General features: G+C 45.1%; 56 protein-coding genes and 2 pseudogenes (2 of these 58 cut by a window edge). 28 read left to right on the top strand and 30 right to left on the bottom strand.

The window, feature by feature from the left end:
* Nucleotides 1-675: the 5' portion of a copper homeostasis protein CutC gene (locus BWI96_RS09875; RefSeq protein WP_106636654.1), read on the bottom strand. 108 nt of this gene lie to the left of the window's left edge; only the first 675 of its 783 coding nucleotides appear in the window; its start codon is at nt 673-675; the stop codon falls past the left edge of the window.
* A 191-nt stretch (nt 676-866) separates the two neighbouring features.
* On the opposite strand from BWI96_RS09875, the gene BWI96_RS09870 reads away from it, so the two are divergent.
* Nucleotides 867-1,088, top strand: a complete 222-nt coding sequence (locus tag BWI96_RS09870; RefSeq protein WP_093200032.1) for a DUF2795 domain-containing protein — start codon at nt 867-869, stop codon at nt 1,086-1,088.
* A 55-nt stretch (nt 1,089-1,143) separates the two neighbouring features.
* On the opposite strand, the gene BWI96_RS09865 is transcribed toward BWI96_RS09870, so the two are convergent.
* Nucleotides 1,144-2,691, bottom strand: a complete 1,548-nt coding sequence (locus BWI96_RS09865) for a glycerol-3-phosphate dehydrogenase/oxidase (RefSeq protein WP_106636483.1) — start codon at nt 2,689-2,691, stop codon at nt 1,144-1,146.
* 145 nt (nt 2,692-2,836) lie between these two features.
* On the opposite strand from BWI96_RS09865, the gene BWI96_RS09860 reads away from it, so the two are divergent.
* Nucleotides 2,837-3,172, top strand: coding sequence for a DUF2085 domain-containing protein (locus BWI96_RS09860; protein ID WP_106636482.1), 336 nt, complete (start codon nt 2,837-2,839; stop codon nt 3,170-3,172).
* Here the strand turns inward: BWI96_RS09860 and BWI96_RS09855 are convergent.
* The 3 genes from BWI96_RS09855 to BWI96_RS09845 are packed head-to-tail and all read right to left on the bottom strand — an operon-like array spanning nt 3,169 to nt 4,678.
* Nucleotides 3,169-3,930: an exodeoxyribonuclease III gene (locus BWI96_RS09855; RefSeq protein WP_106636481.1), complete on the bottom strand. Its 762-nt coding sequence runs from the start codon at nt 3,928-3,930 to the stop codon at nt 3,169-3,171. The two genes, BWI96_RS09860 and BWI96_RS09855, sit on opposite strands and share 4 nt — an antisense overlap.
* 56 nt (nt 3,931-3,986) lie before the next feature.
* Nucleotides 3,987-4,325, bottom strand: coding sequence for a hypothetical protein (locus tag BWI96_RS09850; RefSeq protein ID WP_106636480.1), 339 nt, complete (start codon nt 4,323-4,325; stop codon nt 3,987-3,989).
* Nucleotides 4,325-4,678 (bottom strand): carboxymuconolactone decarboxylase family protein, encoded by a 354-nt coding sequence (locus tag BWI96_RS09845; protein WP_106636479.1) that lies wholly within the window; start codon nt 4,676-4,678, stop codon nt 4,325-4,327. The genes BWI96_RS09850 and BWI96_RS09845 overlap by 1 nt, the downstream gene beginning before the upstream one ends.
* A 131-nt stretch (nt 4,679-4,809) precedes the next feature.
* Here BWI96_RS09845 and BWI96_RS09840 point away from each other — a divergent pair, with 131 nt between their 5' ends.
* From BWI96_RS09840 to BWI96_RS09795, 9 genes are all read left to right on the top strand, one after another.
* On the top strand, nt 4,810-5,493 hold the full coding sequence (locus BWI96_RS09840) for a ComF family protein (RefSeq protein ID WP_106636478.1): 684 nt from the start codon (nt 4,810-4,812) through the stop codon (nt 5,491-5,493).
* A gap of 50 nt (nt 5,494-5,543) precedes the next feature.
* Entirely contained in the window at nt 5,544-7,298 is a 1,755-nt protein-coding gene (locus BWI96_RS09835; protein ID WP_232793670.1) for a discoidin domain-containing protein, read from the top strand.
* Nucleotides 7,299-7,803: 505 nt separating this feature from the next.
* Complete coding sequence (nagA, locus tag BWI96_RS09825; RefSeq protein ID WP_106636475.1) at nt 7,804-8,925, top strand: N-acetylglucosamine-6-phosphate deacetylase; 1,122 nt, start codon at nt 7,804-7,806, stop codon at nt 8,923-8,925.
* 287 nt (nt 8,926-9,212) lie between these two features.
* The gene (locus BWI96_RS09820; RefSeq protein ID WP_106636474.1) at nt 9,213-10,205 is read left to right on the top strand and encodes a ribonucleoside-diphosphate reductase small subunit; all 993 of its coding nucleotides are present in this window, start codon (nt 9,213-9,215) and stop codon (nt 10,203-10,205) included.
* A gap of 95 nt (nt 10,206-10,300) precedes the next feature.
* Nucleotides 10,301-10,624 carry a pentapeptide repeat-containing protein gene (locus BWI96_RS22340; protein WP_232793669.1) on the top strand — a complete coding sequence of 108 codons (324 nt, stop codon included), beginning with the start codon at nt 10,301-10,303 and terminating at the stop codon, nt 10,622-10,624.
* Nucleotides 10,621-10,836 carry a pentapeptide repeat-containing protein gene (locus tag BWI96_RS22335; protein WP_232793668.1) on the top strand — a complete coding sequence of 72 codons (216 nt, stop codon included), beginning with the start codon at nt 10,621-10,623 and terminating at the stop codon, nt 10,834-10,836. Before BWI96_RS22340 ends, BWI96_RS22335 begins: the two co-directional genes overlap by 4 nt.
* Before the next feature lie 446 nt (nt 10,837-11,282).
* The gene (locus tag BWI96_RS09805) at nt 11,283-12,056 is read left to right on the top strand and encodes a prohibitin family protein (RefSeq protein WP_157830293.1); all 774 of its coding nucleotides are present in this window, start codon (nt 11,283-11,285) and stop codon (nt 12,054-12,056) included.
* 404 nt (nt 12,057-12,460) lie between these two features.
* Nucleotides 12,461-14,587, top strand: a complete 2,127-nt coding sequence (locus tag BWI96_RS09800; RefSeq protein ID WP_106636653.1) for an alpha-glucuronidase family glycosyl hydrolase — start codon at nt 12,461-12,463, stop codon at nt 14,585-14,587.
* Nucleotides 14,588-15,280: 693 nt separating this feature from the next.
* Nucleotides 15,281-16,309, top strand: a complete 1,029-nt coding sequence (locus BWI96_RS09795) for a YrzE family protein (protein ID WP_106636471.1) — start codon at nt 15,281-15,283, stop codon at nt 16,307-16,309.
* Nucleotides 16,310-16,432: 123 nt separating this feature from the next.
* Here BWI96_RS09795 and BWI96_RS09790 read toward each other — a convergent pair whose 3' ends face one another.
* From BWI96_RS09790 to BWI96_RS09780, 3 genes are all read right to left on the bottom strand, one after another.
* Nucleotides 16,433-17,251, bottom strand: a complete 819-nt coding sequence (locus BWI96_RS09790; RefSeq protein ID WP_106636652.1) for a family 16 glycosylhydrolase — start codon at nt 17,249-17,251, stop codon at nt 16,433-16,435.
* A 67-nt stretch (nt 17,252-17,318) separates the two neighbouring features.
* Entirely contained in the window at nt 17,319-18,428 is a 1,110-nt protein-coding gene (locus BWI96_RS09785) for a T9SS type B sorting domain-containing protein (RefSeq protein WP_369804131.1), read from the bottom strand.
* Nucleotides 18,341-20,215: a hypothetical protein gene (locus BWI96_RS09780; protein ID WP_106636469.1), complete on the bottom strand. Its 1,875-nt coding sequence runs from the start codon at nt 20,213-20,215 to the stop codon at nt 18,341-18,343. The genes BWI96_RS09785 and BWI96_RS09780 overlap by 88 nt, the downstream gene beginning before the upstream one ends.
* A 370-nt stretch (nt 20,216-20,585) precedes the next feature.
* Between BWI96_RS09780 and BWI96_RS09775 the strand changes: the two genes are divergently transcribed.
* From BWI96_RS09775 to BWI96_RS09755, 4 genes and pseudogenes are all read left to right on the top strand, one after another.
* Nucleotides 20,586-21,620, top strand: coding sequence for a type IX secretion system membrane protein PorP/SprF (locus BWI96_RS09775; RefSeq protein ID WP_106636468.1), 1,035 nt, complete (start codon nt 20,586-20,588; stop codon nt 21,618-21,620).
* Between the two features lie 484 nt (nt 21,621-22,104).
* Nucleotides 22,105-23,507, top strand: a pseudogene (lpdA, locus tag BWI96_RS09770) (dihydrolipoyl dehydrogenase).
* Between the two features lie 579 nt (nt 23,508-24,086).
* Entirely contained in the window at nt 24,087-25,601 is a 1,515-nt protein-coding gene (locus BWI96_RS09765; RefSeq protein WP_106636467.1) for a malate:quinone oxidoreductase, read from the top strand.
* A gap of 769 nt (nt 25,602-26,370) precedes the next feature.
* Nucleotides 26,371-27,822 carry a M20/M25/M40 family metallo-hydrolase gene (locus BWI96_RS09755; protein WP_106636466.1) on the top strand — a complete coding sequence of 484 codons (1,452 nt, stop codon included), beginning with the start codon at nt 26,371-26,373 and terminating at the stop codon, nt 27,820-27,822.
* Between the two features lie 68 nt (nt 27,823-27,890).
* On the opposite strand, the gene BWI96_RS09750 is transcribed toward BWI96_RS09755, so the two are convergent.
* The 15 genes and pseudogenes from BWI96_RS09750 to BWI96_RS09680 all read right to left on the bottom strand — a co-directional run bounded on the left by BWI96_RS09750 (nt 27,891) and on the right by BWI96_RS09680 (nt 40,671).
* Nucleotides 27,891-28,307, bottom strand: a complete 417-nt coding sequence (locus BWI96_RS09750; protein ID WP_106636465.1) for a hypothetical protein — start codon at nt 28,305-28,307, stop codon at nt 27,891-27,893.
* 444 nt (nt 28,308-28,751) lie between these two features.
* A complete protein-coding gene (locus tag BWI96_RS09745) occupies nt 28,752-29,309 on the bottom strand; it encodes a hypothetical protein (RefSeq protein ID WP_157830292.1) in 558 nt (185 codons plus the stop codon).
* A 9-nt stretch (nt 29,310-29,318) separates the two neighbouring features.
* Nucleotides 29,319-29,624: a hypothetical protein gene (locus BWI96_RS22330; RefSeq protein WP_232793667.1), complete on the bottom strand. Its 306-nt coding sequence runs from the start codon at nt 29,622-29,624 to the stop codon at nt 29,319-29,321.
* Nucleotides 29,625-29,638: 14 nt separating this feature from the next.
* Nucleotides 29,639-30,643 carry an LVIVD repeat-containing protein gene (locus BWI96_RS09740; protein ID WP_232793666.1) on the bottom strand — a complete coding sequence of 335 codons (1,005 nt, stop codon included), beginning with the start codon at nt 30,641-30,643 and terminating at the stop codon, nt 29,639-29,641.
* 131 nt (nt 30,644-30,774) lie between these two features.
* Nucleotides 30,775-31,149: a hypothetical protein gene (locus BWI96_RS09735; protein ID WP_157830291.1), complete on the bottom strand. Its 375-nt coding sequence runs from the start codon at nt 31,147-31,149 to the stop codon at nt 30,775-30,777.
* A gap of 173 nt (nt 31,150-31,322) precedes the next feature.
* Nucleotides 31,323-31,982 (bottom strand): phosphatidylserine decarboxylase family protein, encoded by a 660-nt coding sequence (locus BWI96_RS09725; protein WP_106636461.1) that lies wholly within the window; start codon nt 31,980-31,982, stop codon nt 31,323-31,325.
* Between the two features lie 137 nt (nt 31,983-32,119).
* On the bottom strand, nt 32,120-32,440 hold the full coding sequence (locus BWI96_RS09720) for a hypothetical protein (protein ID WP_106636460.1): 321 nt from the start codon (nt 32,438-32,440) through the stop codon (nt 32,120-32,122).
* Complete coding sequence (locus tag BWI96_RS09715) at nt 32,440-33,138, bottom strand: molybdopterin-dependent oxidoreductase (protein ID WP_106636459.1); 699 nt, start codon at nt 33,136-33,138, stop codon at nt 32,440-32,442. The genes BWI96_RS09720 and BWI96_RS09715 overlap by 1 nt, the downstream gene beginning before the upstream one ends.
* 151 nt (nt 33,139-33,289) lie before the next feature.
* Nucleotides 33,290-35,220: pseudogene (dxs, locus tag BWI96_RS09710) on the bottom strand (1-deoxy-D-xylulose-5-phosphate synthase).
* A gap of 221 nt (nt 35,221-35,441) precedes the next feature.
* Nucleotides 35,442-36,350, bottom strand: coding sequence for a rhomboid family intramembrane serine protease (locus tag BWI96_RS09705; RefSeq protein WP_106636458.1), 909 nt, complete (start codon nt 36,348-36,350; stop codon nt 35,442-35,444).
* Nucleotides 36,351-36,451: 101 nt separating this feature from the next.
* Nucleotides 36,452-37,240: a rhomboid family intramembrane serine protease gene (locus tag BWI96_RS09700; RefSeq protein ID WP_106636457.1), complete on the bottom strand. Its 789-nt coding sequence runs from the start codon at nt 37,238-37,240 to the stop codon at nt 36,452-36,454.
* Nucleotides 37,241-37,270: 30 nt separating this feature from the next.
* Entirely contained in the window at nt 37,271-37,948 is a 678-nt protein-coding gene (gene nth, locus BWI96_RS09695; protein WP_106636456.1) for an endonuclease III, read from the bottom strand.
* 67 nt (nt 37,949-38,015) lie between these two features.
* Nucleotides 38,016-38,267, bottom strand: a complete 252-nt coding sequence (locus BWI96_RS09690) for a hypothetical protein (RefSeq protein ID WP_106636455.1) — start codon at nt 38,265-38,267, stop codon at nt 38,016-38,018.
* Nucleotides 38,242-38,841 carry an RNA polymerase sigma factor gene (locus BWI96_RS09685; RefSeq protein WP_106636454.1) on the bottom strand — a complete coding sequence of 200 codons (600 nt, stop codon included), beginning with the start codon at nt 38,839-38,841 and terminating at the stop codon, nt 38,242-38,244. The genes BWI96_RS09690 and BWI96_RS09685 overlap by 26 nt, the downstream gene beginning before the upstream one ends.
* Nucleotides 38,842-39,135: 294 nt before the next feature.
* On the bottom strand, nt 39,136-40,671 hold the full coding sequence (locus tag BWI96_RS09680; protein WP_106636453.1) for a lipopolysaccharide biosynthesis protein: 1,536 nt from the start codon (nt 40,669-40,671) through the stop codon (nt 39,136-39,138).
* 146 nt (nt 40,672-40,817) lie between these two features.
* On the opposite strand from BWI96_RS09680, the gene BWI96_RS09675 reads away from it, so the two are divergent.
* Complete coding sequence (locus BWI96_RS09675) at nt 40,818-41,288, top strand: hypothetical protein (RefSeq protein ID WP_106636452.1); 471 nt, start codon at nt 40,818-40,820, stop codon at nt 41,286-41,288.
* Between the two features lie 40 nt (nt 41,289-41,328).
* Here the strand turns inward: BWI96_RS09675 and BWI96_RS09670 are convergent, their stop codons facing one another.
* Genes BWI96_RS09670 through BWI96_RS09660 form a run of 3 tightly spaced genes read right to left on the bottom strand, consistent with a single transcriptional unit; the run spans nt 41,329 to nt 44,011 of the window.
* On the bottom strand, nt 41,329-42,987 hold the full coding sequence (locus tag BWI96_RS09670) for a S41 family peptidase (protein WP_106636451.1): 1,659 nt from the start codon (nt 42,985-42,987) through the stop codon (nt 41,329-41,331).
* Nucleotides 42,988-43,046: 59 nt separating this feature from the next.
* Nucleotides 43,047-43,628 carry a hypothetical protein gene (locus BWI96_RS09665; protein ID WP_157830290.1) on the bottom strand — a complete coding sequence of 194 codons (582 nt, stop codon included), beginning with the start codon at nt 43,626-43,628 and terminating at the stop codon, nt 43,047-43,049.
* Between the two features lie 11 nt (nt 43,629-43,639).
* A complete protein-coding gene (locus BWI96_RS09660) occupies nt 43,640-44,011 on the bottom strand; it encodes a hypothetical protein (protein ID WP_106636449.1) in 372 nt (123 codons plus the stop codon).
* A gap of 177 nt (nt 44,012-44,188) precedes the next feature.
* On the opposite strand from BWI96_RS09660, the gene prfA reads away from it, so the two are divergent.
* The 12 genes from prfA to BWI96_RS09595 all read left to right on the top strand — a co-directional run bounded on the left by prfA (nt 44,189) and on the right by BWI96_RS09595 (nt 54,721).
* Entirely contained in the window at nt 44,189-45,259 is a 1,071-nt protein-coding gene (prfA, locus tag BWI96_RS09650; protein ID WP_106636447.1) for a peptide chain release factor 1, read from the top strand.
* Nucleotides 45,260-45,379: 120 nt separating this feature from the next.
* Entirely contained in the window at nt 45,380-45,583 is a 204-nt protein-coding gene (locus BWI96_RS09645; protein ID WP_106636446.1) for a hypothetical protein, read from the top strand.
* A gap of 19 nt (nt 45,584-45,602) precedes the next feature.
* The gene (locus BWI96_RS09640; protein ID WP_106636445.1) at nt 45,603-46,865 is read left to right on the top strand and encodes a DNA recombination protein RmuC; all 1,263 of its coding nucleotides are present in this window, start codon (nt 45,603-45,605) and stop codon (nt 46,863-46,865) included.
* Nucleotides 46,866-46,946: 81 nt separating this feature from the next.
* Nucleotides 46,947-47,519: a nicotinate (nicotinamide) nucleotide adenylyltransferase gene (gene nadD, locus BWI96_RS09635; protein ID WP_106636444.1), complete on the top strand. Its 573-nt coding sequence runs from the start codon at nt 46,947-46,949 to the stop codon at nt 47,517-47,519.
* Nucleotides 47,520-47,549: 30 nt separating this feature from the next.
* Nucleotides 47,550-48,338, top strand: a complete 789-nt coding sequence (locus BWI96_RS09630; protein WP_106636443.1) for an NAD(P)-dependent oxidoreductase — start codon at nt 47,550-47,552, stop codon at nt 48,336-48,338.
* 171 nt (nt 48,339-48,509) lie between these two features.
* On the top strand, nt 48,510-48,788 hold the full coding sequence (locus tag BWI96_RS09625) for a hypothetical protein (RefSeq protein ID WP_106636442.1): 279 nt from the start codon (nt 48,510-48,512) through the stop codon (nt 48,786-48,788).
* Between the two features lie 55 nt (nt 48,789-48,843).
* The gene (locus BWI96_RS09620; RefSeq protein WP_106636441.1) at nt 48,844-49,947 is read left to right on the top strand and encodes a DNA topoisomerase IB; all 1,104 of its coding nucleotides are present in this window, start codon (nt 48,844-48,846) and stop codon (nt 49,945-49,947) included.
* A gap of 138 nt (nt 49,948-50,085) precedes the next feature.
* A complete protein-coding gene (locus BWI96_RS09615; protein ID WP_106636440.1) occupies nt 50,086-51,624 on the top strand; it encodes a YifB family Mg chelatase-like AAA ATPase in 1,539 nt (512 codons plus the stop codon).
* A 90-nt stretch (nt 51,625-51,714) separates the two neighbouring features.
* Nucleotides 51,715-52,173 (top strand): 2-amino-4-hydroxy-6-hydroxymethyldihydropteridine diphosphokinase, encoded by a 459-nt coding sequence (folK, locus tag BWI96_RS09610; protein ID WP_369804130.1) that lies wholly within the window; start codon nt 51,715-51,717, stop codon nt 52,171-52,173.
* A gap of 140 nt (nt 52,174-52,313) precedes the next feature.
* Nucleotides 52,314-53,033, top strand: coding sequence for an SIMPL domain-containing protein (locus tag BWI96_RS09605; RefSeq protein WP_106636438.1), 720 nt, complete (start codon nt 52,314-52,316; stop codon nt 53,031-53,033).
* Nucleotides 53,034-53,185: 152 nt separating this feature from the next.
* Complete coding sequence (locus tag BWI96_RS09600; RefSeq protein WP_106636437.1) at nt 53,186-54,121, top strand: L-threonylcarbamoyladenylate synthase; 936 nt, start codon at nt 53,186-53,188, stop codon at nt 54,119-54,121.
* A 108-nt stretch (nt 54,122-54,229) separates the two neighbouring features.
* The gene (locus BWI96_RS09595; protein WP_106636436.1) at nt 54,230-54,721 is read left to right on the top strand and encodes a hypothetical protein; all 492 of its coding nucleotides are present in this window, start codon (nt 54,230-54,232) and stop codon (nt 54,719-54,721) included.
* Nucleotides 54,722-54,835: 114 nt separating this feature from the next.
* Here the strand turns inward: BWI96_RS09595 and map are convergent, their stop codons facing one another.
* From map to BWI96_RS09575, 4 genes are all read right to left on the bottom strand, one after another.
* Nucleotides 54,836-55,600 (bottom strand): type I methionyl aminopeptidase, encoded by a 765-nt coding sequence (gene map / locus BWI96_RS09590; RefSeq protein ID WP_106636435.1) that lies wholly within the window; start codon nt 55,598-55,600, stop codon nt 54,836-54,838.
* 53 nt (nt 55,601-55,653) lie between these two features.
* Complete coding sequence (locus BWI96_RS09585) at nt 55,654-56,019, bottom strand: SbcC/MukB-like Walker B domain-containing protein (protein WP_157830289.1); 366 nt, start codon at nt 56,017-56,019, stop codon at nt 55,654-55,656.
* A gap of 119 nt (nt 56,020-56,138) precedes the next feature.
* Nucleotides 56,139-57,656 carry a hypothetical protein gene (locus tag BWI96_RS09580; protein WP_106636433.1) on the bottom strand — a complete coding sequence of 506 codons (1,518 nt, stop codon included), beginning with the start codon at nt 57,654-57,656 and terminating at the stop codon, nt 56,139-56,141.
* Nucleotides 57,653-57,671, bottom strand: partial view of an AAA family ATPase gene (locus tag BWI96_RS09575; RefSeq protein WP_106636432.1) — the 3' end only. 1,094 nt of this gene lie beyond the right edge of the window; only the last 19 of its 1,113 coding nucleotides appear in the window; its start codon lies beyond the right edge, outside the window — the gene reads right to left on this strand; its stop codon occupies nt 57,653-57,655. The genes BWI96_RS09580 and BWI96_RS09575 overlap by 4 nt, the downstream gene beginning before the upstream one ends.

Genomic DNA, 57,671 nt, shown 5'->3' with positions numbered 1-57,671 from the left:
CAGGGCAATTCCTTCTTTGCGGTACATCATCCGGCTATCGCGGCTTACCTTGCCTGATAAATGCAGGGCGTCCACTCCCGTATCCAGTAAGGCCTGAGCATTGGCGGCATTAACGCCGCTTCCGGCCATGATTTCAATTCGGCCCGCCGCCTGCGTTACCAATTGTCTGATCAATTCAGCCCCATCGGGAGCTTTATCCTGACAGCCTGAGGTTAAAATCAGTTTACAGCCCGTAGCAATCACGTCTTCCAGAGCCTGAACGGGGTCCTTCACAAAATCAAACGCCCGGTGAAAAGTGACGGGAAGCGGGGCCGCTAGCTCTACTAGTTCCTTCGTGCGGGTCACATCCACCTGACCGTCGGGTAACAGAATGCCCAGCACCAGGCCATGAACTCCCGCTTTTTTAAAGGCTTCGATATCCGATTTTATGACTTCATATTCTAAATCATCGTAACAAAAATCACCGCCTCGGGGCCGTAAGATCGCATTAACCTTTAAGCTCACCGACTGTAAGACTTTAAGAGTCAATCCCATGGAGGGAGTGGTTCCTCCTTCAAACGGCGAGGCACATAACTCAATTCGGTCTGCACCGGCCCTTTCTGCAGCAAGACAAGACTCTAAACTGAACGAACAAACTTCTACCTTCCGTAGTTTACTATTTTCAAACGAATGCATTTCGCTCATAATCAATAATTTATAGTTCTTTTGGAGAGAACGCTCTTTTTTTTTAGAAAGGAACGATACTTTTTGGAACGTTTTTTATTTTATTCGGGCGAAAAATAGGGGTAAGTCAGTTACGAAAACAAAAAAGACTTACTTTTGCAGTCATTTTTCTGGACCCATTATATCATTAGGAGGGAAAACGCATGTATTGGACCCTTGAACTTGCTTCCTACTTGGAGGATGCTCCGTGGCCTGCAACTAAAGATGAACTTATTGACTACGCTATCCGCACGGGTGCTCCCCTGGAAGTAGTTGAAAACCTTCAGGAACTTGAAGACGACGGTCAACCTTACGAAAGCATTGAAGAAATCTGGCCGGATTATCCGACAAAAGATGACTTCTTCTTCAACGAAGACGAATATTGATCTTCGCTGATTATTAAGCTCTTGGTCAGGCCCGAATTAATTCGGGCCTTTTTTATTAGGCTTGTAATAGCTTTTCTACCTGTGCGTACGTCTGTTGGGAGGCTTTTTCATCCATCAGGCCCAGTCCTAATCGACGATACAGAATATCTTCGGGCGTGCAGGCCATTTCCTGTTGCCGGGCAAAAACGACTTCAGCCCGAATAAAGGGGTGATTCTCCACTAAAAGCTCCTTCAAAGCGGAATTTTCACGCGTTAAATCAGCGACGTTCCGGGCTTCCGTTCCGTAAGTTCGGGCCAGATGCCGGGCAATTTCTTCCGTGAATTGATATTCTTCCTGAAGTTTCAGAAATAAGTCTGGTGTATAATTTTCAGCCCCCGACAAGAGGTATTTTTCCGTTACACAATCCCGATTTCGGATTTTTAATACCTCACAAACGGCATCAATGGTATCACTCGCCATGAGTCGATAAGTAGTCCATTTTCCGCCCAGAATGCTGATTAACTTCGTTTTATCATCAATTTCTACTTCGTGATCCCGTACCAGCGATTTGGTTTCTCTGGCAAACGTGGCTTCAATCAGCGGTCGCTGTCCGGTAAAACCTGCTTTTACTTCTACTTCCGTAATCGGCTTCTGTAAATACCGATTTACGTAGTCAATGAGATACTGCTTTTCTGCTTCCGTTGGCAGGGGTCGCTCGTTGAGTTGATCTTCCAGATCGGTAGTTCCGACTAATACCTGCTCTTTCCAAGGAATAAGAAACAGTACGCGTCCATCATCCGTTTTAGGGACCAGAATGGCCGTATTACCCGGCAAATGTTCTTTCTGCAATACAATGTGCGAACCTCGACTGACCCGCATGCGGGGTTGAGCTTTGCTAGAAGCCATCGTACGGATATGATCCGCAAACGGTCCGGTGGCATTGACAAAGACCTTGGCAGTCAAGCTATAATTTTTACCCGTTAAGGTATCCTGCACTTCCAGTTTACGAAGCTTCCCCGACTTGGAATACCCAAACTCCAGAGCTTTCGTATGATTTATTACCACTGCTCCTTCCTTAGCCGCCGACTTAATCAAAGCCAGAGCAAAACGAGCATCATCCAACTGTCCATCGTAATACAGAACGGCACTGTGCAAATGCTGGGTCTGTAACTGAGGAATTAACTCTATTACCTTCGATTTCGATAACCAGCGGCTCGGCTGAATATTCCGGCCACCCGCCAGCCAGTCGTACATCTTCAAACCAATGGTATAATACAACCCTTCCCACCAGTTATGGCAAGGCGTCAATAAAGCCAGCGGACGCGTGAGGTGAGGAGCGTTTTGAAGTAATGTCCGGCGTTCGTGCAGAGCTTTCCGCACCATACGAAACTGATCGGGACTCAATTGCTTCACGGCCTGCTCCAGATACCGAACACCGCCGTGAATAAGCTTGGTTGATTTCGATGATGTTTGGGCGGCAAAATCCTCCTTTTCAATCAGGCAGACCTTTAGCCCTCGCAAAGCGGCATCCAGAGCACAACCGGCTCCTGTAGCCCCTCCGCCAATGATACACACATCAAAAGGCTCTGCCGAAAGCTGTTCTAAAAAAGCGGCACGATTCATAGCAAAGAAGGATGAGATTCTTCAGCGATATAGAGCTTTTTCAGCATTAATTTAGTACTTACCGACGTTTTTATCAGAAAAATTTGATGAAAAAGCCTATTTCATGCGTAATTCATTGCTAAACGTTTAACTCATCCCTTTCGGTATGTTTGCCTGTCACCGTCGTCCTGATCGCTCTTTTTTCTGGCAAGGAAAGCCATTTCCCATCTGTGCCCGCTGCACGGGTTTGTACCTGGGTTATGGGTCAGGTATAGTGCTGGCTCTGTTTTTCTGGTCCTGGGTATCTTACGCAGCCATTCTGTTACTCATTCCTTTAATCGTCGATAGCCTTACCCAATCCTGGCAATGGCGAACCAGCACCAATCCTTTACGGTTCATCACTGGGTTACTCGGCGGCATAGGAATCATCGGTTTTACCCTTGCTCTGGCGTATTCGGCGACGGTATACCTGCAATCGTATTTTTCGTCCACGAGTTATTAATCAATCTCCAGCATAACCGGGCAATGATCTGAATGCTTCACCTCCGACCAGATCGCGGCATCTTTTAATCGGTCACGTAAGGGCTCTGAAACCAGATGATAATCAATTCGCCAGCCCAGGTTTTTACCCCGTGCTCCGGCCCGGAAACTCCACCAGGTGTATTGATGCGGTTCTGGATGAAAATGGCGGAAAGAATCGATAAATCCGCTTTCGAGGAAGCTACCCATCCAGGCCCGTTCTTCCGGTAAAAAGCCCGAGGAGTTCGCGTTGGATTTGGGGTTATGAATATCAATGGGCTGATGACAGATGTTGTAATCGCCGGAAATAATCAGATTGGGGATTTCTTTTTTCAGTTCATTGATATAGTCCTGAAAATCATGCAGAAATTCCATCTTGAAAGCCTGACGTAACTCGCCACTCGAACCCGAAGGCAGGTATAAACTGATGAAGGAAAAATCTTCGAAATCAGCCCGTAAGATCCGCCCTTCGTGGTCGTAAATTTCGTTACCACAACCGTATGCTACGTGTTTAGGCGTGTGTTTCGTTAATAAGGCGACCCCCGAATACCCTTTCTTCACTGCCGGATGCCAATACAGTTGATAACCCATCTTTTCGAAAATGGTATTATCAAACTGATTCTGATCCGACTTTACCTCTTGTAGAGCAACAACATCGGCATTCGTACTTTCCAGCCATTCCGCAAAACCTTTGGTCATGGCCGAGCGAATGCCGTTTACGTTGTAGGTAATCAGTTTCATAGCAAACAATAGGGGAAAGGAACCCTGCCGCCCGAACGACGACAGGGCTTTAATGATTAAATCTGTTCTCTTTCGAAATATTCTAATACATGCTGTTTCAGCAATTCTTCCTGACTTAATAAATCGACGAAAGGCAGCGGTTTAGCTAGTTTCCAGTGCGGCCAACCTTCAGCATCGAGTCCTTCAAGTTCATAATAACCACTGTAGCTCAATACTTTACAAACGGCGATGTGCATTAGGTCTTGCTTCTGTTCTTTGGTAAAAAACTGGTGGCCTTTACCCAGTTCCTGCACGCCGATGAGAAACAGAACACCGTTTAAATCGTTGGGGCGTTTCCCAATCATGCTTTCCAGCCGATCTAGCAAACTTTCCCATTCCTGATCTTTTTCTTTCATTAGACTTCGGTTTTACTACCCTGCAATTCGTCCCAATACTCCACCGCCCGCCGCAGGTGAGGAATCACGATGGTGCCGCCAATGACGGTTGCTATGGAGAAAACTTCCTGCATTTCGGCTTCCGTAACCCCCAGCTCGTGGCATTTACCCAGGTGGTATTTCACGCAATCGTCGCAACGCAACACCATTGAACAGGCCAGGCCGATCATTTCCTTGGTTTTGCTGGAAACGGCTCCTTCTGAATACGTATTCGTGTCAAGATTAAATAAACGTTTGATAACCAGGTTATCAGAGCCCAAAATGCGTTCATTCATTCGGCCCCGGTATTCGTCGAATTGTTCTACGAGTGACATTTGTTGTTAATAGCTAGTATGAAGTAAACGCTGAAACACAGCCTTATCTATTTTCCGGTTCGGATTACTTAGTCAATGGTAATCTCACTTTCCGTTTTCACAGCGAAGTTAGCCAAAAACTTACCCTAACCATGAAAAGCTACTGGGAGGCCTTCTGGGCCCTTCTTTTTCCGCGTATTTGTCTGAGTTGCCAGCAGGCCCTTGCCGAAGGAGAATACCTTCTTTGCACTACTTGTCACTATAACTTACCCCGCACGCAAAGCTGCCTGACGGGCCACTCGACCATCGAAGAAAAATTTGCCGGAAAGATAAAGATTACCAGTGCCCACGCTTACCTGAAGTTTCAGAAGGGCGGAAAAGTTCAGCATTTGCTTCATCAACTGAAGTATAACAACCAGCCTGAGGTAGGCGAATGGCTGGGGGGGCTATTCGGTTCGGAAATCAAAACCGCCGGGCTTACTGCCGACCTTTTATTACCCGTGCCCCTACACGAAAGTCGACTGCGGCAACGGGGGTACAACCAAAGCGATTCCATCGCCAAAGGCATTTCAGAGGTAACGGGAATTCCGTGGAGAAGTGATGTGCTACAAAAAATAAAGGCGACGACCAGCCAAACCAACAAAAGTCGAATGGAGCGTTTTCAGAATGTAGCGAATGCCTTTCAGGTTATTGAAAAAAACGGCATTGAAAATCAACGAATTGCCCTGATTGATGACGTTATTACTACGGGATCAACCCTCGAAACCTGTGCGGAGGTATTGCTTGAACACGGTTGTAAAGAACTTCACATCTGGACGCTTGCAACAGCCCTCTAAAATCCCAATTTTGTACTCCTTTTACGCTAAGCAAACCAGCCATGAATGCTATGAAAACGAGATTCCTGAACGCTTGCCTCGTCATTACTTTACTGCTCATCAGCAGTATTACCTCATTTGCCCAATTAACCTACTGTAACCCCATGGACATTGGGTATCGGTATAATTTTGAGCAGATGAATGAAAAGATTTCCTACCGTTCTGGGGCCGATCCGGTTATTGTCAATCACAAGGGGGAGTATTACCTTTTTGTAACGATTTCCGGGGGTTACTGGCATTCCAAAGACCTTTCCAACTGGAAGTTTATTACTCCTGACAAATGGCCCTTCGAGGATATGTGTGCTCCGGCGGCCCTTTCGGTAAACGATACGCTTTTTCTTTTTCAGTCTACGTTTGAACAACGACCCATTCTTTATTCGGTAGAGCCGGAAAAGGGCAAATTGCAGTTCTACAATCGCTGGTTACCGCGATTACCCAAAGACATTGGTCCCTGGGACCCAGCTATTTTTCACGATGACGATACCGACCGCTGGTTTATGTACTGGGGCTCTTCCAACGTCTATCCCATTTTCGGAGCAGAGCTGGACCATAAACGACGCCTCACCTATGCGGGTCCTTACCAGTCCATGTTCTGGCTCGACCCTTGGAAACACGGTTGGGAACGCTTCGGCCCGAATCACGCCGACCTGATGAAACCTTTCGTGGAAGGAGCGTGGATGACCAAGCATAACAAAAAATATTACCTGCAATACGGAGCTCCAGGCACCGAATATAACGTGTACGCCACCGGCACTTACGTGGGCAAAGACCCGCTTGGCCCCTGGGAATATGCTCCTTATAACCCTATTTCCTACAAACCAGGCGGCTTTATGAACGGAGCCGGACATGGGAATACGTTTCAGGATATTTACGGTAATTACTGGAATACAGGCACACCCTGGATTGGCGTAAACTGGGGCATGGAACGACGTCTGGCGATGTTCCCCGCTGGCTTTGACCAGGACGATCAGATGTATGCGAACACCCGCTTTGGCGATTTTCCGCATTACCTGCCTACAAAAAAATGGCAAAGTAAAGACGAGCTTTTTACGGGCTGGATGCTGTTGTCTTATCAGAAACCGGTTACCGCTTCTTCCACAAAAGACACGCTCAGAGCCAGTTTAGTTACCGATGAAAATCCACGAACCTTCTGGGTTGCCCAGCATAACCAACCGGGTGAATGGCTGACGGCCGACCTTCAGCATGAAAGCGAAGTAAAAGCCGTTCAAGTCAATTATACCGATTATGAAAACAATGTATATAATAGCGATTCCACGGTTTATACACAGTTTAAAATTCTGCATTCGAAAGACGGGAAACGCTGGGAAGTAGTCACGGACTTATCCAGCGAACCCAGGCGAGATCGGGCCTGTGCGTATGTAGCGTTTTCAAAGCCTGTACGTACGCGTTACATCCGGTACGAACATATCTATACGGCTGGTCCACATCTGGCGATTAGCGATGTTCGGATCTTCGGGAATACGCCCGGAAAAGTGCCTAATACCCCTACCAGGTTGAAAGTGGTTCGACAGAAAGATCAGCGAAATGCGGATATCCGCTGGGAAAAAGTGCCCGGTGCCGTAGGCTATAACATTCGCTGGGGCATTGCTCCTGATAAACTTTACCAAACCTATCAAGTCTGGTCAGATCAGCCATCCTACCTGGAATTAAGGGCATTGAACGTAGATGTAAATTATTTTTTCGCTATTGAGGCTTTTAATGAAACTGGCGTATCTACTCTTAGTACAATACTATCAATCAAATAAGAACTTTTCCCTTTATTTTGTCATATTTATAGATTTATTATCAATTATCAAACACCAAAAACTATATTAATTATCAAAAAAAACTCGTTTATTTACTATTAAATCAGCGAATAGTCAAAACAAACCCATTCGTCTGGCTATTTTGATGTTTACCGGGAAAAACATACCATCTATCGAATGGCAAGGTACCTTGTTCAGAAATGGTGTTAATCTTGTTCTATCAAGTTTGAGTTTAACTCACCTCAAAAAACGTTAATTATGATATCCGCTCCTGTCAGCTACATTAACTTTGATTCTACTCAGGTTGCCAGAACAACTAAGAAGATTGCCAAAGCTAAAAAACCCGTCAAATACGATCGGTTAAATACCCTGGTTTGGTTTGTTGCTTTACCTATGGGAGCATTACTGTGGGTTACTTTCATAACCTGGCTAGTTTCTATTATTTTCTAATACTGACTCATAAGTCATCAACAATAGTTTTCTTTGAGGCTCAACGTCATACGTTATGAGCCTCTTTGCTTTTAAAAATGCCCGCATCTTTACGGGTTTAGAATTTATCGACCATCAATACCTGCTGACCGATGGTAAAACCATCATAGGTATTCAGGAGAATGCTCCCGAAGGAGCAGAAGTAATCGATTGCTCCGATAGCATCATTGCTCCGGGCTTGATTGAACTTCAAGTTTATGGAGGGAAGGGGGCTTTGTTTACCACCGAGCCTACACCAGAAACCATCCAGAAAACCTACGAAGAACACCTCAAGGGCGGTACTACCCATTTTCAGATTACTTACCATACGGGGCCATTAAGCGGAATGCTGGCCGCTATTCAGGCTTGTCGGAGTTATCGACAGCAGGGTGGAGCCGGACTGGTAGGGCTGCATCTGGAAGGGCCTTACTTTAATCCCGTCAAGAAAGGAGCACATTTGCTTTCCTACATCCGAAAAGCGACTATCGCTGAGCTGACAGCATTAGTTGAAGCTGCGGATGATTTACCCCTTTACCTGACTCTTGCTCCCGAAGAAGCCGACCCTGAAGTGCTGGAATGGTTGCTGTCCAGTCCCATTCTTCTCTCCGCCGGGCATTCAAACGCGACGTATACTGAAGCCATCCAGGCCTTTGATCGGGGCATTGGACTAGTTACTCATTTATTTAATGCCATGTCGCCTTTCAACAGCCGCGAGCCGGGACTACTGGGAGCTACGCTGGATTCGTCGGTTCGGGCCAGTATCATCGCCGACGGTATTCATGTAGACTTTGCCAGCGTTCGAATTGCCAAGAAAATGATGGGAGATCGGCTCTTCCTCATTACCGATGCCGTCACTGAAGACACCCGTGGCGAATACAGATTCACGATCAATCCAGAACGCAGACGTTTTGAAGATGAAAACGGTACTTTATCCGGCTCTTCGCTGACGCTTATTGAAGCGGTGAAGAATTGCGTTAATGAGGTTGGCATTCCACTGGAGGAAGCTTTGCGAATGGCCTCGCTTTACCCCGCTCAAATCATTGGAAAAGATCATACGCTGGGCCGACTCGGGGCAGGTTACGAGGCCAGTTTCATCCTCTTTGATCAAAATTTTCAAATGAAGGGCTACCATACGGAGGGAAAGTTCACTCGCATTTAAAATTTATCAAAGGTTATTTTGGCTTAAATGCCACGCCTGACGGATGTTATAAAAAGGTTCCCTAAAAGCCCGTTTTCTTCTTTCAAAAAATTCCTTGTATCACCCGTCGAAACGCTTAATTTTGTTGAAGTACCCTCTCAAAATTAAAGAGAGTAAAAGAAAACGGCCCCGGTCGGGCCGTTTTTATTGCCCTATATTCGAATTTGGTTTTCAGCTAGTTACCCCTTCTTTGGGGCAGCAGGCACGGAGTCCCACTTTAAATCATAACCAAAAAATTATAATCCGTTATGGCTCAGGAGCACATTGGAAATGAACCGCTATTGATAGAAGATCCGATGCGATTTGTTCTCTTTCCCATCAAGCATCACGACATCTGGGAAATGTACAAAAAGCACGAAGCCTCTTTCTGGACAGCCGAGGAGATTGACCTGGGCCAGGATCTGAAAGACTGGGAAAATCTCAACGATGGCGAACGCCACTTTATCTCGCACGTACTGGCATTCTTCGCCGCTTCAGATGGTATCGTGAACGAAAACCTGGCCGTGAACTTCCTTAGTGAAGTGCAATACGCCGAAGCCAAATGCTTCTACGGTTTTCAGGTAATGATGGAAAATATTCACTCAGAAACCTATTCTCTTCTGATTGACACGTATATCAAAAATCCCGTTGAAAAAGACCGGATGTTGCGGGCAATTGATACGATTGAATGTGTGCAGAAAAAAGCCGAATGGGCTCTGCGTTGGATCGATAGCGACAACTTCGCCGAACGTCTGATCGCTTTTGCGGCCGTAGAAGGTATTTTCTTCTCTGGTTCGTTCTGCTCGATCTTCTGGCTGAAAAAACGGGGTCTGATGCCCGGTCTGTCGTTTTCAAACGAGCTGATTTCCCGAGATGAAGGATTGCACTGTGATTTTGCGTGTATGCTTTACACCAGCCACATCATAAACAAACTACCGAAAGAGCGAGTGTATCAGATCATTCTGGATGCCGTTGCCATCGAAAAAGAATTCGTAACGGACGCTCTGCCCGTTTCTCTGATCGGTATGAATGCCGTTCTGATGAGTCAATACATCGAATTCGTTGCTGACCGTCTCTTAGTGTCTCTTGGTTTGGAGAAACAGTTCAACGCTACGAACCCATTTGATTTCATGGAAATGATTTCGCTACAAGGCAAAACCAACTTCTTTGAAAAACGCGTGGGTGAATATCAGAAAGCCGGCGTTATGGCTAACCAGCAGGAAAAAGATGCTAACAAATTTGCGTTAGACGAAGATTTCTAGGACACCCTCCTGCTCTATACTAAAACCCGCGGCAATGAGCTGCGGGTTTTTTATGGGATCACTATGAAGCGAAGCTTCAAAATTTTTTTTTGAAAATGGACTTAGATTTTTATCAGGACGAGATTTTTGATAAAGTGAGTTACTCGGGGCAGCAAATTCGCCATAAAGAGTTCGAAAATTGTGTTTTTAAGCAATGCAATTTTTCTGAGAGTAACTTTTCATCCAATCGCTTTACGGATTGTACCTTTGTAAGTTGTAACATGGCTATGTTACCGCTTAACCGTTCCGTACTAAACAACGTTACCTTCAATGATTGTAAGTTAATTGGGGTGCACTTCAACACCTGCGAAAATGGATTTTTTAGCGTAAGTTTTAAAAAGTGTAAGTTAGACTTTAGCCTTTTTACTACTAAAAAATGATAAAGACACTCTTTGATGATTGTTCATTGAAAAGTGTAGATTTTTCATCGTGCGTATTAACGGGTAGTAACTTCCAGCATTGTGATCTGGAAAACGCCGTTTTTTCACAAACCAAACTGGATCAGGTTAACTTTTTAACCGCTTATAATTATACCATTGATCCCGAAAATAATTTGATTAAAAAGCTAGATTTTCTACGGAAGGTCTGGTAGGATTGCTGCGTAAATACGATCTAAAAATTGGTTAAGTTTTTTACTCTGATGTCCTGTTTTTCTACTTGAGGGCATCAACATTTATTATATATGCAATAACTATTTCATTTTTAGTATACTCTTCTATCTCATCCCATCTATTTACCGAACAGATTCTTTCTTTTTACATTCATCACAATAGTTCCTCTGCTCTTTTAGTCCCGATGTATATTTGTCTAAACTTCTATAAACCAAGTTGATAGAGGCAACATCCACATGGACAGGAAAACCTATTTACTTATCTTAGCACCCCTTCTCATCGCGTTAGACCTATACGCCATTACCTGGATTTTTGAATGGCTTTCTAAAGCGTCCAACGCTTTCGTTTTGCTCGGAATTATTGGATTCAGTGGTTTATTACTTATCAATTATTTACTTTTTAAATTCACCTTAGCCTTTTTAAAATCGTGAAAAAATTTACCTTAATCATTGCCGCTCTTTTTAGTTTATTCCTATACTCCTGCACCCGCATTGATGCCGGACATGAAGGGATTCGGGTCAAACAATATGGGTCCGACAAAGGGGTACAAGATGTGGTATTAGTAACAGGCCGAGTTTGGTATAATCCTTTCACAGAGGATGTGTATCAATCACCTTTGTACATGCAAACGGCGGATTACGAAGCATTTACCGTTAACGCAAAAGATGGTAGTGTTTTTACCGTAGATCCTACGATTTCTTTCCGCGTTCAGGCCGGAAAAAGTCCGCATATTTTTACCAAGTATCGAAAAGATATTCCTGAAATTACGAAGACAACTTTACTTAATTATGTGAAAGATGCCTTCCGTATTCAGATGAATAAATACACGACGGATGAGCTAATTTCCAACCGTCAACAATTCGAAAATGACGTACAACATACGCTCGATTCTTCCTTTAAAGCCGACGGTTTTTTACTGGAGCAATTGACCAGTGGCTTGGGTTACCCCGAGAGTATAGTTAGAGCAATTAATGCTAAAAACGAAGCTGTTCAGCAGGCGATGCAGGTGGAAAACGAGTTACGCGTAGCCGAAGCTCAGGCTCGGAAGAAGATCGTAGAAGCCGAGGCAGATGCCAAAGCCAATGAATTGCGTCAACGTACTTTATCTCCTCTATTGATTCAGCAGCAGTTTATTGAAAAATGGGACGGCAAGACGCCCTTATACGGGAACTCGCCTACCTTTTTCAAAAATGTTCAATAGGTCTTGTATCTGGTTGTTAGCGGCCGCCGCTGCGGTTGATAGTTATTGGTTGGTAGTTTTTTGTTTACAACGGTATTTAGTATAAGAGATTGTAGTTGCTGGCTAATAGGTTTTCCCTTCCGCTGCCAGCTTTTTCGCTGGCAGCAAGCCATTTCTATTCTGCCTTTTAATTGTCCAAGCCCAAAGATTATGCTGCCAGCGAAAAGCTGGCCGGGCCACACTGGCAGCAGCGTTCAATGGATTATTCCAATCTGAACCCTGCTCGTAGCTGTCATCACTAGTTGAGCGTTGGTCATTCTCTAGTTCATCTCTTCCTGATTGGATTTACGATGAATAATAAGTCGAACAGTCGTTATAAAAGCCAAAAAAATCATTCTTTTGTATTATCCAATCAAAGACTGATCATGGCATTTTTCTTTCGTTTTCATAAGTCTATTGCTTTTCAAAGATTCTCGCAGGCTTTATTCGTTACGCTTCTACTTTTTGTCACCCACGCACGAGCAGATGATGGCTATCGCTTATGGTTAAAATATGATCGTTTGAGTAAGGTTCAACCTATTCTCAACCATCTTCAAAGTATTACCATTCCCAGTGATTCGCCGACGATGAAAGTGGCGGCGAAAGAATTACAAACCGCCATTAAGGGGTTAACCGGAAAAACCCTGACCATTCAAAAGACTGCTAATGTGGGAAGTATTCTCCTGAAGATCAATCCCGCTGAGCTTGTCAATGCGGAGGGTTATCACCTTTCGCAATCCTCGAAAAACCTTATCATTTCGGCTAAAACAGAAATGGGGTTACTCTATGGAACCTTTGCTTTGTTACGGGAAATTCAGACGTTACAGCCGTTAGAAAAATTGAATGTTACCAGCAGTCCGAAAGTTCAGTATCGACTTTTAAACCATTGGGATAATAACAACGGCACTATTGAGCGGGGGTATGCCGGGTCTACACTCTGGCACTGGTTTGACTTACCCGACGTGATCGACCCGCGTTACCACGATTACGCCCGGGCGAATGCTTCGATTGGTATTAACGGAACCGTTCTGAATAATGTGAATGCCAGTGCCCGCTTTCTTACGCCGGAATACCTCAAAAAGGTAGCTGCTCTGGCCGACGTTTTTCGTCCGTATGGTATTAAGGTGTACCTATCCGTGTTTTTTGCAGCTCCGAAAACGCTTGGTGGACTTAAAACCTCTAATCCACTCGACCCGGAAGTGAAGCGTTGGTGGGCCGAAAAAACGAAAGAAATTTATACCCTGATTCCTGATTTCGGTGGGTATCTGGTAAAGGCGAACTCCGAAGGTGAGCCCGGCCCACAGGATTATGACCGTACCCACGCCGACGGTGCCCGGATGTTATCTGAAGCTTTAGCTCCTTATCCTCAAGGAATTGTCATGTGGCGTTCGTTTGTCTATAAAGCTGATCCCAACGGGGATCGGTTCAAGGCAGGTTATGAAGAATTTAAGCCGCTGGACGGAAAATTTGATTCAAACGTACTGGTTCAGGTCAAAAATGGACCAATTGATTTTCAGCCCCGCGAGCCCTTTCATCCGCTTTTCGGGGCCATGCCCCAAACCCCTCTGATGATGGAATTTCAGCTTACTCAGGAATACCTGGGTTTTGCTACCCATCTAGCTTATATGGCTCCTCTGTTCAAGGAATGTCTGGATTCGGATACCTACGCGAAGGGTAAGGGTTCTACAGTTGCTAAAGTTATTGATGGCTCGGTACATGGTTATCAGAAAACGGGCATGGCGGGCGTCGCTAATACAGGGTCTGATCGTAACTGGACGGGCCATCCGATGGGGCAGGCTAACTGGTATGCCTTTGGTCGTCTGGCTTGGGATTATACGCTTTCCTCGGAAAAAATCGCCGAAGAATGGATTCGTATGACGCTTACGAATGATACCAAAGCGGTTGCGACTATTCAGAACATGCTAGTCAATTCCCGCGAAACGCTGGTGAATTACATGACGCCGCTGGGCTTGCATCACATCATGGGTAATAACCTGCATTATGGGCCCAACCCCTGGCTTGCTAAAAACGTCCGGCCCGACTGGACTTCAGTGTATTACCACAAAGCCGATGAAAATGGTATTGGCTTTGATCGTACTGAATCGGGCAGTAAAGCCCTGCATTTGTATGCTCCTGAAGTGCAGAAACAATGGGATGCCGCTTCCTGCCCACCTGAATATTTACTCTGGTTTCATCATGTACCCTGGACGCATCCCATGCCTTCGGGAAGAATTCTTTGGGATGAACTTTGCCACCGCTATTACGCAGGTGTAGCCGGAGTAACCCGGATGCAACAACAATGGGAGGGCGTTAAAAATCAGATTGATCCTGAGATTTTTGAGAATGTAAAAGGGAAACTCAGCATTCAACACCGCGAAGCCCTTTGGTGGCGGGATGCTTGCGTATTATACTTCCAGACCCTCTCCAAACGACCTATTCCCGAAGGTTTGGAAAAACCTACCCGGACCTTGGAAGAGGTAAAACAACTGGTGGATGTATATCAGATTCGGTAAGTTATTCTACTATAATTGGTCCAATGAATTCGATCGTCTTACTCACTTCTGATTTATAGTAAATCACATCACTAATAAAAGTACTTATCTCATGGAATCGCTTTTCCTGCCTCTACTGAAGTGTAGGGGCAAAGCAATTGCTGTATTCAGACCTATTGCTCTCATGATTGGCTGAATATTCAATAGCCATCCTTGATCAGGGGAGCGTTTCAAGAAAAGGGAAATCAATAAAGTGTTTAGGGAAATCTGTAAACTCTATGTTTTGAAACGCCTTATATAATCGATCTAATTCAGCCGTAGAAAGGGTTACACTGTATCTTTCAATGCCCCCTGCAATAGCTGACTATCTGAGTTATACTCACTAAAATCTGAGGAAATTAAAAGCTAAAATCATCTGGTCTTTTTTCAGGAGACGGGTTTGAACAGCTACCTATTACCAATGATAAGGATAGAGCAGTAAACCAGGTTTTAAGAGCATTCCAATTTTTCATTAGCTCGTATTTCCAAACTTCTAAAAAGCGTTCGGGAAGTTCTACTACCCAAACGTCTCTTGCAAAGGTTAGGTAACAAATCACACATAAAGGGGCTTTTGCTAAGCAAAATATAACGTTAATAAATAATTGGTATGAAATTTTAGTTTAAGCACCTACTCACTCTGATTGAGTAAAATAAAACTTAAACTATTCAACTTTTATGGAACGTGAAATTGTATACGCCAAGTCATTAGCACCCGTTAAACGGATTTCCTGGAGTGCTGTATTTGCTGGGGTTTTGATTGCAGTAGTCTCTCAATTGTTATTAAGTCTACTAGGGTTAGGGATCGGCCTTTCTACGATTGATCCCGTGGAAGAACAGAATCCTACCGCCGGACTGGGCATCGGAACGGCAATCTGGTATATCATCAGCAGCCTGCTTTCCTTACTGGCCGGAGGATGGGTGGCAGGTCGGCTGGCAAGTACTCCCCGCTTGTTTGACGGTATTATTCACGGTGTGCTAACCTGGAGTCTGATGACGCTCCTGACCATCTATTTTCTGACCACTACGGTTGGTAGCCTGATTGGAGGAGCTAGTCGGCTCGTAGGGGGCATTGTTCGCACGGCCGGTTCAGCTGCTGGTTCGGTAGCCTCCGCAGCAGGTCCTCAATTGGGAGAAGCAGTCAAAGGAACCCTAGCTGAAAATGGAATTAATATCAACGATCTGGACCTCAAAGATCTGCGTAGCGAAGTAAATACCCTTTTACGTCAGACCGGAAATCCAGCTCTGAATCCTAATACGCTGGATCGTAAAGCAGATCAGGCTGGTAAAGATCTTAAAGCCTCTGCTGGTCAGGCAGCTGAAAATCCGCAAGCTACCGACGATATTGCTAATGGTTTATTTGATCGTCTGTTCCGTCAGGGTCAGGCTACGGTTAATCAGGTAGATCGCGAAGATGCCGTTAACGTCGTTATGAAACGCACGAACAAAAGCCGGGCAGAATCTGAGCAGATTGTGGATAACTGGATTAACACCTACAAACAGGCCGCGGCTAAATTTGAGCAAACGAAACGTGAGACCGCAGAAAAAGCCCGCGAGGCTGCTGATAAGGCTGCTTCAGCCGCTTCCAAAGGAGCCATCATGGGCTTCTTCGGATTACTGGTTGGTATTGTTGCCGCTGGGTATGGAGCTAAACTGGGCACTACCTCTAAGGCTAACCTGAACGCTTATGATGTACCCGTGCAGTAGTTTTTTACATGCCTGATTTTCCTGACCAAATTCGTTTGGATAATCACAGGCTTTTAGTAATCAATAAGTTAGAAGGCCAGATAGAGATTGCTTTGCAACCTATCCGGCCTTCTAACTTATTGATTATTTTCCTCTCTGATATACCCGCACGTAATCAATTTCGTAACGGGCGGGGAATTTGCTGGCACTTGGATCGCCACCGTTATCGCCACCCAGAGCGAGGTTAACTAACACATAATGCGGTTGGTGGAAGGGATTAGAGCCGTCAGCATTCAACGTCTTACTTAATTCCGTGGTGTTTAGTAACTGATCATCCACGTATAAACGAATCTCTTTTTCGTCCCAATCCATTCGCCAGACGTGAAATTTATCGGCCCATTCGGGGTCATTAAACGTCGACAAGGGTGTTTTTACGGTATTCCATTTTGCTTTATATGCCTGGTCAGTGCCCCAGGCAGTATTAGCCAAAATCGTGTTCTGGTAGTACTCCATGATGTCAATTTCACCGTTGGAAGGCCACTGGCCCTTTATGCCCAGCGTCCAGAAAGCGGGCCACATGCCGGGCTGAACGTCGAGCTTCGCACGCATTTCAAAACGACCGTATTGCCACGCGTGTAAATCTCTGGTTAACAAACTTGAAGAGGTATAATCAATTGTTTTACGACTCTTCCGCCAGTCCATACTTCCTTCCTCATAAAGCGGATTAGGCCGGGATTCTTTTCGGGCTTCTATGATTAAGAAACCATTTTCACAGCGAGCATTTTCTGACTGATACCATTGCAATTCTCCATTGCGGACAAACCCTTTTTCGAAAGTCCAGTTTTTCGGATTGGGCTCACCATTGGTATTGAATTCATCAGCCCAGACGAGTTTATATTTTTGGGGAGGGTGAAAGGAGAGGCACGTAATAACGCTGCCAAGTAACAAAAAGGGGCGAATCATAGAATTGAGGTTAACAGGATAGTAAAGATAAAGCTGCCCGTCTGAAGACCAGCAGCCTTGAAAATACTTATTTGGCAATTAATACCGCCCCTCGCTTCGTTTCGACGCCGCGTTCCGGGAAATACGTGCTTCGATACTGAACGGTCCAGGCATACGTCTGTGGCGGGAATGTCCGGCCTTTGTAGGTGCCGTCCCACATTTCGTTACGATTGGTGGTGCGGAAAATCAGTTCACCCCAACGGTCATACACCCGGAATTCGTAATCCTGATCGGAAATATGATTGGTAATGACCTGTAACTGATCGTTCTGACCGTCACCATTGGGCGAGAAGGCATCCGGGACGAAGATTTGGGGTTCACACAAATCTATTACTTTGATCGCATGAGCTTCCGTGCACCCGTCGTTAGTGCTGATTTCAACGGTATAAACGCCGACTCGGTTGACCGTAATGGTTCGTGTGAATTCATTCCCCGGTAGCCATCGATACTGGTAATTCATGTTGTTCCCCGCACTCAGCATAATCGACTGATTATTAGGCTGACAAAGGGAAGCCTCCGGCTGAACGGTGACGTTTGGAAGCGGTAATAAATCCACGCGTACGGTATCGGTAACTTCGCAGGTAATGCCATTTGTTCGGGGAATCATTACCACTACAGAATAATTACCAGCCTGCGTTACGTCTATCACCTGCGTATTCTGACCCGTATTCCATAGATACGATGCTCCTCCTGGCAGGGCATCCAGTTGAAGGGTATCATTCGTACACAGCTTTTTATCGGGGCCTAAGCTATATAACGGCGGTCGTTCGAGGATGACGTTAATCGTATCCAGCGAATAACAATCGCCAATCAATACCCCCACTACATAACGTCCTGATGAATCGATCTGAATTTTGGAAGCCGTACTATCGACAGCTAATTGCCGACCATTTCTGAACCACAAATATTTGCTATTCGGGTAGGGGTTTTTGCTATCCAGCGTTACCGTCCGTGAACATACATTCAGATCCTGACCAAGGTTTGCAATGGGCTGTGGGTTGACCTTGACCTGCTGAGTCATCGTTGTATCCTTACAATCATTATACTGCCTTAACGTAACCGTATACGTTCCCGGAGCCGCGTATAAGTGCGTCTCGGACTGCTTGGTTCCCTTGGCCGAACCATCCCCAAATCCCACTCATATTTATCCTTCAATGGATCACAGATGGCCCCTGTGGTTAATTCCACGGGTTCTCCAAAGCAGACATCTTCGGCACTAATGCCCGGCCCCGACGGAGGCTCAATAATACTCTGAACGAAGTTGGGTAAACCTAGTTGACTCCGTTTTCCGGCCAGATAAAAACCATCCAGTTGAAAATCTACTTCCGTTGAATCGCCGCTGGAAGGGGTAATGACTCCGAGGTATTCGCTGTCTTTGATAGCCATGTAAATCTTGCCATCGGGAGCGTATTGCAAGGCTCCAAACTCTTTCTCAGAACGAGCTACCTCAATGCGGGTAGAAGCAATGGTGGTTGAGTCAGCTCCGGTGAGGTCATATTGGTACAAAACAGATTCTGTGCTGTCATTCCCTCGCAAACTAACATAAACTTTTTCGCCATCCGGGGAGAATTCCAACCCATAGGCAGAGGGCGGAGCCGGCCCTAAATCGAGCGTAATGGGTGGAGGAGTAATGGCTCCGGTAGAATCATTGAAGTTATAAATCTCGACGTAATTCCGGGCGGGGCCGGGAATTACTACGCCCATTTTCCCGCCTGAAGTAGCAAATTTAATCTGGCCTTCCCCCTGGTATTTAGTGGTATGGGGAAGCCCAATCGAAGGAGAATTCGCATCTTCCAGCCCGCTCTTGGTCAGACGTTTGAGAATAAATTTACTGGTTCCGTTTTCGTGACTTAATACCCAGTACGATGAATCAGCCGGGTTTTGAATCGAGGTTAACCGCTCGCTGACATTACATTCACCCGTCTGGTTATTTTTATCGAGAATAATTCCTTTCCCGCCATTTCCCCGCATATCTACCCGGGTGTATTCCAGACATCGAATGGAGTCGTTTACATCGCGGGTGGTAAACACATAATAAATGGTTTCACATCCTCGACAACTCGGCTGAGGAACAATCAGAGCGGCCTGCGTAGAACCTCGACTCCCGTTCAAACTAGTAGTATCCGAAGGGTCACGGGAGGGCATGGGGTTACCCTCAGCGTCATAAATCGTTATTCCGTCCGTATAAAAAAGTAAATCACCTTTTCGATTGGAAATAGAAGAGGTCCCCTCCGGCGTATTGATTTTTCCATCCGTTATAGCCGAAGGCTGTCCTCCTTCAAAGTTAATACCCGCGTTAGATCCGAAGTACCATTTCGAGGCCTGCTGATCCGACTCGCCGCATATTTTGACATTAATACGATCCGTTACGGTGCAACTATCGGCATTCATTACTTCGACTGAGTAACATCCTTTTTCCGTTACCGTAATGGTTCGGGTAGTATCACCCGTTGGGTACCATAGATACTTAACTGTCCCTTCCGCAGGAGGGGTTCCCTGAAAAGATTTGGAATCATAAGGGTCCAGAACCAGTGGGTTATCCTTACAAATGGTCGTATCTTCTTTTCCCTGAAAAAACTCGAAAGCAGGTGGTAAAGCCGAAATTCGGATGGTAGTGTCTTTAGAATAAGTACCGCCTGCCCTTAAATTTCCAGTAACCTTAACATTGTACGAACCCGGTTGCAGGTACAGGTGAGCCGGTTTTGCTTTCATTGACCTATTGGCCTGAGGATCGGGAGAATTGGGATCTTGAAACGTCCAGTTCCAGCTAGAAGCCGTAACGCCAGTAAGCTCAAACCGGGTAGAGTCGCCATTACAACCCTGCTCAGGCTCGCATTTTCGCCCGGTTACCTTAATGGTCTGGGCTTCGGCAATTCCCCAACAGGCCATCCAGAAAAGTAATGTAAAATATATCTTTCGAATCATACCCGATGAAGCTTTTTATACGTTTTAGACGACGTAGGTCGGGGGAAGTCTCTGGGCTGGATTGGATTCAGAGGCAAACACCAGACTACTACGCTGAGTTATTCACTGTTACTGGCGGTAATCCCTCGCTAAGACACCGTTTAAACATGGGTAGTTCGAACGTTCGTGAATTAAGAAGGAGCAATTTCCTGAAAATTAACGGAAACTTGGGCTACAAATTTTGTGAAGGTTTGTGCAACTTGCTGAACTTTTGCAAAAACCCCGGCGGAACGAATATATTTCTAAAAAATGCGTTCACAAGAATGTCATGATTGATCGGAGTTGTTGAATGAATCGTTAATCCAATGCATCCGATTTCTGGTTGTCTGCCATGCTAAAACATTTATTTCTTTTCGCTGCCTTGTTGTGCATGGGCCTTGACCTTCGGGCTCAGGATCCGCAGCTTTCGCAGTTTTATGCCGCTCCGCTTTATTTGAATCCGGCCTTTGCGGGCTCGGCTCTGGCTACCAGAGCTACGCTTAACTACCGCAACCAATGGCCTGCTCTTAATGCTAATTACGTCACAACCATTGCCAGCGTTGACACGTACATCGATAAAATTAATTCGGGTCTGGGTTTTATGGTCATGAACGACGCTCAGTTCAGCAACCTTCGCACGCTGGACGTGGGTTTGCAGTATTCCTATCAGGCCCGCCTGAGCGAGGAGGTTCGACTAAGGGCAGGGATTCAGGCTTCTTACGTGAATCGGAGTGTGAATTATTATGATCTGGTTTTTAACTACGACGTAACCAGCCCCGGAAATGTCACGCCCATTTATAACGACCCCGTCGTTGATGCGGGTCCACGCATCAATTACCTTGATTTTTCGGGTGGTTTGTTAGCCTATTCTGACCGATTCTGGGGGGGCATTTCAGTGCATCACCTCAACCGTCCGGATCAATCTTTCTCGGCCAATCCCGAGCGATTACCCATGAAAATTAGTCTGCAAGGAGGTTTCAAAATTCCTTTGATGGGCTGGGAGTTAGGGAATGGCCTCGGGGCCGATATGGGGCGTGAACGAAGTCTTTCACCGGCTATTCTTTATAAAAAACAGGGAAAATTTGATCAGTTGGATGTAGGACTTTACATGACTTACGACCCGCTGACGCTGGGCATCTGGTACCGCGGCATTCCCATTAAACAGTACGATCGGGGACTGAATAACCACGATGCTTTGGTTTTTCTGGTGGGATATCGACAGGATAATTTCTCCATCGGTTACAGCTACGACGCTACTATTTCAACGCTGAGTATGGCCTCAGGCGGGGCTCATGAGCTATCTATTTCTTACACACTCGAGGCGTTGTTTGATCCAAAGCCCTTTCCACGAAAACGTAAAAAAGAACTGGCCTGTCCGAAGTTTTAGTTTTCCCCGGGTTGCACCCGGGGCTACCCATGTTCCCCCCCGGAGTTAGGGTCATTCCTTTTTCAACCCCAGCGGGGTTAAACTTTTTAATAGCCCCGGATGATAATCCGGGGAGGAAACCCAATATTTGATTTTCTCCCCATTTCCCCGGGTTGCACCCTGGGCCACCCATATTCAAACCCTCCGAGGTTAGGGTTATTCCTTTTTCAATCCCAGTAGGGTCAAACTTTTAAAGTCTCCCCGGATAACAATCCCGGGGAGACTTTAAAAGCAGTCAACTACGTATTTTAAGGAAACCTTTTTGTACTCGTTACTTGTTGACTTTCTGTGCATTAAATAGGGTGTATTACCCCGGAAATTCCTCTATTTAATGAACATAACCTACCTCTAATTGGAAACTTCAAACCGGAAGTTCTCTTTCCAGCGGGTTTTCTTCTATTTTTGTGTGGCTTCGGCCCAAACCATTTAAAAAGATTTCGCAACAATGGCTCAACAGTATGATTTGATCGTAGTAGGAAGCGGCCCCGGTGGTTATCCTACTGCCATACGTGCTTCCCAGCTGGGCATGAAAGTCGCAATTGTCGAGAAAGAAAGCCTCGGAGGTATCTGCCTCAACTGGGGATGTATTCCGACGAAAGCCCTTTTAAAATCAGCTCAGGTTTTTGAATATATCAAACACGCTAAGGATTACGGTATTACTATCCAGGATGGTGCTTATAACGCTGATTTCAGTGCCGTCATTGGCCGTTCACGCGGTGTAGCTACCTCCATGAGCAAAGGCGTAGCTTTCCTGATGAAGAAGAATAAAATCGACGTCATCATGGGTTACGGTAAAGTAAAAGCGAACAAAACCGTTGAAGTAACCGCAGCTGACGGTGCAAAAACGGATTACACGGCAACCAAAGGTGTAGTGATTGCTACGGGTGGCCGAGCTCGCGAATTGCCCAATATCAAAATCGATGGCGAGAAGGTAATTGAATACCGCAAAGCCATGTCGCTCGAAAAGCAACCCAAGTCGCTGTTAGTGATTGGTTCAGGTGCTATCGGCGTAGAGTTTGCTTATGTATATGCCAGCATGGGTACGAAAGTAACCATCGTAGAGTTTATGCCGAACGTAGTCCCGTAGAGGATGAAGACGTTTCGAAAGAACTGGCCAAACAATACAAAAAATTAGGCATCGACATTTACACGAACTCTTCTGTTGAATCAGTAGATACGAGTGGTGAAGGCTGCAAAGTGAAAGTAAAAACTCCAGATGGAGAAAAAAGCTTTGACGTAGACGTAGTACTGTCCGCAGCAGGTGTGGTTGCCAACATCGAAAACATTGGCCTGGAAGACGTAGGTATTGCTACTGACCGTGGCAAGATCGTGGTTAATCAGTGGTATGAAACCAACGTTCCTGGATTCTATGCCATTGGTGATTGCGTACCTGGCCAGGCTTTAGCTCACGTAGCTACGGCTGAGGGTATCATCTGTGCCGAGCATATCGCAGGCCATCATACCGAAGCTCTGGATTACGGTAACATTCCCGGCTGTACGTACTGCTCTCCTGAAATCGCCTCGGTCGGCTTGACTGAGAAAAAAGCGAAAGAAATGGGCTACGACGTGAAAGTGGGTAAATTCCCCTTCGCTGCTTCTGGTAAAGCTACGGCAGCCGGAGCTCGTGATGGTTTCGTGAAAGTAATCTACGACGCGAAATACGGCGAGTGGTTAGGAGCTCACATGATCGGTTTCAACGTTACGGAAATGATCGCTGAAGTAGTAGCGGCCCGTAAACTGGAAACGACGGCTCACGAAATCCTGCGTACCGTTCACCCTCACCCAACCATGTCTGAGGCCGTGAAAGGTGCTACGGAAGCTGCGTACGGCGAAGCAATCGACTTATAAGATTCTTTTTCGTTCCTAAAAACTCCCTTTCAGAGGCTTCTTTGAAAGGGAGTTTTTTTGTATCTCCTCCTTCTTTTTCCTTTCCATCTATTTGATATAGCTATTAATAGACGCAATCCACCGCTTCTACATATTGAATAGAAAACTATAGGATAAACCGGAACTTTCTGTTGCCTGAAATTGTGATACTTAGGGTGTTTTTCGAAGAAAAAGCGTCTTCAAAAGGGTATTCTCAAACGGTCTGAAAACCGGAATCCCCTTTCCGTAGTTTTTACATTGATTTTTCTTTTCCGAAAAACAGTGTCTTATACTGAAAAATGGTTTGAAGAAACCCTTTTCTATGGGAAGCTATAATAAAATACCAACATCCTGTGGTGAAAGGCTTAAAGTTCTATCGATTACCCACTATTTTTGAACACCAATTTTGAGTGCAAAGGTGGCCCGGCAATTTTACAGTTTTTACTCCGGGCGGGCTTTACCCAGATCAATCGTCTGGGAATTGGATGGCAAGGGAATTGATACCTTGAAAAAACGAATCCAGGTCCCGCACTCCATTCGTTGTAAGTAATCTTTTTCCTTATGAATACCAGTAAAAAATCTGTAAAGGAAGACCCTGACGTTATATTGATCGGTGCCGGGATCATGAGTGCTACCCTGGGTATGATGCTCAAGGAATTGCAGCCCGACCTGACCATCGAAATTTTTGAACGCCTGGATGTAGTAACTGCCGAAAGTTCTGATGCCTGGAATAACGCCGGAACCGGACACTCCGCCTTTTGCGAATTAAATTATACCCCCCAGAAAGCCGACGGATCGGTTGAGATCAACAAGGCCATTAAAATTGCAGAATCCTTCGAGCTTTCGCGGGAATTCTGGGCTTATCTGGTTGAGAATAACATCATTTCAGACCCCGAAGAATTCATTGTGGATACTCCTCACATGAGCTTTGTCTGGGGTAATGATAACGTAGATTACCTGAAGAAACGTCATACCGCCCTCACCAAAAATCACTTGTTCAAGGGCATGCAATATTCGGAGGATCTCAAGCAAATTCAGGAATGGGCACCGCTCATTACGGATGGCCGCGATTCTTCCCAAAAAATAGCGGCTACCCGCATGAATATTGGCACAGATGTGAATTTCGGAGAGTTAACCCGCCGCATTTTTGATCACCTGAAATCCCTGCCTGGCGTTAACCTTCACCTGAATCACGAAGTGCGTGACATTGATCGTCAGAAAGATGGTCGCTGGAAACTGGAAGTAAAGAACCGGAAAAGCGGGAAAAAACGCCAGTTGGTTACTCCCTTCATCTTCATCGGAGCGGGCGGCGGATCTTTGCCACTCCTTGAGAAATCAGGCATTAAAGAAGGCAAAGGCTTCGGCGGTTTCCCCGTGAGCGGGCAGTGGCTGGTTTGTACAAATCCTGCTATTATTGAACGGCATCAGGCAAAAGTGTACGGTAAAGCATCCGTAGGTTCACCTCCAATGTCCGTTCCTCACCTGGATACCCGGATTATTGACGGTAAGAAAGCTCTGCTTTTCGGACCTTATGCCGGTTTTACTACAAAATTCCTGAAAAATGGATCATTCATGGATTTGCCCAAATCCATCAAGCTCAATAACATTGGGCCGATGATGGCGGCGGGAATTCAGAACATTCCCTTAACTAAATATCTGATTGATCAGGTACGTCAGTCTCCGCAGGATCGTCTGGATGCCCTGAAAGAATACATGCCAACGGCTCAGCTAGAGGACTGGAAACTGGAAATCGCTGGACAACGCGTTCAGGTTATCAAGAAAGATCCAAAAAAAGGGGGTATTCTGGAGTTCGGTACCGAGGTAGTAAGTGCCTCTGACGGCTCTATCGCCGCTTTATTAGGAGCTTCTCCAGGAGCCTCAACTTCTGTGGCTATCATGCTTGATTTGTTAAAGCGTTGTTTCGCCGAAAAGTCAAATTCAGAAGCCTGGAAAAACAAGCTCAAGCAAATGATTCCTTCGTATGGTAAACCCTTAGCGAAAGAGCCTGAATTAGTAGAAAAATCAAGAGCATGGACCAGCCGAGTATTAAAACTGGAAACCGTTAAAGCTGAATAGTGCTTATTAAATAGATAGAGAGCTCCCGGTCGTAGGATCGGGAGCTTTTTCATTTTAGAATAATGAAGCCAGTATAAAGCCGTTAACCTTCGTAGTATTAATAAGAAATGATAGTAGTCTATATTAGTTTCATAAGAAATCTGGCTGAGCATACCAGTTTCACCAATCCCGACGACTATGAGTGGCAGAAGAGGTTGGATGAGTATCAGGAATAATAGGAGAATACGTTATAAAAGAAAACCCATTTTGGTTGTAGTTAGGTACTATCGCTCTATTTACTAATAGTACCCTAAGCCATTGGAGAAATCTAGCGGCATTACCATTCAAAAGAGATATTGAATTTTTCAGCATAATTCCACCGAAGGAAAAATAGTCTTTTAAGCTTTTTGTAGCCGATAAAACAAAAAGGCCTTGCAAGTCAGAAACTTACAAGGCCTTTGCTGTACCGAGGCGGGACTCGAACCCGCATGTCCGTGAAGACACACGCCCCTGAAACGTGCGTGTCTACCAATTCCACCACTTCGGTTTACTGTAGAACTTCCCGTTTGGGATTGCAAAAGTAGCCAAAAAACAGCCCTTGTCAAGTGTTTTTTTATTTTTTTAAGAAATTCCTTTGCGAGAAATCTGTAAGCGGTATCCTATTACGTTCAGGCTTTGTGTATTTTTGTCTATAATTCGCTAATTCACGCCTATTAAGTGTCTGATTTTTAAGTCGAGCACGATATTTTCTACCAAGCCATACATTTAACGATTGAACTTTATACCCACGATGAAATCCCCTAGGTACCGCTACGCCTTTTTCGTAGTGGTTTTAGTTGGTCTTACTGCCGCCGCAGATCAAGATGATCTGGACGCTGTTTTTTCCCGCATTTCCTCTGAAGTACAACAAAATTCTCAGGCTTACGAAAAGCTGGGTGAAGCTACGCGTACCATTGGCCACCGCCTAACGGGTAGCACGAATGGCGAAAAAGCGGAGACGTATGCGTATGATTTATTAAAAAGCTATGGCATTCAGGACGTAGCCTACCAGCCTTTTTCGGTAGAAACCTGGGCTCGGGATACGGTTACGCTGGCCATCGCCCCTCGCAAGAGTGATAATTTTCATGATATTCCGGTCGTTGCTTTGGCTCATTCTCCGCTGGAAGCAAATGTCAGTGCAGACCTGGTAGACGTAGGCAATGGGCTAGAGGCAGATTTCGAAGCCAATAAAGACCGCCTTAAGGGACGTATCGCTTTAGCCAATCTGGGTTTACTGGCGGCTCCTTCAGGAGCTAAAAATCTGCATCGTTCCGAAAAAACGGCTCTGGCTATTCGATATGGAGCTTCAGGCATCGTAATGGTGAATACTGTTCCCGGAAATGTGCTGCTAACGGGAACGGCTTCGGTAACGGGCTCTCTGATTGGTATTCCGGCTGTTTGTATTTCGTTGGAAAATGGACAGCAAATCCGGGAATGGATGAAGGAAGAAAAACTCATGGCTTTGGTGGATATGCGAAATACCAGCAAAAAATCCACCAGCCGCAACGTCATTGCTACCATCAAAGGCAAAAGCCGGGATAAAATTGTTATTGGAGCTCACCTCGACAGTTGGGATCTGGCCACTGGAGCCATTGATAACGGACTGGGATCATTCGCTGTGATAGACATTGCCCGCACGTTTCAAAAACTGGGACTGAAACCCCGCCGTACCATCGAATTTGTGCTTTTCATGGGCGAGGAGCAGGGCTTATTGGGTTCGAAGGCCTACATCCGGCAGAATCGTAAATCGCTCGGCAGAATCAAGTATATGATTAATCTGGACATGACGAACCAGCCTTCAGGCGTGAACATCTCTGGCTGGAATAACATGGAAAGATTTTTCCAGGAGGTGGGCAATCATATGCAATCGTTGGACCCAAACTATAAAAACGTAATCATGAACCGGGCCGGCCTGCATTCAGACCATCAGCCTTTCATGTTGGAAGGGATTCCCACATTAACGCCCCTGGGCCATCTTCCACCGACGATTGGCATGACGTATCATACCAATCTGGACACTTTCGATAAGGTCAACAAAGAAGGACTACGAAATACGGTTCGTTATACCAGCATGCTGTTGTATGCCCTTGCTAACGCAAAAGAACTACCCACTCAACGGCTTAGCAACGAACAGACCAAAGATTTTCTCATTAAACAAGGCCTGAAAGATGAACTGGTATTAGGAAACGAGTGGCGTTGGTAAGTTACCTATACCTTACAAAAAAGCGGCTGCTTTCTGAGAAAGCAGCGCTTTTTTGTAGAAGATTAAGACTATAAATCTACCCATTCCTCGTAACCCAGAACCTGTAATTTATCCTGGCAATTCGCTGTATTTTTTTTCAGAGCCGAAATGTCAAAATACAACTCCGATTCTTTTTCCTGCACACATTCTTCCGCCGGATTTTTGAAAACGACCTGAACAGTAACGGGCATCGAACAGGGATCTTCCCCACCTACTTCGTACAAATCAAATTGGGGGGTAGGAGAGCAGGCTCCGCCGTGCTTGACGTTTACTTTCAACACATTACCTTCCCGCTGAACAGAATTAATATAAAAATCTTCTGATCCCACCGGAGGTTGCTCGTTCTGAATTAGCGTACGGGCCTGCATTTGATCCGCTTTCTCTTCTTTATCACAGGCCATCAGTGAAACACCTATCAAGCTCAATAAAAACAAAGATTTGGTCATGGCATTAGAGGCTTAAAATCAGAAATCACCTAGAGTGATTAGTAAGTTAATCATCAAATACGAGACATTGTTATGAATAGTATTTCATACGAACAAAAATTTTTCTATCTATATCCATAAAATACCAAGCCTTAATTTGGTTTTTATAGATATACTTAACTTTTCTATTTAGTTTTTCTAAAGGTACTGAGATAACCTTCGGGATCTATTGGGTTAAAATTCTGATTAACATTCAGTATTCATTCTCTTGGCTATTTACGTTTCGTCCTCAATCATCAAGCAAGTATTTACACTTTTATTAATACTTTACTCGTCTTGCGGCATTTCAGTTCTAATGTCCATGTGAACCTTCAGAAATCAGATTCATTAACTCGTTAAAGAGTAACGAGTCCTATTAATCAACCAGAACGGTGATCATAGGACTCGTTGCTGGAAACACGTGTTTTAGAAACTCATTCCCATTTTAATACTGATTCGATTGTAGGCATAATCGTAGTAGGTACCCTGGTCTTCCCCAAAGTATCGACCGCTTTCTAAAATCTGCCGTTTGTAGCCCACGCTCCAGGTAATAGCCGTTCCGCTATTAGTAGCAAAACGCAGGCCTATTGCCGGATTCAGGTGCAGACCACCCCGCTTAAAATCCAGCGATGGGTCCCTGGCAAGCCAGGTCATACCTTTGCCGATGTCCAAAGCATAAAAAGGGGTTACTGTTTTATTTTTCAGTATATCTCCCCGCAAACCTAAAGAAATGGGGACCATAAGGTTGCCTTTATAACTATCCAGTCCCACGGTGATCCCCGCTGCCAGCCAGTGCATCAGGCGATAACCGTTGAAGCTGGAAGCGGTAAAACTGGTTTTACTAACCGGAGAACTATTATTTGGACCTACCTGCCCCAAAAGCACACCCATTTCGCTAGTATTAGTATACCCTTTCTTCTGATTAACCTGGCCATAGCAGAACCCGCTCAGACACAGCATTGCTAGTAATAGAGTTGATTTCATACGAAAAGATTAGGCTTCAGGACGGGTTACGGGGATTTTGCTTAGTAGTCGAGGATTATTACGATCGGTGTAATCATACTGATAAAAACCGTCTTTACCGATCAGTAATAACAGCTTTGTACTCAGCGGGATAACATCATATGCATCCATGTTTTTAAAATGGTTTAGTAAGTGCTTGTCTAGCTCCAGCGGATTACTAACGTCAAACATTTTTAGTCCGTGACTACCTTCACACACAAATAAAGTTGGATGATCGACGCCCAAACCATAAGGGCCTTCCATGGGAAAGGATTTTAATAATTTGGGAGCATACATATCTTTCACATCAATCAGATCAAGCTGGTTACTAGGCGAGCCACCACAGATCGTTTGCTGCCGAAGCGTAACGTAGGATGGTTTTCATGCACCACTACCGGATCGCAGGCCCGTACGTGACTCAGCGTAGCCACTCGAACGGGATTATTCGGGTCGGCGTTGGAAAGGATATGTACGCCCGTTGTCGAACCTACATACAGCCGATCCTGATACGGGAAGATGGTTTCGATGCCCCATCCCAGGGTCACCACGTTGCCCTTCTGCGGATTTTGTGGCTGGCTGATGTCAAACAACTGCATATTCTGATTGGTAACGGCGTAAAGCGTATTATTCACAATCGCAAAACGAGCCATCGAGCCACCCGTTCCGCTGCCCTGATTTGGTGATGAACTGGACGATAACGAAGCAGAAAACGAGCTGGAGGCATTAAAAAAGCTGTCGAATACTAGCCAGGGATTACTCCAGGGATTCATGTTCCCCTCACAATCCGTTTCAATCACACTGGTAATTAGTTCTACATCATAGTCTGTAATTTGCGTGGGAGCCATCGCAGGATTCATTCCATTGGCGTTACTAAACCAGCTCACACCTTCTACCATGCCGCTGGTGAAAGCATTTTCAATCCGTTTTAAAAGTTTGGGCTGAGTAGGGTCCGACAGGTCAAAAACCAGGAAATCGGTGTAACTATCGGCATAGAGCATATTCCCTTTTACGGCCATATCCGCATTACCTAAAATGCTCAGGAAAGAAAGGTTTTTAGGGTTATTCGGATCGCTGTTATCAATGATATGGATTCCTTTTTTGATTTCATTGATGAACAGATAACTGCCCTTTACGTAGATTTTACCCGGCTTTTCGAGCGATTTAGCTCCTGCAATAGCAACGCCATTGTTACGTAAGTCGGCAGTAGAAATTTGCTTACTAATTAGATTTCGGGAAACGTTTGTCTGATGGCACTGGTCCTTACAGGAAGTCAGACCCAGCAAAGCGACAGCCAATACGAGTAGTGATTTTTTCATAGAAAAAGGTGTTTGGATGTTAAAGGCAATTCGTAAAAAAGGCAAAGCAAAGCCAGGGTTATGCATAGGCATAACCAGTTGTCATTCACTTGAAATTGTATGGGTAACGAGAAGAATGCGACCTAGAATCTTTACTTCATTGGTCCACAGGTGCCATCCAGACAAGTAACTGCCGGTGGGGTTACTGCGACGCAATCTGAAATTTTGCCTTCCCGACTATTTACTTCTGCTTCCAGCAGATTGTAATCCTCGACTTTTTCCTTGAGCACTTCTACGTCTGTCGGCGTAAGTGAATAAATCAGGTATTTCCAGGGGCCGCCGCAGGGCTTGCTTCCAAAGGCAATGCTCCCACATACCCGCTCCCCCTGGCAGGCCTTATCCTGAATCAAGGCCAGGATTTCCTGCTCCATGAAGCGTAATCGCTCCGAATCACCTACGATTACCTTTTCTTTCTCGCAGGAGATTAAAACCAACAATAAGCTTCCCAGAGCGAGGATACGTTTCATAGTTATTGAGCTTTTACAGGAAAGACAAGCAGAAGACACTGGTGAAAGTCAGAAAGTTGGAAAGAGAAACTATTTTTTTCAAAAAATACTGCTGTTAAAAATCGTTAAGGCTCCAAAACGCAAAAACAGAGCCCTTTTGAGGCTCTGCTTTTTATTTCTACGGTTTATTACTTTTACGCTAATTCAGCAATAATCGTTTTTCCAGAAACGGGTTTATCGCCTAGATTAACCAGAATTTTTGCATCAAGCGGTAAAAAAATATCTACACGGCTACCGAATTTAATGAAGCCAAATTCTTCTCCCTGATTAACTACATCGCCTTCTTTCACGTACCAGCAAATCCGTCGGGCCAGAGCTCCGGCAATCTGCCGAAACATTACCTCCACCCCTGATTCATGACGAACAACAATGGTTGTACGCTCGTTTTCAGTCGAAGATTTGGGGTGCCAGGCTACCAGATATTTTCCGGGATGATACTTGAAAAACGACACTACGCCTGATATAGGATTCCGGTTTATATGCACATTCACGGGCGACATGAAGATACTTACCTGCCGACGAGGGCCGTTGAAGTATTCTGTCTCCACTGTTTCTTCAATTACCACTACTTTACCATCCGCCGGAGCAATGATTTGTTTAGGGTGTTGAACCGTTTTACGACGGGGATTTCTAAAAAACTGGAGTATAATCAGGTATATGATAATGCTACCTATAATGGCTAGCTGCCTTACCAACGTTTGTTCAGGAAAGACATAGGCAATAGTAGCATTAATCGCTAGTAAAATGGCCAATGCCAGGGACAACGTAGCAATACCTTCTCGGTGGATGGTCATAAAAAAATATAAATGTTCGCGATCGGTGAGTGTTAAAGAATGACGGTAGACCTACTGATCGTCAATGCTGTACAGGAACATCAGCGTCATTGAAGCCGCAAGGTACGAAAAAATCACTCGCCGTAGTAACTTGGCCTTTATCGAACCACGATGAGATACTGCACCGTTCGAGCTGGTTTTACAGAATAATCCGTCAAAATCCAGAGGGTACTCCCTTTCTTCACTCCTTTTACCGTGTACACTCGTTCACCGATCAAATCTGATCGCACAGGTTTTTGATAAACGCTGGTAATACGCACCACACTGGAATCACTTAATGCCGATTGCCAGTTATTCTTTTCTTCCTTCTGCCCCAATCGAATTTCCCGACTTTTTCCCTCCGCAAAAACCAGTTTGGCGGGCTTTTGCCCGGGTATTAGCCCGAGCAAAAAAGTACTTATCCATACCAGAACTATCATCAGCTATAGCGATCATTACGCCAGGGATAGGCCGTATTAGAATACCCTCTTTCCTCCCAGAAACCAAGTTTATTTTCGGGTAAAAACTGAATCCGTTTGATCCATTTGGAGCCTTTCCAGGCGTATAACTGAGGCGTAATCATTCGAACCGGACCGCCGTGCTCTACGGGCAAGGTTTCGTCATAGACGGTATGGGCCAATAATACATCAGGTTTCAAGGCCTCTTCCAGCAAAACGTTGGTACTGTACGTATCATACCCATAACACATGATGTGAGTAGCGGTTTCTTTCGGCTGAACCAGTGCCGCCAGATCCATCAATCGCACGCCTTTCCAAACCATATCCAGTTTAGACCAGGTTGTTACGCAGTGAAAATCAGAAATGTCTTCTACCTGAGGTAGATTCATGAAGTCATCCCACTTCAGAATGACCGGATTTTCCACTTCTCCATCAATGGTTAATCGCCAGCGGTCCAGTGAAACGTTGGGGTGATAGCCCAAATCTAACACCGGCCACTTCTGGGTTAAGGTCTGGCCAACGGGCGTTTGTGGCATCCCATGCCGATTGATAGGTCCCCTTCCTTGTGGGGTTTCATCCGCAATCGAAGGCGTGCCTTTCATGCGTTCTTCAAACCGATCTTTCAGCTTCATCCGAGCTTCAATGATCCGGTCTAATTTATCATCAGAAGCCGATTCCATGTTTGCTAAGTTTTAAATCAAATATAGCTTGTGTTCAACGATTCTACTGCTAGAATCGTGCCCAGCGACTTGCTGGTAGTTTCTTTTTTCAAGAAAAAAGCCCATTCGTTAAGAAATGGGCTTTTCTATTCAATACAATGCTATTTAAAACCTAGGAAACCAGCGTTACGACTGCCAGTTCACGAACGGCCCGGGCAATGCCCTCGGGATCAAAACCACATTCGCGATGTAGGTCTATTTGCTCGCCGTGTTCCACAATTCGGTCAGGAATACCTAGACGTTTGATTTTGGCAGTATACCCATGTTCGGTCATGAATTCAACTACCGCCGAACCCATACCACCCATCAGACAGCCATCTTCTACAGTAATGACTTTATCAAATTTCTGGAAAACTTCGTGTAATAAGGCTTCATCCAGGGGTTTTACGAAACGCAGGTCATAATGAGCCGGGTGTAAGCCTTCTTTTTCCAGTAACTGACAGGCCTTGGGAACGTAGTTACCAATGTGGCCGATGGTTAAGATAGCTACGTCTTCTCCCTCCTGAACTTTTCGGCCTTTGCCAATTTCCATTAACTCAAAAGGCGTACGCCATTCCGGCATTATACCTTCGCCCCGAGGATAACGAATGGTCATGGACTGGGTACCAGACTGGAAACCTTCACTTTGAGCGGTGAACATTAAATTACGCAACTCACGCTCGTCCATCGGGGAGGCCACCACCATGTTCGGAATGCATCGCATGAAAGCAATGTCATAGGCTCCGTGGTGCGTCGGACCGTCGGCACCAGCAAAACCAGCCCGATCCAGACAGAAAATAACGGGTAATTCCTGAATACACACGTCATGTATAACCTGATCATACGCTCGTTGCATGAAGGTGCTGTAAATATTACAGAATACCGTCAGCCCCTGCGTAGCCATTCCGGCAGAAAAGGTTACCGCGTGTTGTTCGGCAATACCCACATCAAACGCCCGATCCGGCATGGCTTTCATCATGATATTCATGGATGAACCACTCGGCATGGCGGGGGTAACGCCTACGATACTACTATTTTGTTCGGCCAGTTCCACGAGTGTGTTTCCAAACACTTCCTGATACTTAGGAGGCTGGGGCTTCTCGTAAACCTTCTTGAAAATCTCACCAGTAATCTTATCGAACTTGCCGGGAGCATGCCATTTGGTCTGATCTTTCTCCGCAGGAGCGTAGCCTTTTCCTTTGACGGTAACGCAATGCAGAATTTTAGGACCGGGAATATCTTTCAGATCGGAGAAAATTTCAACCAGATGATCAATATCATGACCATCAACGGGGCCGAAATAACGCAGATTCAGAGATTCAAATAAGTTACTCTGATGCAGTAACGTGGCCTTCAGGCCATTCTCAATTTTGGAGACAATTTCCTGTGCCGTCCGACCGAAGTTACTCATCTTACCCAGCAGATTCCATACTTCGTCTTTCACCCGATTATAGGTATGAGACGTAGTGATGTCCGTCAAGTAATCTTTCAAAGCCCCCACGTTGGGGTCGATACTCATACAGTTATCATTGAGAACAATCAGCAAATTGCTGTCTTTCAACGATCCCGCATGGTTCATGCTTCGAAGGCCATACCGCCCGTCATGGCTCCGTCGCCAATAATGGCTACGTGCTGTTGCTTGGTATTACCCTTATGCAAAGCCCCTACCGACATCCCTAAAGCCGCCGAAATTGAAGTAGAGGAGTGCCCTACGCCAAAGGCATCATAAGGGCTTTCTTTCCGTTTGGGAAAGCCCGAAAGTCCACCATAAAAGCGATTGGTATGAAAACGATTCCGCCGACCGGTAAGGATTTTATGACCATAAGCCTGGTGACCTACATCAAAAACCATCTGGTCTTCAGGCGTATTTAACACGTAATGCAGAGCTACGGTAAGTTCAACCACTCCCAAACTAGCTCCGAAATGCCCGCCGTATACCGAGACATTATCTATGATAAACTGACGTAACTCCTGGCAGACCTGAACCAACTGCGATTTATCAAGTTTTCGCAGCTCGTCAGGGGTGTCAATTTGAGCTAACAAAGGACCAGGCGTAATAAGCATTGCATAAGAGATTCAAAAACTGAATGAGTGACTCGTTGTATTTTACTCAGTCAATTAGTCGTAGTTTATCCTAAACAGCTGAAAGTCATTAAATGTTTCAATTTTTCAGCAGGATCATTTAGGAAATGAGGCACAAAGTTACTGTAAAATAACTTACCTATACGATTTAATAGAGTATGTATTCCACAGAAAAGCCCCTCGAAGATTGAGGGGCCGTTCGCTTAGTTTTTCTGACTGGCTTTGTAGAGCTTCTGTTTTTCCTCCCGAGTCAGGCTTTCGTAGCCTGATTTTGAAATTTTATCCAGAATAGCATCAATTTCTTCATCTCCCGGATAGTCCTCGGCAGTAGCCGTGCTGTAAGTCGTATAAGTCGTCCGTGTTTGAGAACGATATTTCACCTGCATGGTAGGACGAGGCTGACGGGCAAATAAACGTTTGAAAAAATCCAGGACCGCTTCCACGGGCTGGCCTAAATCAATGCCCCGACGTAACATCCGAATGTACATATAGCCAAATAAGGCTCCACTCAGGTGAGCGATATTACCTCCCGCATTGGTTCCCGGAATCTGAGCGAAAGAAACAATAACCCAGAAAGCAGCAATGTATTTAATTCGAACCGGACCAATGATTAATACGTGAAAAGTATAATTGGGCAAAAGCGTTGCTGCCCCTAACATAACGGCATAGACGGCTCCTGAAGCTCCCAGATTTAATACATCCAGTTGACTCTGATACAAAGGAACCAGATTGTAAAGGGCAATGAAGACAAAGCCCCCGAAAATGCCTCCCAACAGGTAAATGCTAACCAGCCGTCGGCTACCGAGATATTCCTGCACCAACTGCCCAAACCAGAACAGAAAAAGCATATTGAAAAGAATATGCAGGACGTTCTGATGTACAAAACAGTAGGTTAGTAAAGTCCAAGGTTTGTAAAGCACATGAGCCAGGTTGGATTTTAAAGCCACCTGGTTCAGAATGATGTCGTAAATACCCGCTTTTCCGGCAAGACTAAAACTTACCTGTAACACCAGTAAGAGTAGAAATACAAATACGTTGATCAGGATTAACTGAATCAACCCGTTGTCCCGTCTGGAAAAGGCCTCTTTTATGTCGTCTACAAAGCCGCTCATAACCCGATTATAATGTTAATACTGCTCCTAATGGCCATACAAATAGCTATACTAGTATAACGGGTACGGCTAGGTTTGGGTTCTAAAAAAATAATGCCTGATTAATAAAAATTTTTTCGTTGCCGGGCCCAATATCTGATCAGAATATACGCAAACAACATCCCGCCAATGTGGGCGAAGTGTGCCACGTTATCTCCCGGATTGCGGTGTAAACCAGAATACAATTCGAATATACCATATAAAGCTACAAAATATTTAGCCTTGATTGGAAACGGTATCAGGAACAAAAACAGCTCCGTGTTAGGAAATAACATGCCGAAAGCCATCAACAATCCAAAAATAGCTCCAGACGCTCCCACCATGGGGGTGTTGACCGTACTTTGGAGTACCTCTTTCACTCCTTGAATACACTGGTTTTGCAAAAATGTATCATCAGGATTCTTTAAGTACTGGATGACAAGTCGATTAGATTCCCAGCCAGGGGCGTGATCATTGATGAAACCTACGAGATTTGTAGGATCAGGGTCTTGAATAAACGTAAGGGCTGATTGATATAATTGATTGTATTCATAATAATTAATTCCCGAATACAATAGACCTGCTCCGATACCCGTAAAAAAGTAAAAGAATGTAAATCGCTTGGTTCCCCAGAGGTTTTCCAGATTTGGCCCAAAAATGATCAGAGCAAACATGTTACTGAAAATGTGTCCAAAGTCCTGAACAGCATGTAGAAACATGTACGTGACAAACTGGATAGGGTTAAAGAGACTAGAGCTCACGTTGTGCAAAGCCAGCAAATCTGTGATCGGGGGAAAAACCAGTCGTTGCATGGCGTACATGGCCACATTCACAATCAATATAATTCGAACCGCAGGCGTAAGATTGAACATATCAGGTTATACTTTTTTATAGAACGGGTACTACAGGCTTTTCAGCTCTTTTTTTAGAGGAATAGCTACTAAATTTTTCTGCCAGTACTGACAGAATTCCGTTAGCTGACATTCCTGACACTTTGGCGACCGGGCCAGGCAGACGTATCGTCCGTGTAGAATCAACCAATGGTGAGCTCTGGGTACCTTTTCTTTGGGAATGTATTTCATCAATTCCTTCTCAACGGCTAGCGGGGTCGTTGCCGTTTTATTAACCAGCCCCATACGATGCGAAACCCGAAAGACGTGCGTATCCACGGCCATTGTCGGCTGATTGTAAATCACCGAAGCAATTACGTTTGCCGTTTTTCTGCCTACACCCGGCATTTTCTGCAAATCTTCGACTTTGGCAGGAACTTCCGAACCGAATTCGTTAACCAGAATTTTGGCCATTCCAACCAGATGCTTTGCCTTATTATTAGGGTAGGAAATCGAGCGAATGTACTCAAAAACCTCATCAGGGCTAGCCAATTGCAATAATTCAGGCGTTGGGAAACGCTCGAACAATTTAGGCGTGACCATATTAACCCGTTTATCCGTACACTGGGCAGAAAGAATAACCGACACCAGTAATTCATACGGATTTCGATAAATCAGCTCGGTCTCAGGTTCGGGAAAATGTTCGGTAAAGTAGGCAATCAGGCCTGCGTAACGTTCTTTCTTAGTCATAAGCAAAAAAACCCCGTCTCGTCAATGGAGAGGGGTACGCGAATATAAACAAAAAACCAATCCCGTTTCAGTGATACTGCTGACGGGACTGGCTTTGCTGACGCTTCTCTTTCGAGTAGTTCAGAATTGTATCAATTACGCGGGTGGATGGCTCCAGCTCAATTTTATTCAGACCAGCTTTCAAATCCATGACATCGAGATAGAACAGGAGTAACTCATGGTCGTGCATGAGCAGTTCTTCGATCTGCTGGTTTTCTTCCGTAGTGGTTTCTTCGTAAGCGTAACGAAGAATGTCATTTTGTGTAAAGGTTTGTATCATGCGTACGTACGTTTTTACTCATCATCTTCCGTAAATTGATGAGAGCATAACGCATACGACCTAACGCGGTGTTAATACTAACGCCCGTTGCATCAGCAATTTCCTGAAAGCTCATGTCTTCGTAGTGCCGCATAACCAGTACTTCACGCTGCGGTTCAGGGAGCCGCGTAATGAGATCTTTCAGGTGTTCATACGTTTCGTTACGAATCGTCGTCGCCTCGATGGAGTCGTCCGCAAATTCTAACGTATTAAACACATTGCTTCCGTCTTCGAACACCACTTCGGGGTAGCGTCTCTCTCGGCGGAAAAAATCAATTGCGAGGTTGTGAGCAATTCGTACGATCCAGGGAAGAAATTTACCTTCTTCGTTATATCGTCCTGATTGCAGCGTATCGACGGCCTTGATGAAGGTATCCTGAGTCAAATCTTCTGCCACAAACGAGTCCTTAACGATAAGGTAAATGGTTGTGTAAACCTTTGATTTATATCTGTTTACTAAATGCTCAAAGGCACGCTCATTACCACGGATATATAGCGAAACCAGCTCACTGTCGCTAAATTGGACTTTTGCCATTTACTTTCCAGTTTAGTTAACGTAGAGCGGTGCTGCATGTAGTATCTCCTATCCGGTTTTTTTTAAGAATTTGTAATAATCAAAATTAATGAGCTTACGCAAATAACCAAAAATGATTCAGTCAAACGAAGCCTCTGGACGACATATTTAACAGATTTTAACAAGCACGATGGTAATTTTTAACCAATCAGGCTTTTTCAGCAAAGGTTCTTTTGAATAAAATCAGTTTTACCGTACTATCATCTTCTTGTGAGGAATCACAATTATAGTACAATAAATTCATTATATAGACCTTTATTTATTTAATGGTAAAAAAACACCCAATTTTCGGCGAAGGGCCAGTGGTAACGAATTTTGTTCCTTCACTAATATACCTATCATAAAGCCTAACAACAGCAGACCATGTACGAAAGTCGAAAGCCAAAGGTTTTCAATTTTTATAAAAGAAGAAATAACGATTAATCCACCGCCCACCAGCAGATAACCCACCGCCGACGAAACATAGTAGGGAATAGGGTAATATTTTTCGCCCAATCCATAACAGGTAACCATCATTATAAAGCAGGAGACCGCGAACGCAATGGCACAACCCAGATAACCCAAATAGGGAATGAGTATAAAGTTAGCAACCAGCGTTACTGCGGCCCCAATGAAGGTTAGTAAGGTACCATACTGGGTGCGGTCTGAAAGCTTGAACCAGATGGTGAGGTTGTAATAAATACCCAGGAATAAATTCGCTAGTAACAGCACCGGCACCACGTCCAGCCCTTCCCAGTATTCTTTCTGGCGGAGAAATAACTCGGCTACTAAATCCAGATTAATCGAAACGGCTACCCAGATTAATACCGAGACGATGATAAACCATTTCATTACATCGGCAAATACGCCGGGGGCATTTTTATCTTCAGCCTTCGAAAAGAAAAAAGGCTCGGCTGCGTATCGGAATGACTGAATGACCAGACTCATAAATATGGAAAGTTTGTATACGTTTCCATAAATACCCAGAGCTTCTTTGGAAGTGCGACCGGGGTAGAAACCTTCGGGTAACCAGCGTTCAAGCACAAGACGGTCAAAGAGCTGATTGAAGTTTCCTGCCAATCCTAAAATTAATATCGGGTACGCATAAATCCACATGGGTTTGAAAGCGTTCCAGTCCCAGCGAAAGCGAAAATCCCGAAACTCCGTCCATAACATCGGGATCGTTGCCAGGTTAGCAATCAGATTGGCAAATACAATATAACCTACGCCTAGTTCAGGATTATAGTTGAATAACCAGGTTCCTTGCAGAAACGTCAGAAAATGTCCATCGTGAATGCCTTTACAAAACCAGAGAAAGTAAAAATTCAACCCTACGTTCAGCATGATGTTAGACACGCGAATGGCTACGAACTTTCGGGGTCGTTTTTCGAGGCGAATGCGGGCATAGGGAATGGCTACCAGAGCATCAATAACCATGATGATGGCAAGCCAGCTAACCAGTTGCCCCCGACCAGGATAACCAAATTCCTCCGCAATGGACGAAGAAAACAGAATGATTAAGCCCGAACAAATGGCACTTACGGTCAGAATGGCCGTAATGGAAAGGTTATAAAATTCCTGAAAACGATCTTTCTCACGGGACGCAAACCGGAAAAAGGTAGTCTCCATCCCAAATACATAAATCACGTTTAACAGAGCCACCCAAAGAAAATAGGTAACCTGCTCGGCCATGACGCCGGGTCGGAATACGGAGGTATGTAAGGGAACCAGAAGATAGCCAATTACCCTACCTAAAATGCTGCTGACACCATATAAAGCCGTGTCACTGGCTAATTTCTTTAAAGCACCCATGTGAAAAATGTACGCTCATTGCGAAACGTCTGATCAGTATGATCGGTAGCAACTTCGCCGCAAAGGTATAGCAGCCAGGGGGCAAATTACCAAAGCGGTGAGCAATGAGAGCGAGAGAATCGTACTTTTGAGCAAAACTTTCTCCCATGAAATTTCTTTACTTCCTCGTTTTGCTGTTCTTCTTCACCTCTGCTCAGTCGCTTTTTGCCCAGGCGGCGGTGGGTTATTACCCTTTTAACAGCATTCTGAACATAAGCAGCAATCCTAAAAATCGAATTTGGGTAGATGCCCGTTTTCAGACGAATTCCATCTTTTCTTCCTTAAATACGGAAGTGGTTCCGATGGTAACTTTCGTTCGCAAGCCTCAGCATTTGTTTTACGCCGGGGTAGGAGCTAACATGGGTATCGTTGGTAAGATTGTGGATTCCCGTAGCCGTCTCATTCAGGGTTACCTCTTGAGCGTCGGAACGCGGGTATATCCGCTGGAAAAAGTCCCACAACTGGGCATTGCTTTCGAAATCACCCCTTATTCACGTCAGGATTTTAAATCGGGGAATTTCCGCACCTGGCTTGGTGTGTCCTGGCAATTGAGAAAAACCAAAGAAAAAGGTGAATAGGATTTCAGCCTACTCACCTTTTCAAAATCGAAATACGTTGTTACTTAAGCTGGTTAACCGCCATTTGATCAGCCTGTGGAAAACCACTCAAGGCTTTCTTATACAGGGGATCATTGGCGTTTAAAACCTGATAAAGCTCATTGCGAAGTCCGGCAGTCGTAGCCCGTTTTTCCCAGACATAACTAGCTACTAGGGCTTTAATCTGATCCCGCACATATCCCTTTGAACGGTTAAACTCGGCCTCATTTCGCTTGATTCCTGAAGCCGCCGCCATAGCTACGACTTCATTCAACATGGCATCGGTTACGTTAAATTTCTGCAGATACTCTTTAAACGTTTGTCCGCCTAACCGGGCTTTGTTATCCAGAGCATAACGGAAGGCATATTCTGCAATCACATTTTTGCCCGCTAACTGGTATAAATAACGCGTTCGGTAAGTAGTATCAATGGGTACGAAAACGTCGGGAATAATACCGCCACCGCCGTACACAGGACGACCATGATCGGTTTTAAAGGCCTGTTTTTTATCGAATTTCACACTATCAGCCACGAACAATTCGCCGTCTTTATACCGATCATCGGATTCGTAAACGGCGTAAGGTTTCTGAATACAACGGCCACTGGGGGTATAATACCGCGAAACGGTAATGCGAATCTGCGAACCATCCGAAAGATCAATGGGCGTCTGCACCAATCCCTTGCCAAACGTGCGACGACCCACCAACAACGCCCGATCATGATCCTGCAAGGCACCTGCCACAATCTCGGATGCCGAAGCCGAATTCTCATCGATTAATAAGACCACGGCTCCTTTTTCGAAAAGTCCTTCTTTGTTTGCAAAAGTTTCCTCGTCAAACTGGGGACTTTTTCCATTAGTCTTGACAATCAGTTTATTACCTCCCAATAATTCATCAACAATATTCGTTGCCCGGTCTTTGAAACCGCCGCCGTTGCCGCGTAAATCCAGCATCAGGCGGGTCATGCCTTCTTTTTTCAGCGAAGCCAGCGTATTGCGGAATTCGGTATAAGTAGACTCAGCGAAGCGATCAATTTTGATATAACCCGTTTGGGGATCAATCATATAAGCCGCCGAGATCGAATACGTTGGGATGCGACCGCGAGTGACCGTAAAAGGAAGCAGGTTTTTCTCACCGCGACGCTGAATGTCCAGCTTGACGGGCGTTCCACCCGGTCCGCGAAGTTTACTAAAGATGAGTTTATTGTCTATGTTCTTACCCGTCAGTAAAGTACCGTCGGCTTTAATCATGCGGTCCCCCGAGCGTAAGCCCGCTGCTGCTGCCGGACCTCCGGGAATGGCATTAATAACAAAAACGGTATCGTTGAAAATATTAAATTCTACCCCAATACCATCAAATCCCGACTCAAGCTGAGCCTTAGCCGCAGCAACTTCCTTTTTCGGGATGTATACACTGTGGGGATCAAGGCGGGTCATCATTTTTTCCAGACCATAATCCACCAACGTATCGGTATTGACTGAATCAACGTAGGCATTATCAATCCAGGAAATGATTTCCCGAAATTTATTCAGGTTACGCACCAAGTCACCCGAATACTTGGGCCGCCCCCCAAAGAACGTAGCACCAATCAGAATGCCGCCAGCCATGGTAATGGCCAGTAACAAAGGCAGCCGAACGGTAGAAGAACTGTTTCGGATATTTTTATCTGAATGGTTTTCCATAGGGTTCTATAAGATATATTCGATCAAGGCAACAACGTAGAAACGTTTCTTTGTGGTGCTTATAAATTCTTTTTCTCCAGTTTTTTAGGATCAATCTGCCGAATCAATTCCTTTCGACTCAGGTAAATAGCCCACAGGCCCAGCAAGTCGTTTTGCGGTACCGATTGAATGACTGGATTACTGATACTTTTGTTTACCAGTGCTGCTTCTATTTCTTTAGTCATCACAACGGGAACGGTATATAACCACTCGCTGCCGTCACCAATTTGCTGAATATTCGTTTCCTGAGGTAAGTGCTTTTCTGCACTGTACTGATAGGCGGCAAATACTTCCTTCGTTTTGGTATCCGTTTGGGGCTTACTCAGGTCCTGCGTGGGGACGAAGACGATACGAGAAGCCGAAGCTTTTGCCAGCGAATCCACGAAGGTGGTATTACGTAAAGCTCTGACGGGTTGTTGCTGTAAAACGCCAGCCAGTTCTTCGCCCTTTTCACTGGAAAATGTAGAAAGCTGAGAGCTGGTTACGTGCTTAATCTGCTGATTCTCCATGTCCTGCTTCATTTTAGCCGTATCCAGCCGCTTGAATTCGCAGGCGTTACAAACCACCATACCCAAGATAAGTATGCATCCCTGTATTTTCATAAAAGATAATGTTAAAGAGTAACCAGACTCGGACTGGAGGAGATCAACAATCCAGTCTCGTTCCGATAGATATTCGGCGAAGGTAAGGATGCACTTTTAATCCGCAGATACGTAGGAGGTGCAAAAACTCGACCAGGACGAAGAAAGTCCATATTGAATGTTTCACTCAGGCGATCAAACTGCCGACGGCCCCAAGGAGTGTTGAACGTAGAAAGACGAATTTCAGGACTTACCTTTAAAATAATAGTGGCCCGTTTCACGCGTACTACCTGTCCATTGATCACCGCTTTTCGGGTTTTTCCGAACAAGGGAATATCAATGGCCTGAACAGCCGTAGCCGTCAGCACCAGAAAAAGAACGATGAAGGATGGAATAACTTTCACGCAGTAAAATTACGGATAATTAGAGTAACTGGTTTTCCGATGGATAAATCTTCTATTACTCCTAACATCAACGCTTTGCTATAGGTTCTTTCGTTGGAACCTCTTATAATAATTATCTTTGCAGAAATTTTATCCTTCAAAAATGAAATCGAAGGAAAATGATTCATTCTCACGACCATGCTTGAGCAATTAGAAGCCATACGCGAACGCTTTCAGGAAGTATCCCAACAAATCGTGCAGCCCGAAGTGGCAAGCGATGTAAAGCGATATAAAGCCCTTAGTAAAGAATATAAAGATCTGGAAAAAATCGTTAAAAAGTACGAGGAATACGAGTTGCTGCTCGGACAGATCGCTTCTGCCAAAGAAGTATTATCCACAGAAAAAGACGAAGATTTTCGGGAAATGGCAAAAGCCGAACTCGACGAACTCGAACCCAAACAGGACGAAATAGAACAGGAATTAAAAGAGTTACTGATTCCGAAAGATCCTAACGACAGCCGAAACATCATTCTGGAAGTTCGCGGCGGTACGGGTGGCGACGAAGCGGCTATTTTTGCCGGTGACATCTTTCGCATGTACCAGCGTTTTGCCCAGAATCAGGGCTGGCAGTTCCAGATCATGGACCAGACCGAAGGTAGCTCGGGTGGTTTCAAAGAGATTATTGCTTCCGTGCAGGGAGAAGACGTATACGGAAAGCTGAAGTTTGAGTCGGGTGTGCACCGCGTACAACGCGTGCCCGCGACGGAAACGCAGGGCCGGATTCACACCTCTGCCGCCTCGGTAGCCGTATTACCCGAAGCCGAAGAAGTGGACGTTCAGATTAACATGAACGACATTCGGAAAGATACCTTCTGTTCGTCAGGGGCCGGTGGACAATCCGTTAACACCACGTACTCTGCCGTTCGGGTCACGCACTTACCTACCGGACTGGTGGTACAATGCCAGGACGAACGTTCGCAGATCAAGAACTTTGAGAAAGCGATGACTGTTCTTCGTTCACGCTTGTACGAAATGGAATTAGCGAAACAACAGGCCGAAATTTCCGGTGCCCGCAAGAGCATGGTTGGCTCGGGTGACCGCTCCGATAAAATCCGAACGTACAATTATCCACAATCACGGGTGACCGATCACCGCATTGGTCTTACGGTTTATAACCTTCCCGCTGTTATGGACGGAGAAATTGGCGACTTCATCGAACAGTTACGCATCGCCGAAAACGCCGAGCGTCTGAAAGAAGGAGCTGTTTAGTAATTAGTTGATTATTGTTGGAATTCGTTTGAAGGGTTAATAGGGTTTGAGGTTTGAAAACGTACCTCAGACTTCAAACCATCTCTAACTTTCAAACCTTCCCAAACTCTATTAAAAGTCATGAAAATTACGATTGAAATTCCTGATGATCAGGCTGTTTTTATGAAGCAGTTATTAGATCGTTTATCTTTTGTAACATCTATTGAAATGGAAGAAAAGCAGCATTTGGTGGTTACTTCTGCCGAGTTACTTCATGCTTTTCCCATCCTGAAAGAAGAAGCCAATGTTCGTTTGTCGAACATTCTGGATCAGCATTTGAATTGAGTTCTTAATCATTTCATTCTTGAGCGATTTTCTCTTTCTCTTTACCGGCCTGCTCATCGGAGCTGTAGCAACCTGGATGGCTACCAAAGGCCAGAAGGGCTCACAGCTCCGAGTGGCTGAGCATTCCTTTCAGTCGCTCCAGAACGAGACTAGTCAGCTTCGCTTAACGCTGGAAAAAGAGCGTCAGAATACCCTGGATTTGAATCGTCAGTTAGCCGCTCTGGAAGCAGATTACCGCAATCTGGAGGATAAGCTTCATTTCCAGCAAGAAGAACTTTCTTCGCAATTTCGGCACCTGGCCAATGACTTACTTGAAGAAAAATCCCGGCGTTTCACCGAACAGAATCAGCTTAACCTGAATCAGTTGCTGCATCCCCTGGGTGAAAAAATTCAAGCCTTCGAGCGAAAAATTGAGGAGAACTACAAAGAAGAACTTCGCGATAAGGTGAGCCTGCTGGCCGAAGTTCGTAAACTCCATGATTTGAGTCAGCGACTCAGTCAGGATGCCGATAATCTGGCTAAAGCCCTCAAAGGTGATACCAGACAACAGGGAAACTGGGGTGAGGTGATTCTGGAAAAAGTACTGGAACGCTCAGGTCTGATGAAAGGAGCTGAGTATAATACCCAGGTATTAACCCAGAATGTGGATAACGCTCTGATTAGGCCGGACGTGGTTATTTACCTGCCCGACAACAAACACCTGATTGTGGATGCGAAAGTTTCTCTGTTAGCCTACGAACGTTGCATGGGCTGCGATGATGAGATGGAACGCGGGAAATACCTGACGGCTCATTTGAGTTCCGTGCGAAGCCATATCCGACTATTAGCGGAGAAAAAGTACGAAACGGCTCAGGGCTTACTAACGCCCGACTTTGTGCTCTTATTCATGCCCATTGAACCCGCCTTTAGTCTGGCGATCCAGTCGGATGCTGAGCTATTCAATTTTGCCTGGGAACGGCGGATTGTATTGGTAAGCCCCACCACTTTACTGGCAACGTTACGAACGGTTTCCAGCATCTGGAAATTCGAAAAGCAGAGTAAGAATTCGCTCGAGATTGCCCGCCTCAGCGGAGAGTTATACGACAAGTTTGAAGGCTTCATCCGGGATTTGCAAAAAGTAGGAGATACCCTCAAATCTTCCCAAAACGCCTACGATGAAGCCGTCAAGAAGCTGGCCGAAGGCAAAGGAAATATGCTCCGCACCGCCGAGAAAATCAAAGCCCTCGGAGCCCGCTCCACCAAGGATCTACCCAAATCCTGGCTCGATCAGGCGGAAGAATAACGTGCAGTTTTGAGTTTAGGGTTTGGTGTTTTGAGTTATAAAACCCTAAACTCTAAACCTTAAAACCCTAAACTCAGGACAATGAATATTGGTCTATTTTTTGGTTCTTTTAATCCGATTCACATTGGGCATTTGATTGTGGCGAATGTAATGGCCGAAACCACCGATCTGGATCAGGTTTGGTTTGTGGTCTCGCCGCAAAATCCCTTCAAGAAAAATAAGCAGTTACTTCACGAAGAAGATCGCTATAAGCTCGTGGAACTGGCCATTCAGAATAACTCAAAACTTCGCGTAACGGACGTAGAGTTTTCCATGCCCCGGCCCAGTTATACCGTTGATACGTTAACTAAACTTCAGGAAAAATTCCCGCAGCATACCTTCCGGTTAATCATCGGTGGCGATAACCTCGGCCAATTTCCGAACTGGAAAGAACACGAAAAAATCCTGAATGATTTTGGCTTATACGTATATCCAAGGCCCAATTCCGAGCCGAGTGAGTTAGAGCATCATCCCAATGTTCGAATGGTAGAGGCTCCTTTACTCGACATTTCTGCCACCTTTATTCGAGCCCAGATCAAAGCCGAACGAACCATTCGTTATATGGTTTCGGAAGAGGTAGAGACGTACATCCGCTGGAAGAAATTTTACCTGTAAGTATTTACTTATTTACTCAACATTAAACAAATGAAAATCAGTATTCTGGGTTGCGGCTGGCTGGGGTTACCATTGGGTGCTTTTCTTGCAACGAAGGGGTATATCGTTACCGGAACAACTACTACTCCTGAGAAAATTCCCGCTTTGCAGGAGGTTCGTATTCAACCCGTATTACTGAATTTCAAACCAGAAATAGAAGGTGATCTCTCCGCTTTGCTAGACGCGGATGTCTTGATTATTAGTATCCCTCCAAGGGCTGGTAAACAAGGGGATGCTTTCCATCCTCAACAAATTAAGTATTTACTTAAAAGCTTAACTTCTTTTCAAGGTCGTATTATCTACATTTCTTCGACCTCAGTCTATCCAGATACCAATGGTATCATCGATGAAAACGGCCCGGTTATTTCTGATCATCCGTTGGTTGAGGTGGAAAACTTACTTCAGGAAAATCCCTTTCCAGTTACTATTCTGCGTTGTGGCGGATTAATGGGTTATGATCGAATTGCGGGGAAGTACTTTATTGGCAAGACGGTTCATACGGGCGATGTTCCCGTCAACTTTGTTCACCGGGACGACGTTATCCACATCGTGGAAAGCATCGTGGAGCAGAATAGCTGGGGTGAGGTTTTCAATGTAGTCTGCCCCGAACACCCCATCCGACGGGATGTGTACGAACAAAATGCCAAAGATCACCACTGGCAACCGCCTGTCTTTGAGGTACCGAAAGAACCACTTTCTTTCAAAATCATTTCCAGCGAAAAACTTCAACGCATTCTTTCCTATTCTTTCCGCTTTCCCAATCCTGTACATTTTAAATAATATTTTACTTAAATACGTAAATAAGTTTTTGTGTAAGTACGGATTACTTACACGTAACTGTTATTGTCTCTTCACTAGGTAATAATTTCTACAATTCCTAAGTGCCTACAGGGGAATGTAAGCGAAGGAACTGTTTTTTCATGTACTACTCTATTTAACATAGAATAAGCCATGAAAACGACACCAAACGCTGAAAATACGGATAAAAAAGAGCCTAATCGCTTGTATGTAGGACTTAATCCATCAGAACTGGAAGCTAACGCTGATGCTGGTTTTGAAAACTATGAACAGTCTTTCGAGGAAGAAAAAGGAGAGTTCGACCGAACCGATATTGAAACCGAACCAAGTCTGCGAGAGAAAGGAAACATCGATCGAGCTGATCGCCATCAGCAGGACGACGCTCGTCATCAGGAACACAACGAAGCTCCCGATCCTGAAAAAGAGAATTAGTAATGGATTCATTACCGATGGATCATTTACTGTTCCAACCCAAAATTGAATATATATGAGTGTTGTACCTCCTTTGCCTCTAAAACCGGCCCGTCGTCGTCGAACTCGTCTGTGGTCGAAAGATCCCAAGCGTTCCGCGAAAGTGGCGGGTCTGATCTATACGACCGACGACCAGCCGGGTATTCTTCGACTTAGACACAGTAAGTCTTTTCGATACGTTGATGCGGATAAAAAGCCCATTCGCGACGTGGAAACACTACGCCGAATCCGCTCGCTAGTGATTCCTCCAGCCTGGGAAAAAGTGTGGATAAGTCCGTTGGAAAATGGACACTTACAGGCGACAGGCTATGACACGAAGGGACGTAAACAATACCGTTATCACCCCGATTGGAACGAAGTTCGAAACGAAACTAAATTCTCCCGCATTATTCAGTTTGCTGAGTTATTACCCAAGATTCGCCAGCAAGTGCAACAGGACTTACGGCGGCCAGGTTTGCCTTACGAAAAAGTACTTGCTCTGATCGTGCAATTGATGGAAAAAACCAGCATTCGCATTGGTAACGAAGAGTACAAAAAGCAGAACGGCTCGTATGGACTAACCACCATGCAGGATAAACATGCCGATATCGAAGGATCGAAAGTGACGTTTCGGTTTAAAGGAAAAAAGGGCGTTTATCACGAGATCAGCCTGAAAGATCGAAAGCTAGCCAAGCTCGTTCAGCGGTGCAAAGACGTGCCTGGTGAAGAGCTTTTTCAATACATCGATAACGACGGTAATCATAAAAGCGTAGGGTCAGGCGATATCAATGCCTACCTGAAAAACATTACTGGCGAAGAATTCACCGCCAAAGATTTCCGAACCTGGCGTGGTACCTTAGGAGCCTTCGAAGCTTTCCAGGCTTTAGGTTTGTTCGATACCCCAACAGCCTGCAAGAAAAATATCAATCGCTGTTACGACCTGGTAGCCGAAGCTCTGGGTAATACGCGGGCGGTGAGCAAAAAATATTACGTTCACCCCAAAATCATTTCGGCCTACGAATCGGAAAAGCTGTGGAAATACTGTGATGGACTGGATGTTCCCGTGAAAAGTGCAGACGATACAACGGCTTTATCACCACTCGAACTAAAAGTAAAAGAGTTATTGGAAGCCAGCTTTTAATCTGATCACGCACAGAAAACCCCTCGGAAGATGCCTTTCGAGGGGTTTTCTGTGTTCAGACTACTCCCAATTACTTATCGGCTCCATTTGTCAGAGGAAAGACCTTAAGTTTGTTGTTTATTTTCTCATTGATTGATTATGCTGGCAAAAACGTACGGAGCGGCCATTTTTGGGGTAAATGCAACGATGGTAACCATTGAAGTTACCGTGGGGCAGGGGAACAACACTTATCTGGTCGGTTTGCCCGACAGTGCCGTCAAGGAAAGCGTGCAACGGGTAGAGGCGGCCATTAAATATCAGGATTACTTCTATCCCCGTAACAAAACGGTCATTAACCTCGCCCCGGCTGACGTGCGTAAGGAAGGCTCGGCGTACGATTTGCCCATTGCTTTATGCATTATTCATTCTTCAGAACAAGCCAACCTGAAGAAACTGGAAGAGTTTATGATTATGGGAGAGTTATCCCTCGATGGTAAACTTCGGCCTATTAAGGGCGTATTGCCCATCGCGATTGAGGCCCGTAGGAATAAATTCAAGGGGTTTATTCTACCCAAAGAAAATGCCTCGGAAGCTTCGATTGTGAATAACCTCGATGTCATCGGCGTAACGACGCTTCAGGAAGCCGTAGATTTCCTCAAAGGCACATTGGAGATCGAACCTACGATTTCGGATACGCGGGATATTTTCCTGAGTACACTGAATGAATATGAAACGGATTTTGCCGATGTGCAGGGTCAGGAAAACATCAAACGCTCCTTGGAGATTGCCGCCGCCGGTGGACACAATGTTATCATGATTGGTCCGCCGGGAGCTGGAAAAACCATGCTGGCGAAGCGTCTACCGAGCATTCTGCCCCCTTTGTCTTTGCAAGAAGCTCTGGAAACCACCAAAATTCATTCAGTAGCGGGTAAACTCGGGACGAAAGCGACCCTCATTGCCCGAAGACCCTACCGTAATCCCCACCACACGATTTCTGATGCAGCTTTGGTAGGAGGCGGGGGCATGCCTCAACCCGGCGAAATTTCACTGGCTCATAATGGCGTTTTATTTCTGGATGAGTTACCCGAATTCAAACGCTCGGCTCTGGAAGTCATGCGACAACCCCTGGAAGAACGAACGGTGAGTATTTCAAGGGCTCGCTGGGCGGTAGAATTTCCGGCAAATTTTATGCTCATTGCCAGTATGAATCCCTGTCCCTGTGGCTATTACAACCACCCGGAAAAAGAATGCAGTTGTCCACCGGGAAGTGTGGGTAAGTATTTAAGTAAAATTTCAGGTCCTCTGTTAGATCGCATTGATCTGCACGTAGAGGTAACACCCGTCAATTTCGACCAGCTTTCCTCCACCCGCAAATCGGAACCCAGTGCTCAGATTCGGGATCGGGTGATTAAAGCCCGCGATATTCAGACGGAACGGTTCAAGGATAATCCGGGCATCTATTGCAACGCCATGATGTCTTCTGAGATGGTTCGGCAAGTTTGTGCACTAAGCGAAGCGGGCAAGATGTTATTAAAGACGGCGATGAATAAATTGCAGCTTTCCGCCCGGGCTTTCGATCGTATTCTTCGCGTTTCGCGAACCATTGCGGATCTGGCGGGTTCGGAAGAAATCAAAATTGAACATTTAGCTGAGGCGATTCAGTATCGAAGTCTGGATCGGGAGAACTGGGGAAGCTAGATGAGTTGTCCGTTTTTAGTTTGCAGTTTTCCGTTGGTTATTTTGTTCTCACCTTAATTTCTCGTTAGTAATTTGGATATTTTTTTGCTTTTGGGGGCTAATTTGGGGGATCGTCAGGAGACTTTTCGGCGGGCTATTGAGCTGCTTTCCGAACGGGTTGGAACGGTTACTTTACAATCCAGTCTGTGGGAAACGGCGGCCTGGGGCTTGACGGATCAGCCTAATTTTCTGAATCAGGTTTTATTACTTTCAACGGCATTACAACCATTGGAGGTACTCGCCCAGACGCAGGCCATTGAAATTGAAATGGGGCGAGTTCGGAAGGAGAAATGGGGAGCTCGTTTACTGGATATTGACTTGCTGTATTATGGCTCAGAAATTTTAGACTTGCCTCAGTTGAAGGTGCCACATCCGTACATTCCCGAGCGTCGGTTTACGCTGGCTCCGCTCGCTGAGATCGCCCCGGATTTTATGCATCCTTCACTCAACTTAACTCAGCAGGAGTTATTAAATCAGTGTGTGGATAACTCTGTGGTTAACAGAATTTGAAATTATTTTTGTTATTATTTAATTGATTATCAGAGTACTATTTTCTTTAACTTTCATTAACAACCTTCTTTTATGGAATTTTTGAGTCGCTTGCATCCAAAGGGTGAAATGATTCAAAAACCAATTAATTACACAAAGTCATGAAAAACATTCTTTTGCTTGCCGGAACCTTATTATTCAGTACTACCCTTTTCGCTCAAAATGTGGATAAAGAACCCGTTCGTAAAATCGAGATCACGGGCACTTCCGAAGTTGAAGTGGACCCCGATGAGTTTTATTTGAGCATTACTCTTAAGGAATATTACAACGACGAGAAAAATCAAAAAGATAAAGTGACCATTGATATTCTCGAAAAACAGTTAGCTCAGTCCGTTCAGGCAGCGGGCTTGCCTAAAGAGGCTCTGAGTATTCAGGGAATTTCAGGTTATCAGAGCAGCGTGGGCAAAAAGAAAAACCCCGCTCAGTTCCTGGAAAGCAAACAGTATCAACTGAAACTTTCAAAATTATATAATGTGGATAACTTGCTCTCAAAAGTAGATTCCCGTGGGGTAAGCAGCACCCGCATCAGCCGGGTAGACTACTCGAAAAAAGAGCAGTTACGTAAGGATAACAAAATCAAAGCTCTGCAAGAGGCCCGCGAGAAAGCCACGTACATGGTGGAGGCTTTAGGCGGAAAATTGGGTGAAGTGCTGGAAATTCACGAAGTTGAAGACGGCGATATTTATCCACAATACATGGCTATGCCTCGGATGGCTCTAATGAAAGCAGATGCAAGTACCGCTGAGGTTGCTGATAGCGATCTGGAATACCAAAAGGTGAAGTTTACCTCTCGCATTCAGGTTATATTCCGAATTAAATAATACTGATTTACTTAAGTACTTAAACGACCTGCTCTGACGCAGGTCGTTTTTCTTTATAAAATGAAAATGCTTTGCCGTATTTTTGTAATGATTAGAGGGTATAAACAGCCTAAAAACTGAAAACCCGAGACAGAAAACAGTAAACTAAGAAAATGATCGGGACGGATTTGCAACGGGCGAAAGAGCTTCTGGAAGCAGGAGCATTGGTGGGTATTCCAACGGAAACAGTCTACGGACTGGCAGGTAATGCTTTGAATGAAGAGGCCGTACTTTCCATTTTCCGGGTAAAAAATCGTCCGGCTTTTGATCCGCTTATTATCCACACCAATTCATTTGAACGTTTACAGGAGTTTGTTCGTGACATTCCCGAGAAGGCTCTATTACTAGCTGAAAAATTAACACCCGGTCCGCTTACTTTCCTTTTACCCAAAGCCCCGCAAATCCCGGATTTGGTAACTAGTGGGCTGGATACCGTGGCCGTCCGCATTCCTCAGCATGCATTGACTCGCTCTTTGCTCGAACAGTTACCTTTCCCCCTGGCCGCTCCCAGTGCGAATCCCTTCGGCTACATAAGTCCAACGACGGCTGAGCACGTCGAGCAGCAGTTAGGCGATAAGATTCCGTATATTTTAGACGGTGGCCCTTGCGAAATTGGGGTAGAATCTACCATTGTCGGTTTTGAAGGCGATGACGTTATCGTGTACCGAAAAGGAGGAACACCCATTGAAGCGATTGAGGCTTTGATTGGAACTGTCGAGGTGAGGGCCCATTCCAGCTCTAATCCACAGGCTCCGGGGATGTTGAAAAGTCATTACGCCCCTCGCACGCCGCTTTCAATTCATGGAGAACTGGAAACGTTACTGCCGTCAGATCGGATCGGAATCCTTGGTTTTCAAACCGATTATGGCTTTATCCATCAGGAAATTCTTTCGCCTACGGGTAATTACGCCGAAGCAGCCCGCCAGCTATTTGCGGCCATGCGAAGACTCGATGCCCTGGACTTGGATCATATTTACGCCGAATTATTACCCGAGCAGGATTTAGGTGTAGCCATTAATGACCGTATCCGACGGGCAGCGGCTTTATGATACCCAAACACGCCGTCACTCGGCTATAGTTGAATTCCCTATAGCTATTACCCTTGTTAATCCAGACGCGATTTATCGCTTCTTTACCTAAGAAATCTCTACAACCTTATGAAAACCAGACTTTTACTTTTCTTAATCATGGCTTCGCTAAGCTCCGTAAAAGCTCAGGTTTCATTTGGTAAAGCGTGTCTTGGAAAGTGGGAAGGTATGATGCGGATGTATCAGAAAGGGCAGCTGAAAGATAGCGTCAAGATTCTGTTAACCGTAGCCGAAACGCAGGACCCTCAGGTCTGGTTGTGGAAAACGGAATACTTATCCACCAAGCATCCCGCAGTTAAAGACTATACATTGAAGATAGTTGACGAGAGCAAAGGTCATTACGTCATTGATGAAGGAGATGGTACTGCATTACCTTCCTATCGTTTTGAAAATAAACTATTTAGCCTTTTTGAAACCGAAGGAATTACGTTGACGTCAACGTATGAACTAAAGGGCGACGAATTAGTTTTTGAAGTTACTTCCGGGAAAAAAGGAAGTGTTCAGCCCGTTACCACTTTTTCCGTTGATTATCTACAGAAAGCGTTATTGAAACGTCAGTAAACGGTTATCAGTATTTTACTCTTATATCTTTCCAAAAAGCAGCGTGCCCCATTTTACAACTTTTGAGAAGTATAGATGCCAGCGAAAAGCTGGCATCCATTAATTATCTTAAAATCAGCTCCAGATTTCGTTAGCTTCTGTCAGAATCACGGGCTTATCGTCTGTTACCACAATGGTATGCTCGTGTTGAGCTACATAACCACCGCGATTGCCGAGTAAAGTCCAGCCGTCTCCGGCCTCATCGGCGTAAATGGAATGCGTAGAGATAAACGTTTCGATAGCTACTACCGCATTTTTCTTGAATCGGGATTTGTTATGCGGATTATAACAGTTCAGAATCTCGCTGGGTTCTTCGTGTAATTTGCGGCCAATGCCATGCCCCGCCAGGTTTTTAATAACCCGGTAGCCCGCCTTTTTAGCTTCTGTTTCAATCAGTAAGCCAATATCTGCAATCCGAACACCCGTTTTGATCTGGTGAATCGCTTTATGGAGGATTTGCTTCGAAGTATCTACTAACCGCTGGTGATTCCTGGCATCGTTTCCTAACACAAACGAACCGCCATTATCCGCCCAGAAACCATTCAACTCAGCTGATACATCTACGTTGACGAGATCGCCTTCGCGGAGTATTTTCTTAGCCGAAGGAATGCCGTGAGCCACCTCATTATTCACACTGATGCAAGTCCAGCCCGGGAAACCGTAAGAAGCCCTGGGAGCCGATTTAGCTCCGAGTTCCTTTAAGATTTTTCCACCAAAATTATCCAGTTCCTTCGTCGTCATACCCGGTTTTGCGTATGTCCGCATTTCCTTCAGGGTAAGAGCTACGGCCTGACTTACCTCCTTCATTCCGGCCATTTCTGCCTGCGATGTAATCGACATATGGTATTAATTTTAAATCTTACTAGTAACAACCTTAGCCAAAGGGTTTTAGTTTATCCTACGATTTCCATTTCGCTAAATCCACTGGCTTGTTTCCGCAACTGAATCTGCGTTGTAATGCGTTCTTTTAAGGCCTCTACGTGCGAGATAATCCCGATCATGCGGTTAGATTCCGCCTGGAGTTTTTCGAGTGTTCCCAGAGCAATTTCCAGCGTATCGGGATCTAGTGTACCAAAGCCTTCATCGATGAATAAACTTTCAATCCGAACGTTTTTCGATACCATATCGCTAAGTCCCAAAGCCAGAGCCAGACTCACCAGAAAGGTTTCGCCCCCGGATAGGGTAGAAACGGCCCGGCGTTCGTCGAAGTTTCGATCCAGCACCCAAAGGTTTTCTTCGTCTCCTTCGGGCGGCAACAATAGGTATCGATCCGATAAATCTTTCAGTCGACTATTGGCCGAACGAGCCAGATTAGCCAGCGTTAATTTCTGAGCAAACTGATTGAATTTTTTCCCTTCCCGATCCCCCAGACCTTCGGCTAATAACCGCCATTTTTATAACGTTGTTCCAGTTCCGCAATCTCTTCAAGCCTTTTGGCGTGCTCAGTCCGACTGACTTCATTGTCTTTCAGCGATTGCTTCCAGCCTCCTATTTTTTGCAGATACTCCCGTTCAACCATGCTGTGCGTTTCAATTTCCGTTAGTAAAGTGGAAATCTCAATCGCTGCCTCATCCTGTTCCTGAAGAAGCGTTATTTCCTGAGTTAAGGTATCCAGTTGGGTATCGAGCTGCGTTTTTCGTTGAACAAGTTGTTCTTTTTGTTGCGTTAATTTTCGGTGGTTATCCGGTGAAAGTAACGCGGCTCTGGCTTCTTCCACTGAACTAAATCCAAATGTGGATAACTCTGTTAATAGTTTATCTTTCAGGCTTTTAAATGCTATTTCAGCCTGTATATAACTTTGCTGACATTCTTCTAACTCCTGTGTATATTGTTCAGGAGAATAGGACTTATGCACCAGTTTCTGAAGTAACCCGTCACAATCGCCCGCCAGAAACTTGATGTCTTTTACGTAAAGCTTTTTTAACGCGTCCGTTAGTTCCTGGTGTTTCTGGAAGTAAGACAGTCCTTCTTTCAGATGGCGGCCAAATTGAGCCAGACTTTCACTCTTCTCCTGAATTTTCAGTAATTCTTCCAAGTGCTGGAAACGCTCGGTTTCTTTTTGCAACCAATCCCGGACTTCTTCGGACTTGCCAATTTTTTCAATCTTTAAATCAGCTTTCCACTTACTGATCACCTGAATAATGGGTTTTTCTTCCGTTTGAGCATTGGCTTTCTCTGCCTCTAACGTCTGAATCTTTACCTCAATTCCTTTTCTATCATTTTCCAGTTGACGCAAACGGGTTTCCAGGGTCGCCAGATTTCTTTCCCGGGCTTCGAAACGGGCCTTTAAATTTTCCAGTTCCCGCAAATAGGTATCCACACTGAAGTGATCTTCTTCATCCGTTTTCAACAAAACGGGATGGTGTGTTGATCCACACACCGGACAAGGCTGTTCTGTGGATAACTCTGTGCGTAACCGGGGAATTGATGTTTCCCTAATAAAGTTAAGTTGTTCTTCCTGAGCGATTTGTAGTAGATTTCTGGCTTCTGTTACCTCTTGTGTGGATTTGTGGATAAGTGGTAATTGTTCGTGGATTAACTTTCGTTGTTCTTCCACTTGCCGATCATAATCCGTTAATCGCTTTCGGAGATTTTCGTAATGTCGAACCTGAATTTCCAGTTGTTGATACGCTTCCCGCCGTTGCATCGACTCTTGGCGAAGCGTTTGGACATCGGTGTTCTTGTCTAGTTGGTATAACTGCTGAAGTTCCGTTTTGCGTTGATTAATTTCCTGCCAGGCTTCGCGGGAAATACTGAGACAATCGGCGTACGCTCCACGGCTCCAGAAGGACTGAATTTCGGGCGACTGGGTTTTGGTTAGTAACTCAAACGCCTGATTTTTAGCCGTTCCCCAGTTCTGGCTGGCCATCTGCTGATCCGTGTAACTCTGGCTCACTTTTTCCCGAAAACC

This window comes from Siphonobacter sp. SORGH_AS_0500, from assembly GCF_002838835.1.
Classification (GTDB): domain Bacteria; phylum Bacteroidota; class Bacteroidia; order Cytophagales; family Spirosomataceae; genus Siphonobacter.
Note: the sequence above shows the minus strand (reverse complement) of the source record. Positions and strands in the feature narration are given on the sequence as shown.

Bases quoted from the DNA above. Each gene is read 5' to 3' on its own strand.
- BWI96_RS09870 (WP_093200032.1), top strand. From the start codon at position 867: ATGTATTGGACCCTTGAACTTGCTTCCTACTTGGAGGATGCTCCGTGG.
- BWI96_RS09865 (WP_106636483.1), bottom strand. From the start codon at position 2,691: ATGAATCGTGCCGCTTTTTTAGAACAGCTTTCGGCAGAGCCTTTTGAT.
- BWI96_RS09860 (WP_106636482.1), top strand. From the start codon at position 2,837: ATGTTTGCCTGTCACCGTCGTCCTGATCGCTCTTTTTTCTGGCAAGGA.
- BWI96_RS09855 (WP_106636481.1), bottom strand. From the start codon at position 3,930: ATGAAACTGATTACCTACAACGTAAACGGCATTCGCTCGGCCATGACC.
- BWI96_RS09850 (WP_106636480.1), bottom strand. From the start codon at position 4,325: ATGAAAGAAAAAGATCAGGAATGGGAAAGTTTGCTAGATCGGCTGGAA.
- BWI96_RS09845 (WP_106636479.1), bottom strand. From the start codon at position 4,678: ATGTCACTCGTAGAACAATTCGACGAATACCGGGGCCGAATGAATGAA.
- BWI96_RS09840 (WP_106636478.1), top strand. From the start codon at position 4,810: ATGAAAAGCTACTGGGAGGCCTTCTGGGCCCTTCTTTTTCCGCGTATT.
- BWI96_RS09835 (WP_232793670.1), top strand. From the start codon at position 5,544: ATGAAAACGAGATTCCTGAACGCTTGCCTCGTCATTACTTTACTGCTC.
- nagA (WP_106636475.1), top strand. From the start codon at position 7,804: ATGAGCCTCTTTGCTTTTAAAAATGCCCGCATCTTTACGGGTTTAGAA.
- BWI96_RS09820 (WP_106636474.1), top strand. From the start codon at position 9,213: ATGGCTCAGGAGCACATTGGAAATGAACCGCTATTGATAGAAGATCCG.
- BWI96_RS22340 (WP_232793669.1), top strand. From the start codon at position 10,301: ATGGACTTAGATTTTTATCAGGACGAGATTTTTGATAAAGTGAGTTAC.
- BWI96_RS22335 (WP_232793668.1), top strand. From the start codon at position 10,621: ATGATAAAGACACTCTTTGATGATTGTTCATTGAAAAGTGTAGATTTT.
- BWI96_RS09800 (WP_106636653.1), top strand. From the start codon at position 12,461: ATGGCATTTTTCTTTCGTTTTCATAAGTCTATTGCTTTTCAAAGATTC.
- BWI96_RS09795 (WP_106636471.1), top strand. From the start codon at position 15,281: ATGGAACGTGAAATTGTATACGCCAAGTCATTAGCACCCGTTAAACGG.
- BWI96_RS09790 (WP_106636652.1), bottom strand. From the start codon at position 17,251: ATGATTCGCCCCTTTTTGTTACTTGGCAGCGTTATTACGTGCCTCTCC.
- BWI96_RS09780 (WP_106636469.1), bottom strand. From the start codon at position 20,215: ATGATTCGAAAGATATATTTTACATTACTTTTCTGGATGGCCTGTTGG.
- BWI96_RS09775 (WP_106636468.1), top strand. From the start codon at position 20,586: ATGCTAAAACATTTATTTCTTTTCGCTGCCTTGTTGTGCATGGGCCTT.
- BWI96_RS09765 (WP_106636467.1), top strand. From the start codon at position 24,087: ATGAATACCAGTAAAAAATCTGTAAAGGAAGACCCTGACGTTATATTG.
- BWI96_RS09755 (WP_106636466.1), top strand. From the start codon at position 26,371: ATGAAATCCCCTAGGTACCGCTACGCCTTTTTCGTAGTGGTTTTAGTT.
- BWI96_RS09750 (WP_106636465.1), bottom strand. From the start codon at position 28,307: ATGACCAAATCTTTGTTTTTATTGAGCTTGATAGGTGTTTCACTGATG.
- BWI96_RS09745 (WP_157830292.1), bottom strand. From the start codon at position 29,309: ATGAAATCAACTCTATTACTAGCAATGCTGTGTCTGAGCGGGTTCTGC.
- BWI96_RS22330 (WP_232793667.1), bottom strand. From the start codon at position 29,624: ATGTATGCTCCCAAATTATTAAAATCCTTTCCCATGGAAGGCCCTTAT.
- BWI96_RS09740 (WP_232793666.1), bottom strand. From the start codon at position 30,643: ATGAAAAAATCACTACTCGTATTGGCTGTCGCTTTGCTGGGTCTGACT.
- BWI96_RS09735 (WP_157830291.1), bottom strand. From the start codon at position 31,149: ATGAAACGTATCCTCGCTCTGGGAAGCTTATTGTTGGTTTTAATCTCC.
- BWI96_RS09725 (WP_106636461.1), bottom strand. From the start codon at position 31,982: ATGACCATCCACCGAGAAGGTATTGCTACGTTGTCCCTGGCATTGGCC.
- BWI96_RS09720 (WP_106636460.1), bottom strand. From the start codon at position 32,440: ATGATAGTTCTGGTATGGATAAGTACTTTTTTGCTCGGGCTAATACCC.
- BWI96_RS09715 (WP_106636459.1), bottom strand. From the start codon at position 33,138: ATGGAATCGGCTTCTGATGATAAATTAGACCGGATCATTGAAGCTCGG.
- BWI96_RS09705 (WP_106636458.1), bottom strand. From the start codon at position 36,350: ATGAGCGGCTTTGTAGACGACATAAAAGAGGCCTTTTCCAGACGGGAC.
- BWI96_RS09700 (WP_106636457.1), bottom strand. From the start codon at position 37,240: ATGTTCAATCTTACGCCTGCGGTTCGAATTATATTGATTGTGAATGTG.
- nth (WP_106636456.1), bottom strand. From the start codon at position 37,948: ATGACTAAGAAAGAACGTTACGCAGGCCTGATTGCCTACTTTACCGAA.
- BWI96_RS09690 (WP_106636455.1), bottom strand. From the start codon at position 38,267: ATGATACAAACCTTTACACAAAATGACATTCTTCGTTACGCTTACGAA.
- BWI96_RS09685 (WP_106636454.1), bottom strand. From the start codon at position 38,841: ATGGCAAAAGTCCAATTTAGCGACAGTGAGCTGGTTTCGCTATATATC.
- BWI96_RS09680 (WP_106636453.1), bottom strand. From the start codon at position 40,671: ATGGGTGCTTTAAAGAAATTAGCCAGTGACACGGCTTTATATGGTGTC.
- BWI96_RS09675 (WP_106636452.1), top strand. From the start codon at position 40,818: ATGAAATTTCTTTACTTCCTCGTTTTGCTGTTCTTCTTCACCTCTGCT.
- BWI96_RS09670 (WP_106636451.1), bottom strand. From the start codon at position 42,987: ATGGAAAACCATTCAGATAAAAATATCCGAAACAGTTCTTCTACCGTT.
- BWI96_RS09665 (WP_157830290.1), bottom strand. From the start codon at position 43,628: ATGAAAATACAGGGATGCATACTTATCTTGGGTATGGTGGTTTGTAAC.
- prfA (WP_106636447.1), top strand. From the start codon at position 44,189: ATGCTTGAGCAATTAGAAGCCATACGCGAACGCTTTCAGGAAGTATCC.
- BWI96_RS09645 (WP_106636446.1), top strand. From the start codon at position 45,380: ATGAAAATTACGATTGAAATTCCTGATGATCAGGCTGTTTTTATGAAG.
- nadD (WP_106636444.1), top strand. From the start codon at position 46,947: ATGAATATTGGTCTATTTTTTGGTTCTTTTAATCCGATTCACATTGGG.
- BWI96_RS09630 (WP_106636443.1), top strand. From the start codon at position 47,550: ATGAAAATCAGTATTCTGGGTTGCGGCTGGCTGGGGTTACCATTGGGT.
- BWI96_RS09625 (WP_106636442.1), top strand. From the start codon at position 48,510: ATGAAAACGACACCAAACGCTGAAAATACGGATAAAAAAGAGCCTAAT.
- BWI96_RS09620 (WP_106636441.1), top strand. From the start codon at position 48,844: ATGAGTGTTGTACCTCCTTTGCCTCTAAAACCGGCCCGTCGTCGTCGA.
- BWI96_RS09615 (WP_106636440.1), top strand. From the start codon at position 50,086: ATGCTGGCAAAAACGTACGGAGCGGCCATTTTTGGGGTAAATGCAACG.
- BWI96_RS09605 (WP_106636438.1), top strand. From the start codon at position 52,314: ATGAAAAACATTCTTTTGCTTGCCGGAACCTTATTATTCAGTACTACC.
- BWI96_RS09600 (WP_106636437.1), top strand. From the start codon at position 53,186: ATGATCGGGACGGATTTGCAACGGGCGAAAGAGCTTCTGGAAGCAGGA.
- BWI96_RS09595 (WP_106636436.1), top strand. From the start codon at position 54,230: ATGAAAACCAGACTTTTACTTTTCTTAATCATGGCTTCGCTAAGCTCC.
- map (WP_106636435.1), bottom strand. From the start codon at position 55,600: ATGTCGATTACATCGCAGGCAGAAATGGCCGGAATGAAGGAGGTAAGT.